The sequence below is a fragment of the Flavobacterium azizsancarii genome, from assembly GCF_027980145.1.
Lineage (GTDB): Bacteria > Bacteroidota > Bacteroidia > Flavobacteriales > Flavobacteriaceae > Flavobacterium > Flavobacterium azizsancarii.
Genome location: NZ_JAMZNK010000011.1, coordinates 1 through 57,671, shown reverse-complemented (window position 1 = coordinate 57,671; position 57,671 = coordinate 1). Strand labels below are relative to the sequence as shown.

Genomic DNA, 57,671 nt, shown 5'->3' with positions numbered 1-57,671 from the left:
TGAACACGGACTTGCAATCGAAAACAGATTACTGCTTCTTAGGCCTTTTATTTCAGAAAAAATTACTGATGTAAAACCCAAAATATTCCTAAAAGAATCCGAAATTAACGAAGCAAAACAACTTTTAAAGAGCCATAATATAGATGCTGAAAAGCCGCTGATTATGTTTGGAATTTTAGGAAGTGAAGTTTACAAAACCTATCCATTAGAAGGAATGGCAAAAATTATTGATTTTACAGTAACCAAAACTAACGCCACTATAATCTTTAATTATATTCCGAATCAAAAAGAACAAGCTCTGGAAGTATATAATTATTGTTCTGAAGAAACCAAAAAACATATTGTGTTTGATTTATATTGTACTGAGCTAAGGCCGTTTTTAGCTTTACTTTCGCAATGCGAAATGTTGATAGGCAACGAAGGCGGAGCTGTAAATATGGCAAAAGCACTTGATATTCCTACTTTCTCAATATTTACTCCTTCGGTTAGAAAGGAAACATGGCAATTATTTGAAAATGAAGCAAAAAACGCTTCTATTCACTTAAAAGATTTAAAACCTGAAATATATGAACAACATACCGAGCAATATATCAAAGAGCATACTTTTGACTTTTATGCTGAATATCCTTTGCCTCTGATGCTCGAAAAATTAGAAACTTATTTCAAGGAATATAAAAACTAAAGCGTTCAGATTATTGGTACTGAAAGACAAATAAAAAAAGGATAAAAAACATTTTCACTTATGTTTTTTATCCTTTTTTTATTATTATTTTTTCCAGAATTTAAGTTTCTTCTTCAAACGTCTCTTTCTATAAAATTGCTCCTGAAAATCAGCAGTAAATTTCCATAAAGTATCATATGTTTTTTGCTCAGATTCTCCGTATAATTTAGAATACTCATTGCTCATTATTGCAACCATTTCCTTTAAAGGAGTTAAACGACACAAATTTTTCATTCTCATTTCAAAAGTCATCGACTTATGAAATACCATTCGGTTTAAATCGACCAAAAAGAATTTATAATTTCCATCGGCTTTCTTTTTAATCAGTGTATTTCCCGGTGAATGATCGAGAAACTCAATTCCTTTTTCGTGAAGTTCAAAACTAAATCTTGTAAATTGTCTTAATATATTCTCGTGATCCGGATAGTCCGGAATTTCTACCAATTCTCTATACGTTAATTCAGTAACTAAATGTTCGCTTGCATAATAACTGTCTCGCAAACCTAACCAATTAAAATTTTCAAGATATGCTATTGGCTGTGGTGTACCTATGCCTTTCTCTAACAAAATTGTAGCATATTCGAAAGATCGTCTTGCTTTAGATTTTCTAAAATAGTTATAGGCAATCTTATTTACTAAGTTGGGAATTTTAAATGATTTAATATTAATTGTTTTTCCATCAAAATCAAATAACTTTATAATATTACGTTGTCCATCGCCAAAAATAGTACCTGAATCACTAAACGATTCAATAATATTCTGAATAGACGAACTGCTTTTGATAAAAATGGGATTTACTTTAAAATTCATTTACTTTTTTTTTATAAACGACAAAAATACGCATAGAATACAACACTTCAAATTAATATTATCAATTCATAAGAATTTAACTGTAATAACTACACTAATTTACCGGATTTGGGGTTTATTTATTTTAACAGATCAAAACATATAATTCAGCAAAAAAACGCCTGACTTTCAACAAAAAAGAAGCTTATTCTTTTGTATCGACTGCAACAAATTAATACGAAACATATATGTTTCGTATTAAGACTTTCAGAAAGCAAAAAGGTTTAATCTCAAATAAAATAAATTTAAAATAATCTTATTTGATCCATAATATCGTTTTAGAAAAAGGTCTATAACTACTTATCTCTTATTTCTTTAATAAAATAAAAATGGGATAATAAGGCTCATAATCTATCAAAAACCAATGTTTCTCCATCATTTAAAAATGCCAAGTACTTCTGAAAAACATATACCAGGCGCCATTAACGAATTGTCTAACAAAGTCAATCTATTACTAAAATCACTCATCTATATTAGATAATTCTTAACTTGTATATCAATGACGTCGGGACATATAAATCTATCATCGCTATCCGGATCTGCGTATAAGATAATGAAAGCAAATATAATTGCTATTTATTTACTAATTTCGCCACAACTTTATAATAAAATATCAAATGAATATTACCTTAATAAGCCTCGATAATTGGGGACTCAATACAAATATTGCTTCAACTCTCGAGAAACAAGGTCATACTGTAAAGCATATCGATTTTAATGTTTTTAAGTATAAATATCCATCTGTATTACATAAAGCTTATAATTTTATACTAAAGGCGTTCTTTAAAACGAACTTAAAACACTTGCATTATGGAAAAGAAATTATAAAGCAATTACAAGAAAACAAAGAAATCCAGGATGTTATCCTGACTATAAAAGGGGATTTTATTGATCCTGAAAGCATTGTTGAATTTAAGAAATATACTAAAAAATCTGTAGGCTTTTTTAATGATAATATTTATCGTTGTCATAAAATCAAAAGAGTCTTACATTGCTTTGATGAAGTTTATTCGTTCGAAAAAGACGATTGCGAAAACTTTAATCTAAAATTTGCCCCTAACTGGATTTACAATAAAAATCTGCCTTTAAACGAGAATAATACTTTTGAGTTTGATGTTTTCAATATTAGCTCTATTGATAAAAGGTTACCTATATTAGAACGAATAGCAGCGGAATTAAAATCTAAAGAAATAAATTTTAAATTTATTATTTATGATAAAAAACACAAGCCAACAGATTCTACTATTACGTATATCAACAAACATATGCCTTTGTCTGAAGTCAACGATTATATAAACCGTTCAAAAGTATTATTAGACATCAACAGAATTGGTCAGATTGGCTTAACATTCAGGGTTTTTGAAAGTTTGGGGTTAGAAAAAAAATTAATTACAACGAATTCTGATATAAAAACTTACGATTTTTACAATCCTAATAACATCCTTATAATAGACGAAAAAAATCCTGTTATACCGGTAGATTTTTTCGAAAATGAATATGAGAAGATCCCTGATCACATTTTTTATAAATACACTTTAGAAGGTTGGGTCGATAACATTATTCTCAAAAAATAAGATTCTAAAAATAACTTCCCGCAATTAAATCTGCTGAAAAGTATTTTGCCGAATCATCGAATCTATTTAAGATTTCATTAATAATTTGTTCACTACAAAAACATCACTTTTACAATCATATTGTTTCAATTATATGTATCATTCAGTATGTTTGCAAAAAATTTAAATACCACTAAACTATTTTAAAAACAATGGTAGCATGGTGCTATTCAATCACATAAAAAATGAATTTTACCATTTACGTCTTTCTGCTTCCTATATTAGTTGTGCTGATTATATCTGTTTTACTTGTAAACAGGCTTATAAAAACTGATTTAAGTGAAATTCGATATCCTGAAATTGACGGATTGAGAGGATATTTAGCCTTTTTCGTTTTCTTGCATCACAGTTACATATGGCAGGTATTTTTAAAAACTAAAAACTGGGAAGATCCTGCATCGAACTTATTTAATCAATTTGGAGAAACGACTGTTGTTTTCTTTTTTATAATTACTGCCTTTTTATTTACTACTAAATTATTCAATAATAAAACTGGGGTAATCGATTGGTCAGACTATCTTAAATCAAGGTTTTTCAGACTTTTTCCAATGTATTTTTTCTCGGTAATTATCATCTTTTTTTTAGTTGCCTATTTGACCCAGTTTACAATAAGGGTTCCGTTTATCGAAAACTTAAAAAGTACACTTTCGTGGTTGTTTTTTAACGTGAGCAAAAATTCAAACCTAAACGGATTAGAAGATACCTTTATACTGAATTCCGGAATAACCTGGACATTACCTTACGAATGGACGTTTTACTTTTTGTTACCGCTTATTGCTTTATGGTTTAAAATAAAAGTAAATCTAAAAGCTGTATTGGCTTTTACGGCTGCGGCCGCAGTAATCATGATCATTAACAAATCGTCTTTGAGACATTTCATGCCTTTTGTAGGCGGTATAATTGTTGCCATCTTACTCAATACTAAAAAGTTTGAAGGGATCTTAAAGCAGAAAAAATATACTCTTCTGGCTATACTTCTATTATCAATTTCAGTCTACTTTTTCAATGGTGGCAGAAAACCAATTCAGATTGTAATATCATCCGTTGTATTTTTGATTATTGCTTCAGGAAATAACTTCTTTGGTATTTTATCAAGTGCTTTTTCACGCAAATTCGGACAAATAACATACAGTTTGTATCTGTTGCACGGTATTTTATTATTCATAATATTCTATTTTATAATTGGTCTTGAAAGAGCAAAAACACTAACTAATACTGAGTTTTGGCTTGTTATTACAGCTTCTGTTTTTCCTCTGATACTGATTTGTCAGCTTACTTTTAAGTATATCGAATTACCCTTGATGTCGATATCTAAGAGAAATAAAACAAAAAAAACATAACAGCTGATTATTTGATCGTGCGGTACAAATAATTCATCTTCTTTTTATTTATACCTTTGCAGCTTAAGCAAGCGTACAAAACAAGTATATAATTATAGAATGAACGAAGAAATTTTAAAAGCATACGAAGTCATCAAAGAGGGCGGAATTATACTTTATCCTACTGATACCGTTTGGGGAATTGGTTGCGATGCTACAAATCCTGAAGCTGTTGCCAAGATCTACAAACTCAAGCAACGTGCAGAAACACAAAGCATGATTGTACTGATGAACGGCGAGAAAATGATGTATAACGTGTTTAAAAACATCCCTGAAGTAGCCTGGCAGATTTTAGATCTATCTGAAAAACCTACAACTTTGATTCTGGATGAACCAAGAAATGTTGCTCCAAATATTATTGCAGCAGACAATTCACTTGGAATTCGTTTAGTAAAAGAGCCTTTTTGCTTTAAATTATTAGAGAGAATGAAAAAACCTTTGGTTTCAACTTCGGCTAATATTTCGGGACAGCCTACTCCTATTGCTTTCAAGGATATTAGTCCTGAAATCATTAAAGGCGTTGATTATGTGGTTAATCTATATCATGATAAAGTTGCAGGAAAGCCTTCAACAATCATAAAATTAACAAAGGACGCACAGGTTAAGGTGATTAGAAAATAGTTTTTTTTTCAGGTTTCAAGTTTCTGGTTAAATAACCTGAAACTTGAAGCTTTGAACCTAGTTAAACGCTTTTCAGGCTTTCAATTAGCCAATCTATATCTTCTTTTGTATTATAATGACTGAACGAAATTCTCAGGTTTGGTAATTTTAAATCTGTTTCTGAAAGCATTTCTTTTAAAACATGCGAAGGCTTTATACTTCCGGACTGACACGCACTTCCTCTTGAAACAGCGATTCCTTTCATATCTAAACTAAACAAAAGCATCGAAGTTTTATCAGCAGAAAAAGGTAAAATAATATTGATAATATTATAAAAATCATCTCTTTTACCATTGATTCTAAATCCCGGGAAATGAATTTCAAGCTGATCAATAAGATACATTTTCAACTCTGTTATATATATTCTTTCATGATCTAAATTCTCATACGAAAGAGATAAAGCTTTTGCCATTCCTGCAATCTGATGCACTGCTTCAGTTCCTGCGCGAAGTCCTTTTTCCTGTTCTCCACCAAAAATTAAGGGTTGTAATCCAGAATTTTTTCTAATAAAAGCGAATCCAGCTCCTTTTGGCCCATGAAATTTATGTGCGCTCGCAATAATAAAATCGACCGGGGTTTTCTGCAAATCAATTTCAGTTTTACCCACAGACTGAACGGTATCTGAATGAAATAAAACACCATATTGCTTACAGATTACACCAACCCTGTTCAGGTCTAAAATGGCTCCTGTTTCGTTATTTACATGCATCAGACTCACAATTGTCTTTTTTTCCTGAGCCAGTAAATTAGACAAATGGGTTAAATCGATACTTCCGTCGGGATTTATATTTACGTAATCAACCTGAACATTATATTCAGATTCCAGAACCAAAACAGTATGCAAAACAGCATGATGCTCTACTTTAGTGGTAATGATACGTTCTATTTTAAGATCTTCAACTGCAGAACGAAGTATCCAGTTATCAGCCTCAGTTCCTCCTGAAGTAAAAATAATTTCTTGTGCAGAACAATTTAGATATTTGGCTATACTCTTTCTGGAAAGCTCCAAAATAGTCTTTCCGTTTCTTCCAAAACTATGTGTAGAAGAAGGATTACCAAAATCTTCTGTCATAACTTTTGTCATTTCCTGAATAACTTCAGGACGCATAGCAGTTGTAGAGGCGTTATCGAGGTATACTTTTTTCATTATTGCAAAGTTATGAAATATCAATTGTCTATTCTTAAATATCATTTGCCAAATTTTTCACTATTTTTGACGTCAAATAAAATTACGATGAAAAAATATGCATGCCTTCTAGTATTCGCACTCTTATTAAACGGTTGCGATGACGGTGATTTAACAGTTGACACTATTGATTTTGATGACCCTACTATTTCATCTCAAACCTGCAATACATTAACGAACAGCTTAGTATACAGGCTTAAGAGTCAGGAATCTTTATTGATACAGTTACCGGACAATATGATTATAAACGACGTAACATTACCTGGAGCTCCAGTAATCTATAATATTGACAACAATTTATACCGTGTCGTTTACAGAGCTTATAACGGTAAAGTTGAGACAGCCAACATTTGTGGTACAATACCACCAACATCACCAAGTGTAACGGAAGAATGGCAAGCCAAAGCAGGAAAAATTGTAATTAGTACGACACAAAACGAAGTAATAGATGATGCTACAGGAAGTAGTAAAATTACAGGTTACACCCATAATATTGTTTTTAACAATATCACTTTTGCTAAACCATCCGGAATAGACCAGGTGAATGACGTATTTGATTTTGGAAATTTCGTAACAACAGTTACTCCGGTAGTCGTAGATTTTAGTGCTCAAACCGCTCAATATTGTCCCGATCAAAAGAAAGTTTATATCGAAAACACGACATCTTCTCTTGTTCTGGAAAACTTAAGTGACAATATAATTGTGAATGTAGATACCCCAACAGGAGAACCAAGAGAAAGTGCAATCAACTTAAACTCTTTTAATAAATTATATTACAGAACCTATGCCGGGGTATTGCCTGTAGATGCAAGTACTTACTTTTGTAACAGCCAAACACCTGCATCACCTGCTGTATTAGACACATGGTTTGGTAAGGACGGACTTGCTGATGTAAGTGGTATAATACAGGTAACTACCACTCATTCTCTTAAGGTATATAAACATACAATAGTGCTTAAAAAAGCAACATTACAAAAAGGAAATACTACTTTTAAACTAGGAGATAATTTCGTTTTAGGTACCGTAACTATTATACTGCCTTAGTAAAAAATAAAGCTTTTTATATTAGAAAAACCTTTTTTTATTCTTACAAAAAAAAACGTCCATTTTCAAACTAATCTTATTACAGAATTAGAAAGAAAACGGACGTTTTTTTTATGCACTAAAACAAACAGATTTAACGCTAAAAAATAACTTACTTATTGTTTTGTCTAAAATAAACTTCGGTTGCACCTAAGCCATATTTCTGATAATTGGCATCCTGAAAATCAATTCCGTCGTAACGACCCAATAAAAAATCAAGCTCGGATTTTAGAATTCCTTCACCAACACCATGAATAAAAACAATCTTGGGAATGCGATTTCGAATCGCAAATTCAATATGTCTTTTTGCCGTTTCAGTCTGTAAAGTCAGGATATCATAATTCGACATTCCGCGTTTATTTGGAACCAATTTTTCGATATGCAAATCAAATTCCGGAGCCGAAATTTCACGCTTATCTTTCTTTTCCTTAACAAAACTCCTTGGTTTTGGCTCTGTTTTCTCTCTCGAAATTTCATCTAAATCAATTCTTCTAATAGAATTCATTAAATTACTGGTTTCCTGATTTTTAATTAACTCGTTGACAAAAAATGTCATCATGAATCCATCTTCAGTTTCGATCAAAACCTCATTGTTTTTCACCGAAACTACTGTTCCGTTTATTGCTTCGTCTAAGACTGAAACTTTATCTCCTTTAGTCAGCATCTTGTTCCTCTTTATCTTGATTTTTACTCGGTGTTTTTGCACTCAACTGCATCATTCCATACATGAAAACTGCAATCGCAATTACCATAATATAGATATTTTTTTCTGCTGATACCTGCTGATATAACGCAACCGAAATTGCAAGGATCATTATTAAAATTTTAAAAGCTTTCATATTTTCATGTATAAGAATTCAAAAGTAAGAAACTTTAAAATAGAAGTTCATCACTCCTAAAATCTTATCCTCTCTTTTTTTTTAAAATTGCACAAAATGACAATACCGAATTAATCACAAAAAACAACCTTCTTCGAATTTAAAAACACGACCCGAAATCGAACATTAGAAACCTACTACCAACCTGATTTATTCTTACTTTTTAAAACAGTCTTTCGGATCAAATTCCAGTATCAATTTCATCGTTTATATTTTCATTTTCATGACTCTGTTTTTTTTTCAAGCATCACGAAAACATCATAAATGTACTTTTCTTTTTTCACCTCTTAAACCTTCTTTTTTATATCGGAAGGAGTTTTTTACAACACTTCGAAATCTGATTTTTCTGAGTTGAAAACCTTCTGAAATTATTTTTTAATCTGGTTCAGAATATCATTCATCATCTCGATTTGTACTTTCTGAATTTCGATTAATTCTTGTTGCTGATGCATGATCAAGTGATCAATTTTATCGTGAATCATTCTGATCTCTAATTCAGATTTCAGGTTGATCATATAATCTTTCTTGGCACGATTTCTATCTTTTTCTTCCTGACGATTTTGACTCATCATAATTACCGGAGCTTGCAAAGCAGCAATACAGGATAAAATTAAATTAAGCAAAATAAACGGATACGGATCAAAACCTTTATTGACCAAAATGTAAACATTGGCACCAATCCAGACTACGATAAAAAGTAAAAAGGAAATAATGAAAGTCCAGCTTCCGCCAAAGTCAGCAACTTTATCGGCTATCTTTTGACCAAAGCTTCTTAGTTCCTGCTCATCTTCGACAATACTCACTATTGATTTATCCTCTTTCAGAGAATCGATAACACTTTTTTCAAGATCAGAAAGCGTTCCGATTTCGGTAGACAAATAATTCGAAATGTATTTTTGACGGTATAGATTTAGCTCTTTTACTGCAATACAATCATCCTCGCTAAAAGAAGGATGGTCTTTAACAATAAGTCCCAGAATTGGGTCATGAATAGATTTGCCCCAAATTTTCTCCTTTTCAGGAAAAGAAAGATTAGATATAGCACTCTTAAAGGTCGAATTGTTTTTCATTTTTTTTTATAAATTTTACGGGCTAATTTACGCATTTAACTTCTTTAGAATCATATAAAAAATGTTCCTTTATATTTCTTTTATTTATCACAAATACAATTCTCAAAACAAAATTTCTTTATATAATTCGTGCCTTTATTTACAAAAAACGCATTACTTTTAACGTTTTAAAAAATCCACTCAATTATTCAATTGTGACAAAAGACACTATCATACAGAATATAAAAGCTCTAAAAAGCCATTCTAATATAAATTACGGTATCAAAACCAAAACTGAAGATTTTACCGAAAAGCTTTTTTATACCCTTTTTGATTCGAATGCAGCATTGGCTCCAAGTATTGACGAGCTCGAAATACGATTTAAAGAAATTGCTGTACTGGCTTGCAAAAAACCTGAAAACTTATGCGAATCGATCTGGGACCGGTTTTTAGAAAAGCTACCGGGAGTTTTAGAAAAACTAAATCAGGATGCTGAATATATTTTAGAAAACGATCCGGCATCAAATAGTATCGATGAAGTTTATTTGGGCTATCCCGGCTTTTATGCGATTGCGATTTATCGCTTAAGTCATGAATTGTATCATCTGGACTTATTATTGTTTTCGAGATTAATGAGCGAATATGCGCACAGAATTACGGGAACGGATATCCATGCGGGTGCAAATATTGATTCTCCGTTTTTTATTGACCACGCCACCGGAATTGTTATTGGTGAAACGACTGTGATCAAAAAACACGTAAAAATATATCAGGGCGTTACTTTGGGCGCTTTGAGTGTAAGCAAGGAAATGAAAAATGCAAAAAGACATCCAACCGTCGAAGCGAATGTTTGCATTTATGCGAACGCTACTATTCTGGGAGGTGAAACTATTATTGGCAAAAATAGTATTGTGGGAGGAAATGCCTGGGTAACCAAATCGATTCCTGAAGATTCTATCGTAACCAACACTACTACAACTGAAGTTAAAATAAAAGAAAAAAAATGAACGCACAGAAATTGCTAAACCTAATTGGAAATACTCCTTTGATGGAAACTGTCAATTTGGTTAAGAATAAAAATGTAAAACTTTTACTGAAGCTGGAAGGAAATAATCCGGGTGGAAGCGTAAAAGACAGAGCGGCATATAACATGATCGCTGCTGCTCTTGAAAGAGGTGATATTAAAAAAGGCGATAAACTTATTGAAGCCACAAGTGGCAATACGGGAATTGCTCTTGCAATGATCGCACAATTGTTTCAAATTGAGATCGAATTGGTATTACCGGAAGATTCTACAAAAGAAAGAACTCAAACTATGCGAGCTTATGGCGCTACAGTGATTTTAACACCCGCTAGCGAAGGAATTATTGGTTCACGTGACTATGCCGACAAAAAGGTAGCAGAAGGCGGTTATATCATGCTAAATCAATTTGCAAATGATGATAACTGGAAAGCGCATTACAAAACCACCGGTCCTGAAATCTGGAACGATACTGACGGAACTGTAACTCACTTTGTTTCGGCTATGGGCACAACGGGAACTATCATTGGAACTTCGACTTATTTGAAAGAAAAAAATCCTGCAATTCAGATTATAGGTGCGCAACCAAGCGACGGTTCTCAGATTCCGGGAATCCGTAAATGGCCACAAGAATATTTACCTAAAATATTTGATGCTTCAAAAGTAGACACGGTTGTAGATATAAGCGAAGAGGAAGCGCGTGTTATGACAAAACGATTAGCTCTCGAAGAAGGTGTTTTTGCAGGAATGAGCAGCGGAGGTTCTGTTGCTGTTGCCTTAAAAATTGCAGAACAATTAGAATCCGGAGTTATCGTAGCAATTATTTGTGATCGTGGCGATCGTTATTTATCATCGGATTTATTTGATTAAAGAATAAAGACACTAAGGTTCTGAGTTACTAAGTTGCTAAGATTTGTTTAGAGAATATCTTAAAAAAACTTAGTAACTCAGAACCTTATCAACTTAGCACCTCAAAAAAATGAACTATAGAAAACTAGGAAAAACGAATTTTAATATCTCTGAAATCTCACTTGGAACCTGGCAAGTTGGAGGAAAATGGGGATCAGGATTTAATGATAAAACTGCAGATGAACTGATAAATACTGCAATTGACAACGGTGTGAATTTTATTGACACTGCCGATGTTTATGAAAACGGATTGAGCGAAACTGCTGTTGGACGTGTAGTGCGTTCAAGATCGGAACGTATTTATGTTGCTACAAAATGCGGCCGACATATAAATCCTCATGTGAGTGAAGGCTATCAGCCAAAAGTACTTCAGAAATTCGTTGAAGACAGTTTGAAAAGAATGGGATTAGAAACTATAGATTTAATTCAGCTGCACTGTCCTCCTACTGAAGTTTTTTACCGACCTGAAATTTTTGAACTTTTTGATCGATTAAAAGATCAGGGGAAAATCCTGAATCTGGGTGTTAGTGTCGAAAAAGTCGAAGAAGCGCTAAAAGCAATTGAATTTTCGAATGTAACTACGGTTCAGATTATTTTTAATCTGTTTCGCCAACGTCCTTCTGAATTATTTTTCTCTGAGGCCAGAAAGAAAGATATCGGGATTATTGCGAGAGTACCTTTAGCAAGCGGTCTTTTGACTGGTAAATTTGATGCAAAGACAACTTTTGACACACAAGATCACCGTAATTTTAATCGTAACGGAGATGCTTTTGATAAAGGCGAAACTTTTTCAGGCATCGATTACGAATTGGGATTAAAAGCGGTTGAAAAACTAAAGGCTTTATTTCCCGAAACAACTAACCTGGCGCCTATCGCACTACAATGGATTTTGAGTTTTAAAGATATCAGCTGCATCATTCCGGGGGCTTCAACAGCTAATCATGTTCTGTCTAACTTATCTGTTTATGACTTTCCTGAATTAACTCCTGAGAAAATTTCGGCAATGAATAAAATTTATGAAGAGTATATAAAACCTTCTGTACATCAGTTATGGTAACTTAAAAGGTACTAAGATTCTAAGGTGCTGAGGTTCTAAGTTTTTTTTGAATCTCAGCACTTTTTTTTATAACAAACTAAAAGATTTGAAATTTCTATTTCACAAGTCTTAAATTATAATTTACAATTCATCAAGCTTCAAACTCAATTCTAAATTCGGCACCTTTATTTCTACCTTCGCTGGTTGCATTAAGAGTTCCTTTATTTTTTTCGATGATTTTTTTACACAAATACAATCCAATTCCTGTCGAGGATTCATTTGCGGTTCCTAATCGGCTCATTTTTGTAAACTTCTTGAACAATTCATCAATCTGACTTTTATCAAAGCCAATTCCTGTATCAGTTACCGTTATGACAAATTTTGAATTATCATTATAAATTCTAACCTTAATTTCGCTATCAAAATAAGAGAATTTAATAGCATTACTTATTAAATTGACTATAACCTGAATCAACAAACCTTCATCAATTCTAAGTTTAGCTTCAGTAAGTCCTAAATCTAAACTCAATTTTATATTTTTATCTACCAAACGCTGTTCTACCTGTTCGTTAATAAAAGGTAAAATACCGGGAAATAAAATCGTTCTTAGTTCCAGATTTCCTTTTACAACACGATCCTGCTCTTGCAGTAATTTGATAAAATTTTCGATATATCGAAATTGCAAATTAGTCGATTCACGAATTAACTCTGCCAATTGGCGTATCGATTCAGAAGGATTTTCGGTTATAATTAAATTAGCCAAACCTTGCGGATTTCCTGCAAAATTTTTTAAATCGTGCGAAAGCATGTAAATCAAATCCTGCTTTTCGTTTATAAAACTTTCAGCTTCATAAATAGATTCCTGAATATTAGCCATTAACAAACCGGCTTCATCACTATATTCAGTTGGCAAAACAGATAATTTTCTATTATTTCTATAATCGTCTAATGCTTTCGATGCAATTGATATTGGCTTAATCAATTGATTGAGCACTATTAGCGTTAGTACGGTAGCCAGCAAAGTCATTATTAATGAGAAAACCAATATTGAAGTAGGCGAAACACTGTGATTGTAATAAAGCACAAAAAATAAAATTCCGATCAAAGGGATATGTATACCAACAAAGGCAACAAATAAAAACTTGAACGCATAACTTTTTTTCAAAAAGCCAATTTGTGAAAGATTATGATACAACTTCATAAAAAACAACAATAATCTAGGTTAAAAAAAGGAGGATTTGGGCAAATTGTTAAAAACAAAGTTAACTTTTAAAGTCAATTAAAATAATAAATTAAACAATTTGATAAAATATTTTGAAATTTAAATTTGAAAAAGTTTACAAACACTTATTTTTGCGCTATGGGAAGAAAAAATACAGACAAAGTTGTCTTTCATCAAATTCAAGTTCTTGATGCCGGGGCAAAAGGAGTATCAGTAGCAAAGGCTCCTGACGGAAAAGTAATCTTTATACCGAACGTGGTTCCGGGTGATGTAGTTGACGTACAAACTTTCAAAAAAAGGAAAGCCTACTATGAAGGTAAAGCCGTAAAATTTCATGAATTATCAGAGCATCGCATTGAACCTATTTGCGATCATTTTGGAGTTTGTGGTGGATGTAAATGGCAAAATATGAAATACAGCCAACAGCTGTATTACAAACAAAACGAGGTAAAAAATCATTTACAGCGTATAGGAAAAGTTGAACTTCCTGAATTCGAAACTATTTTGGGTTCAGAAAAACAGTTTTTCTACAGAAATAAAATGGAATTTTCGTTTTCTAACAGTCGTTGGTTAACTGAAAAAGAAATTGAAAGCACTGAAGATTTAGGAAACAGAAATGCGTTAGGTTTTCATATCCCTAAGATGTGGGACAAAATCCTTGACATTCAAAAATGTTACTTACAGGAAGATCCATCTAATGCAATCAGAAACGAAATCAGGGATTTTGCTAACGAACATAATTTAGCTTTTTTTAATCCAAGAGAACAATCTGGCTTATTAAGAACTTTTATGATTCGTACAGCTTCGACTGGCGAAATCATGGTTTTGATTCAGTTTTACGAAAATGACAAGAAAAATCGTGAGCTTCTTTTAGATCATCTTTACGAGAAGTTCCCTCAAATTACTTCACTACAATATGTCGTAAACTCAAAACAAAACGATACTATCTACGATCAAAATATTAAGCTGTACAAAGGCAGGGATTATATCCTTGAAGAAATGGAAGGTTTAAAATTTAGCATCAACGCTAAATCTTTTTACCAAACCAACTCTGACCAAGCTTACGAATTATACAAAATAACACGTGATTTTGCAGGACTTACCGGAGACGAAACTGTTTATGACTTATATACAGGAACTGGAACAATTGCACAGTTTGTTTCTAAAAAAGCAAAAAAAGTAATTGGTGTAGAAAGTGTACCTGAAGCTATTTTAGACGCTAAAGCAAATGCAGAACGCAATAATATAACGAATTGTGAGTTTTTTGTAGGTGATATGAAAGTCGTTTTTAACGAAAGCTTCATTGCAGAACACGGAAAACCGGATGTTATTATTACAGATCCTCCAAGAGATGGTATGCATGCGGCAGTTATCGATCAAATTCTAAAAATCGCACCTAAAAAAGTAGTTTATGTAAGTTGTAATTCAGCTACACAAGCACGTGATTTGGCTTTAATGGACGAAAAATATAAGGTAACACGTGTAAGACCTGTTGATATGTTTCCACAAACGCATCATGTCGAAAATGTTGTACTTTTAGAACTTCGCTAATAAAATTTAAATGAAAAAAATAATCTGTCTTTTCTTAGTCTTTACCTTTGGTTTATCCAGCTGTGAGAAAGATGATATTTGTGATGCAAATACGCCCACTACTCCCCGATTAGTGATTTCCTTTTATGAAGTCAAGACTCCTAGCTTAGCTAAAAATGTTACCAACTTAAAAGTAATTGGTAAAGATCAGTCTAATGGAATTATTTTCAACAAAAGTGGCGACTCCATCACAAAGTATCGAACCAGTGCTAATACTATTTCTATACCGTTAAAAACAAATGAAAATTCAGTTACCTATAGTTTTATTCTGGATTCAGGAAATCCTAATCCCGCTGCAATAAATACAGATGTAATAAAATTCAACTATACACGTGAAAACGTATATGTATCCAGAGCTTGTGGTTTTAAAACGATTTTTCAGTTAGACCCACTATCGCTTGCCGATCCAGTATCAAGCCCTTTCGAGCAAACGGATCCAAACAATGATGGACTCTGGATGCAAAGAGTTATCGTATTACAACCTAAAGTCGATTCTGAAAATGAAACACATATTAAAGTATTATTTTAGTTTTTGCTTATTGTTTTCAATGTTTTTGGCACAAGCCCAGGAAACATCGACTAAAACAATAACAAAAGGTACCACTCAGGAAAAACCTAAAACCGGAGCCGCAAAACCTGAAATCCAGGAAGTAAAAAAAGACAGCATCAAAACAGATCGCTATGGCCTTCGTGTAGGAGTTGATTTATACAAGTTAACCCGTGGTCTTTATGATAAAGATTATAAAGGAATTGAAGTTGTGGGTGATTTTCGTTTAACGAAAAAATACTATATCGCTGCCGAACTTGGTTTTGAAGACAAAACTACAGATGATACCAGATTAAATTCAACAGCTACAGGAACTTATATTAAAGGAGGTTTTGACTATAATTTATATGAAAACTGGATGGACATGGAAAACTTAATTACAATAGGTATGCGTGGTGGTTTTAGTACTTTTAGCCAACAGTTAAACAGCTACAAAATCTACAACGCAAATCCGTATTGGGGAGAACAACCCCCAATTGTTGATGGTCAAAAATATACTGGCCTTACAGCCGGATGGATCGAAGTTGCCATGGGACTAAAAGCAAAGGTTTTTAATAATGTATTTGTTGGGTTTGGCGTTCAGTTAAAAATGTTAGTAGCCAACTCAAAACCATCTGGTTTTGACAACCTATACATTCCGGGCTTTAACAGGACTTATGATGGTAATTTTGGAGTAGGATTCAATTATACCGTTTCCTATTTTATTCCGCTTTATAAGAAAAAAACAATTATCCCAGTATTGACCAATACCAAAGAAGCTCCTAAAAAATAGTCTCTTTTAAAAATAAAAAAAGCCATGAACTTATTAATTTAAATTCATGGCTTTTCTATTTACGTTCTAATCTTAAGAGAGCTGAAACTCAACAGCTGCATTTGAATGTATCAAAGCAGTATCAAAAATGGGTACCAAAAGATCTTCTGCTTGTATCACTAAAGGAATTTCGGTACACCCTAAAATAATTCCTTCCGCTCCTTCTTTTATTAATTGATTGGCAATTTCCAAATAACGTTTTTTAGTTGCTGCGGTTACAATTCCCCTTCCTAGTTCTTCAAAAATTGTAGTATGAAGAAAATCCCTATCGTCATCATTATTCGGAATCAAAACTTCTATTCCTTTATCGATAAGTTTATCTTTAAAAAAATCGAGTTCCATTGTAAACTTAGTCCCCAACAAACCAACCTTTTTCAATTCTTGTTTCTGAATTTCGATCGATGTTACTGTTGCAATATGAATAATAGGTAAATCTATTGCCGCTTCAAGTCTGTCAGCGATAAAATGCATCGTATTTGCACACAATACAATTGCTTCTGCCCCGCCCTGCTTTAAGAATTGACATCCTTTTAAAAGCATATTAAAAGTAGAATCCCAATCGTTGTTTTCGTTATTCCTTTTTATATCAGCATAATTAAAAGAGTAAATCAAACACTCCGAGAAGTTTAACCCTCTCAATTTATCATTTATACCCTGATTTATTAGTTTGTAGTAATCACCGGTAGAAACCCAACTAATCCCGCCTATAAGCCCAATTATCTTCATAAAACTGATCTATCCTATTTCTCTGATACCCTTCATGAAAATCCATTTCATAAAAAGCTTTTCGCCATCCTTAGTTTTTACTGCCTGAAATTTAGGCGAAATCAAAGTTGCTATAATAAAAGCAGTCATCGGAATCCAAAGTCCTGTTAATCCTGTATACATCGCTACTACATACCTTCCTGCAATAAATAAAATTGCGAAACACCCCAATTGGTATAAAAAAGCTCTTACTTGTAATTTTGTCATTTCTTTTTAAGTTGCTAAGGTCCTGAGGTACTAAGTTTCTAAGATTTTCTCTTTATAACTTAGTTTCTTTAACCTAAAATTATATTTTATTCTCAGCCAAACTTCTTATTAACTTAGAAACTTAGCATCTTAGAAGCTTTATTCAGAAACTTGAAATTTCGTTCTCTTACTTCCTTCGTACATTTCGTATTTTACCAAACGCGCTTCAAGGCTTGCGTTGAAAAGTTTGATTTTACGAGAAGGTTTTAAACCTACAAATTTCAATGCTTCAAGATTTGCTGTAATAAACCAGGCATTTGTTCCCGGATAGCTTTTCTTTAAAGTATCACCAATATTTTTGTAAAACTCTTCCATATGAATATCCAGACGCTCATCATAAGGCGGATTAAAAACCATATGCAATTTTCCTTCTACTGATTTTTCAGTATCAAAAAAGTTATTTTCTTCAATCGAAACGTAATCTTCAAGATTAGCATTCCTGATATTATCTTTGGCTTTGTTTACAGCACTTGGCGCTTTATCAAAACCTTTTATAGTATAATGAAACTCTTTTGTTTTCTTCATCAAACTGTTTATAATCTGTTCGAACAAATCATTATCCCAGTCTTTCCATTTTTCAAAAGCAAATTCTTTACGATTTATATTTGCCGGAATATTACAAGCAATCATCGCCGCTTCTGCAAGGAAAGTTCCTGAACCACACATTGGGTCCAAAAAGTGGCTTTGTCCTTCCCAGCCTGATAACAACAAAATTCCTGCTGCCAAAACTTCGTTGATAGGCGCAATATTCGTAGCCGTTCTGTATCCACGCTGGTGCAATGAATTTCCGGAAGTATCTAAAGCAACCGAAACCTGGTCTTTATCGATATGAACGTTGATTCGTAAATCAGGAAAAGCTTTATCAATACTTGGGCGCTGTCCCGTTCTTTCTCTAAACTGATCTACAATTGCATCTTTACATTTTTGAGAAACAAACTCAGAATGATTAAAATAAGTCGAATGCACCGTTGCATCAATCACAAAAGTCTGGTTTGCATTTAAAAGTTTTGACCAGTTTACACCAGAAATCCCTTTATATAATGCTTGTTCATTATTAGCCCTGAACGAGTAAATAGGTTTTAAAACCTTAAGCGCAGTACGCAACGATAAATTAGCTTTATACATAAAACCTTTATCACCTTTAAAGCTTACCATTCTCACCCCTTTTTCGACGTCCTGAGCACCAAGGTCTTTTAATTCTTTCTCTAATATTTCTTCAAAACCAAAAAAACATTTGGCAATCATTCTAAAATTTTCTTCCATCTTTATTTTTGTATTAAAAAAAACTCCGATCGCAGACACAAATCTGATTATTCAGGTATCGTCGCGAAATAGTTATTTTTCGGCAAAAATACACTAAATTTGCGGGACTTTGAATTAATTGAAATAGAATAAATGTCTGAAGCACCAAACTCATCAACACCAAATCAGGAGCGTAATACCGAAAATTGGTTTACATCATGGTTTGACACTCCTTATTACCACATACTTTATAAAGATAGAAATTACCGCGAGGCACAGATTTTTATGGATAACCTTACACATTATCTAAACTTGCCTGAAAAAGCAAAAGTGCTGGATTTAGCGTGCGGAAAAGGGCGCCATTCTATTTATTTGAATCAATTAGGCTTTAATGTTCTTGGTGCTGATTTGTCTGAAAACAGCATTGCCGAAGCCAGCAAAAACAGCAACGAAACCCTGCATTTTAAAGTGCACGATATGCGTGAACCTTTTGATGAAAAATTTGATGCCATTTTTAATTTGTTTACGAGCTTTGGTTATTTCGAAAACGATGATGACAATCTAACAACGCTAAAAGCCATTAAAGAAAGTTTATCTGAATATGGTTTTGCCGTAATCGATTTTATGAATGTGGCCAATGTAATTGAAACTTTAGTTCCGGAAGAAGTAAAAACCGTTGACGATATCGATTTTAAAATCAAAAGATATGTTCAGGACGGACATATTTTTAAGGAAATAGATTTTGAAGACCAAGGGCGTCAATATCATTTTACCGAAAAAGTAAAAGCTTTAACCCTAAAAGATTTTGAAGATTTAATGGAAGAAGCCGGAATTTTTCTATTGGATATTTTTGGAGATTATAAACTCAAAAAGTTTCATAAAACCGAAAGCGAACGATTAATCATGATTTTTAAGTAAAATTGGTGAATCGTTAATTGTTTAAACCGTTTAGTCGAATAAACAATTAACAGATTAAACAAATCAACGATTAAACAATAAAAAATGAATTATCTTTTACCCTTATTTTCTGTACTTTTAGGTTATATTCTGGCTTTGTTTTTAAAACCAAAAAATAAGACCAATCTAAAATTATTGCTTGCTTTTAGCGGTTCATTTTTATTGTCGTTAACCGTAATGCATTTGCTTCCGGAAGTTTACGAAACACACAATCATAATATTGGTATCTTTATTATGGTTGGAATTTTATTCCAGATCATCTTAGAGTTTTTCTCTAAAGGAGCTGAGCATGGTCACGTACACGGACATGCACAAATGAGTCAGATTCCGTGGTTGCTTTTTATAAGCTTGTGCATTCATGCTTTTTTAGAAGGTTTCCCCGTAAGTCATCATCACGATTTAGCACTTGGTATAGCAATTCACCATTTGCCAATTGCAGTGATTTTAACAACCTTTTTTATCAATGCAAATCTTGACAAGAAAGCCATTTTTGTTTTCATGCTTACTTTTGCACTTATGACGCCGCTTGGTACGGTTGCATCCGAATATTTGCCTTTTTTAAATGAATATTATACTGAAATCACTGCGATCGTAATTGGGATTTTATTTCATATTTCATCCACAATTATTTTCGAAAGCAGCGAAGGACATAAGTTCAATATTGCCAAAGTTTCTATGATTGTTCTGGGAATTTTACTGGCATTTATGTTATAATCCGGGCGTGACCAAATTCACAAAAGGCGTTATTTAACAAACCACTTACATGCACCTTTCGCAAATCCAGTCGGACTATCCTTTCCTCCGTGACGGATCTCCTATCCCAATGTCATTAAGTTAAGAGATTTTTGAATACGGATTAACTATTTCTTTATCAATACCTCTATCAGAATCCGCAATCTTGTCATCTCGACGAAGGAAAGATCACACAAGAAACTCGACAAAGATTGGCGAATATCTGAACGGAAATACTAGTGTGATCCCTCGTTCCTTGGGATGACAAGATTGCGTTTAAACTTTGCGAATAATGGATTAAAATCCATCCCTACAATATATTTTGTTCCTCCTGAACTCTTTCTAAAATTCCAGAGGCATGCTTTATTTGTAGCGCCGTCCCGAAGTTTCGGGATTGAGAGAAAAATTATGATCAAAAAAATTTAAATTAATGACATTGACCCCTATCCCTCACGCAAAAACTTTGCATAAAAAAACACCTAACAGGTTTTAAAAACTTGTTAGAATACACATACCTTTATTTATGTTTTAATTTAAATTTTCTAATTGACTAAAAAACATCATTCACCCGAAGATTCAGTAAAGCAATCGCCGTGTAAGAATTAAAAGAAAAAAGTTTTTTTAATCTTCGCTACTTTACGTTCTAAATTTCGGGATTGCAATAAAAAAGATTAATTTTGAGCCGGCTTAATTAACACGAAAAAATGGCATTTACCAAAACTACAGAACAATCTTCAAAATACGAACATTTAGAAATAATGTCTCTGCATGAATTGCTTACCAACATCAATCAGGAAGATAAAACCGTTCCTAATGCAGTTGAAAAAGCAATACCACAAATAGAGGCACTGGTTGCGCAAGTGGTCGCTAAACTAAAATTGGGCGGGAGATTGTTTTATATTGGAGCCGGAACATCCGGACGTTTAGGTGTTGTAGACGCCTCAGAATGTCCTCCCACTTTTGGCGTTCCTTTTGATTTAGTAAACGGAATTATTGCCGGTGGAGATTCTGCTATTCGTCGTGCCGTAGAAAATGCCGAAGACAATGCCACCCAAGCCTGGATCGATTTGCAAAACAATAATATAGGTGCGAATGATGTCGTGATTGGTATCGCTGCTTCCGGAACAACTCCTTATGTTATTGGCGGCTTAACAACCTGTAATCAAAATAATATTCTTACCGGCTGTATTACTAATAATGAGGGAAGCCCGCTAGCATTAACAGCTCAATTTCCTGTAGAAGTAGTTGTAGGACCTGAATTTATTACCGGAAGTTCCAGAATGAAAGCCGGAACAGCTCAAAAGCTAGTTCTGAATATGATTTCTACAGCTGCAATGATTCAGTTGGGAAAAGTAAAAGGCAACAAAATGGTCGATATGCAATTAAGTAATATTAAATTGGTAGATCGCGGCGTGAAAATGATTATGGGCGAAATTCCTGTTTCGTATGAAGAAGGTTCAGAATTATTAAAAAAATACGGCAGCGTACGAAATGCTGTTGATAATTATAAAAAGTAAAAGCTTTTGTGAATAAGCAATATCTTTTTACAACACAATATTCATTTCGATGCAAGGCGAAATTACACTCGCAAATCGACAAAGATTGAAGATATATATTGGGAGTTTCTTGTGTGATTTCGCCTTGCGTCGAAATGACAAGGTTGCGATAAACCTGAAACTAAAAGAAACCTGAAACCGGAAACTTTGCAAATCAAACAAGAAATTATGTCAACAAATAAAGAATTATTAGGAAAAGGAATTAAATATATGTCAGGTTCATTACCACTTTTATTTATTGGTCCTTCATTGATTTACAATGCTTTTATGAATCAGCATACCAATTGGCATTATTTAGTTTTAGGAATTGGAATTGTAGCTTGTCTGAGTGCAATGTTTTTAATTTTTTACGGATTGAAAATTATTATGAAAGGTTTGTTTAACGACTAAATTACACGCCCGGGTTTAGCATCATTACTAAAAAAATATCCAATATAATTAAAATATGGAAAGTCTAATTCACATTCAGAAAACCTTCGAGAAAGTCACTTATATTGATAAAAAAATAAACAATCGGGAGTTTGAAGATTGTGATTTTAAAAATTGTGATTTCTCGAACAGTAACTTTGCATACAATACCTTTTTAGACTGCGAATTCATTGATTGCAATTTGTCGATGACGAGTTTATCAGGTACAAGTTTAAAAAATGTAAGTTTCAAAAACTGCAAACTTCTTGGAATTGCTTTCAACGAATGTGACGATTTTTTATTTCAGGTTTATTTTGAGGAAAGCACTTTAGATTATGCCATTTTTTCAAATAAAAAAATGGCCAAAACCAAATTTATTAATTGCTCAGTTAGAGAAGTTACTTTTATAGGAACCAACTTAACGAGTTCGGTTTTTGATAATTGTAATCTCGAAGGTGCTATTTTTAACGATACCCAATTGGCTGCTGTTAATTTTAAGACGGCATACAATTATAAAATTGATCCGGAATTTAACCCAATGAAAAAAGCGCAATTTTCTAATGATGGAATTGTGGGTCTTTTAGATAAATACGATATTAAAATTGTCTAACATCTAATATTAATAATTTTAAAATAAAAGCCACAAATTTCACGAATTAGCACGAATTGTTTTTTTTTGCAGACTTATAAATTCGTGACTTGAGCGATAGCGAACAGGCGAAGCAAATTCGTGGCAACAAATAAAATAATTATGGAAGCAACAGAATCTTATTTAGAAAGTGTTAAAAAGCAATTTTTATATTACAAAACACTGGGCGAAAAAGCCATAGACCAATTAGAGCCTCAACAGCTTTTTGTTACTGTAAACGAAGACACTAATAGTATTGCAACTATAATTAAGCACATTTCGGGAAACATGCTTTCAAGATGGTCCGATTTCTTAACTTCTGATGGCGAAAAAGAATGGCGCAATCGAGACGCCGAATTTGATAATGATTTACAATCCAAAGAGGAAGTTTTAATCGTCTGGAACAAAGGATGGGATTGCTTTCTCAATACCTTAAACAGCTTAAAACCAGAACAACTTTCGGATATTATTTACATTCGTAATGAAGGTCACACTGTTATCGAAGCCATAAATCGTCAATTAGCACATTATCCATATCATGTGGGACAAATTATATTTTATGCGAAACAATTAAAAAATGCTTCCTGGAATAGTTTATCGATTCCCAGAAATAATTCCGGAAATTATAACGCCGAAAAGTTTGCCAAGGAAAAAGAAATCAAGAACTTTACCGATGATGAATTAGAAAGATTAAAATGATCTGTTTGTCAGGCTGAGCGGAGTCGAAGCCCTAATAAACCGAACAAATTCTTTCAACTTCATTTAGTGTGATGAAAACGATTGCCCTAGCCCTGATTGTAATGGAAATCCTTTTTGTTTTTTCTTTAAAAACAAAAAGATTGAAGTAAAAAGCAGGAATAGCTCCTTAAAAAACAAATTATTTAAAATGAAAAAAATAGTATTCTTACTTCCGTTACTTACCTTAGTATCTTGTTATGATGCAGAACATAATTGCAAAGATTTTAAAACCGGAAAATTCAAATTTGAGTTTGATGTAAACGGCGTAAAAAAAACGACAGTCTTTGAACGTAAAGATGGGATAGAAATCGAAACTTTTGAAGGTAAAACAGATACATCGACAGTACGTTGGGTAAGTGATTGTGAATATATCCTGCAAAAGAAACACCCAAAAAACATGGCAGAAGAAAAAGCTATCAATATGAAGATTTTAACAACTTCTAAAGATTCTTATACGTTTGAATTTGGAATGGTGGGTTCTGATCAGAAACAACGCGGAACAGTAGTAAAATTGGAATAATTAATCTAACTAAACAATTTTTAGTATGGAAGTATTTTTGAATCCCGATGCATCGATCGCTTTATTGACTCTGACTTTTCTTGAAATTGTTTTAGGAATTGATAATATTATTTTTATATCGATCGTAACTGGCAAATTGCCTGAAGAAGATCGTAAAAAAGCAACCCGAATCGGTTTGTTTCTGGCTATGTTTATGCGTATCGCCTTATTGATGGGTATTTCGTATCTGATTGCCATGAAAGCCACCATTTTCAGTATTCACTGGGGTTGGTTTGAAGGCGACTTTACTGGTCAGGCATTGATTTTATTTCTTGGAGGTTTATTTCTGATTTATAAAAGTACGAAGGAAATTAGCGAAAAAGTAGATCATAAGGGCGATGAGGAAAAGACGATTGGCAATGCTGCAAAAAAATCATTTTCGAATGTTATTGTCCAGATTTTACTAATCGATTTAATATTTTCTGTCGATTCGATTCTAACGGCAGTTGGTATGACAAACGGTGTTCACGGTGCCTTAACAATTATGATTACGGCTGTTATCATTTCAGTTTTGGTTATGATGTTATTTGCGGTTCCGGTGGGAAATTTTGTCAATAAAAACCCTTCAATTCAAATACTCGGACTTTCGTTTTTAATCCTGATTGGTTTTATGCTGATTACTGAAAGTATGCATTTATCGAATGCTGCACTTTTGGGAGAACATATTGGCGCAGTACCAAAAGGATATTTGTATTTTGCCATTACGTTTTCATTGGCTGTAGAGTTTATCAATATGCGGGTTCGAAAGAGACAATCTTAAATCATAATTTAAAAGTTCCTATTGGAACTTTTTTTATACCACCATTTCTCAGAAAACAAAAACTCATTTGTAACATCTTTTAAAAAATACAAAGAATAAACAAATCTTCGTGCGTTTGTGACTTTGTAGCAAGAACAAAAAAGTTTAAGCGTGTTTCTTTTACATTTCTATTTTAAGTATTACATTAGAACCTAAATCTTACGTATGAAAAATACTATTTCGCAAAGAGTTGCCGACTTTTTAAAGAACTTCCCTCCTTTTAGTTTTTTACATCAAAAGGATTTAGAAAAACTATCTGAACAAATTTCTATTGTTTATAAAGATAAAGATGCTGTAATCTTTGCAGAAAACGACAAAACTCACGACTCTTTTTATGTCGTTCATAAAGGTGCTGTTGCGCTTAAAAAAAGTCCAAAAAATACCGTTTTAGATATGTGCGACGAAGGTGATATTTTTGGATTGCGCCCGCTTTTGGCGCAGGAAAATTATATTATGGAGGCTGTTGCGTATGAAGAAACCATCCTATATGCCGTTCCTATTGCTGTTTTTAAACCTTATGCGCTTGAAAATAGAAATGTTGGAAATTTCCTGATCGAAAGTTATGCGTCTAACACCCGTAATCCTTACTCTGATATTCACAAAGACAAATTATATGGCGATGATCTACTGCATGAAAACCACCATTCTGAAAGAGATTCTTTTGACTTACAACCCATAAAATATTCCAAGAAAATTGTCACTTGCAGTCCGTCGACCACGGCTCGGGATATTGCAAAAATCATGACAAAGAATAAAGTTGGCGCCATATTAATTGTAGACGAAATGCTGCCTATAGGAATTATTACTGACAAAGATTTACGCAATAAAATTGTTACAGGCGATTATTCGATCCTCACAACTGCCGAAACCATAATGACGAAACCCGTTATTACGTATCCTAAAAAAATGACAGTTACTGAGGCTCAAATGGCGATGATGAAAAGTAACATCAGTTATTTATGCCTGACAAAAGACGGAACAACGAATACTAAAGCCGTTGGGATTTTATCCAAACATGATGTAATGGTGGCTTTAGGAAATAATCCTGCCGTTTTAATAAAAGCACTTAAAAGAACTAAAAAAGCCAAAGAGATTAAACCTATTCGAGCCAGAATCATGCAATTGCTTCAAGGGTATCTGGATCAAAATATACCAATGACTTTAATTTCTAAGATCATTACTGAGCTAAACGAAGCGTGCATCACCAGGGTTATCGAAATATCATTAGAAAAAATGAGCAGTCCGCCACCTGTAAAATTTGCATGGCTGGCGTTAGGAAGCCAGGGACGAAGTGAACAAATGCTTCATACGGATCAGGATAATGCCATTGTTTATGAAAATGTTTCGGATGTTTTTAAAGAGGAAACAAAAATATATTTCCTAAAATTTGCCACACTTGTCAACAAGGGACTTTTTGAAATTGGCTATGATTATTGCCCTGCCGAAATGATGGCCTCAAACCCAAAATGGTGCATGAGTCTGGATGAATGGAAAAATCAGGTACATCACTGGATCACAAATCCAGGAAAGAATGAGGTTTTACTATCTTTTATTTTCTTCGATTATAGCTTAACTTATGGTGATGCCGCGATTACAAATGAACTGTCTGATTTTATTTTTGAGAATGTAAAAGCAAATCCTATTTTTTATGTTCATTTAGTTAGCGGTGCTTTGCAAAGCCCTTCTCCAACAGGATTTTTCAGGCAATTTTTAGTAGAACAAGATGGGGCGAATAAAGATCATTTTGACATTAAAAGAAGGGCTTTAATGCCATTGACAGATGCGGCAAGGGTTTTGATATTATCACATTCTATAAAAGGTATCAGTAATACAGCTGAGCGATTCGAAAAACTTGCAGATCTAGAACCTAACAATAGAGAATTATATCTTTCCTGTTCGTACTCGTTTAAGGCTTTATTGAAATTCAGAACCAAACAAGGACTTCTACACAATGATTCAGGACAATTTATTGCATTGGAAACATTATCTAAAATGGAGAAGATAAAACTGAAACGCACTTTTAAAACCATCAAGGAACTTCAGGAATTAATTTCGGTACGTTTTAATGTTTCAAATCTGGTATAACTATGAGTTTATTTAATTTTTGGAAAAAAGAAGAAGATCTCTTTGATGAAAACATCACTATTGAAGAAACTCGTTTTGTCGTTCTGGACACAGAAACAACTGGTTTTGATTACGATAACGACCGTATATTGTGCATTGGAGCATTAGTTTTACAAAATGGGGTTATCTCTGTTCAGGATAGTTTTGAAGTTTATATACAACAAGATCATTACGACAAATCGACGGCTCAGATTCATGGTATTTTAAAGGCTTTCGTTGTTCAACGACCAAGTGAAAAAGAGGCTTTAGAACAATTTTTAGCTTTTCTGGGTGATTCGATTATTATTGCGCATCATACTGTTTTTGATGTTACAATGATCAATAAAGCGTTAGAACGAAATGGTGATCCTGAATTGACTAATAAACGATTAGATACTGCTATTTTATACAAAAAGACACTCATCCAATCGCATTTGTTCGAGCGAAAAGATCATTATACTCTTGACGATCTTGCCGATAAATTTGACATTTCTAAAAAGGACAGACATACTGCTTTGGGAGATGCTTATATTACCGCAATTGCCTTTTTGAAAATTATAAAAAAACTAAAAGAGAAGAAACACGTTAATTTGAATTCGCTGTTTAAGTAACAATCAGGTTTGCGTTAATCATTAAATAGGGCATTATTTTTAGAAAAACAATCATATAAAAAAACGCTAAGAGAATCTTAGCGTTTTTCATTTTTATATTAATCTAAGACCAAACCAATCTGGCCGTCGTCGTCTAATTCTGTTTCGACTGAATCATCATCTGATAATTCAGGTTTTTCAGGAACTTCTTCGACAGGTTCTTCATAAGGTAAAGGATCAAGTAAATTTACTTGTTTTATTTTATCCGCTGTCAACTGATTTCCTAATGCTTTAAAGCCTTTTACAGCAATAAAATCTTCAACATCTATATGTAAATCCTCTTTCTGAACTCCTTTTACTTTTGCGAAAATAAGTTGTGCCACCGGACGATAATCTGTTGATACAATCTCTAATTGCGAATTTGGATGTTCTGTAATAAAGCATTCTTCTTTATCAGTCTCTACGAGAAAACGTTTTAAATAGTAACGTTCTTTTTCTCCGTCAAAATAAATTGCCGAAACTGGTTTTTTAGGATTAAACTTCTCCAATACGATCATATCTTCCTCAAAATGAGTCGATAATTCCGGAATGATTACTTTTAATTTACCACTTTGATTGATGATTAAGATTTTATCACTTGGCTTAAATTCACCTAATAATTCACCTCTTGCATCAACATTTAAGCGTTTTACGGTATCATCAAACCAAACTTTTCTTGGTAATAAAGTCGAAATTCCTTTCTCTTTTAATTCAATTTTCTTGATTGGATATTTGGTTACCAAATTTCCTTTTGAAGCACGTCCTTTAATCGCTAATTTGGCAAAATCAATATCAAATTTCAATTTCTTGATCGTTCCCACCTGACGCAATAAGATCGTAATGACTTCTGCTTCCCCATTCGGGTTATGCGAAAAATAAACTACTTGTGAACCATTCGTTTCATTCGTCAAGTCATAAGGTTTATCACGTGTTACACCAGAAACATTAAAACGTTTGATATAGGATGGACCTGATTTTCCGTCACGATACATCATGTTGTAAATCGTACGTTTATCACTCTTATCAAAAATAGCGACATGAATAATATCTTTACCCACAAATGTTTTGGAATCTACCTTTGTTACCAGCATTTTTCCGTCACGTAAAAACACGATTACATCATCGATATCAGAACAATCTGTAAGATATTCATCTTTTTTAAGGCTGGTTCCTACGAATCCTTCTTCACGGTTTACGTATAATTTTGTGTTACGCAAAACTACTTTGGTAGCTTCGACATTATCAAATACACGAAGTTCCGTCTGGCGTTCGCGGCCTTTTCCGTATTTCTCTTTTAATTTCGTAAAATAAGCAATTGCGAAATCTGTCAAATTTGCTAAATGATGCTCTACTTCTTTCATCTCGTCTTCTAACTTAGAGATAAAATCATCTGCTTTATCAGAGTCAAAACGAGTAATACGAATCATTGGGATCTGAGTTAGTCTTTGCAAATCATCATCATTGATTTCTCTAACGAATGATTTTTTGAAAATCTCAAATCTGTCATACAAATACTTATACAGCGATTCTCTATCTGAATACAATTTGAAATCAATGTACATTTCTTCACGAATGAAGATTTTCTCTAAAGTAGAGAAATGCCATTTATTTTTTAATTCTTCTAATTGAATTTCTAGTTCCTGGCGAAGTAAATCTTCGGTTCTGTGAGTCGAAATTTTCAACATTTCAGAAACTCCAATAAACAACGGCTTATTATCTTCAATAACACAACCTAAAGGCGCTACAGAAGTTTCGCAGGCTGTAAAAGCAAACAAAGCATCAATAGTTTTGTCTGGAGAAACACCCGGAAAAAGATGAATTAAAATCTCAACATCTGCCGCTGTATTATCTTCAATTTTCTTGATTTTGATTTTACCTTTATCATTGGCTTTCAAAATACTGTCAATCAAAGTTGTGGTATTGGTCGAAAACGGAATTTGCGTAATTACCAACGTGTTCTTGTCTAATTGGGCAATTTTAGCACGCACACGCACACGTCCGCCACGAAGTCCATCATGATAATTCGACACATCAGCAATACCTTGTGTCATGAAATCAGGATATAATGTAAATGGTTTTCCTTTTAAAATCTTGATCGAAGCATCAATTAATTCATTGAAGTTGTGAGGCAGAACTTTAGTCGAAAGACCAACCGCAATTCCCTCTGCTCCTTGTGCCAAAAGTAACGGAAACTTTACCGGAAGATTGTTGGGTTCTGCACGACGACCATCATAAGAAACACCCCAATCGGTAATTTTTGGAGAATACAAAACCTCCAAAGCAAATTTAGACAAACGTGCCTCGATATAACGAGAAGCCGCAGCTCCATCGCCTGTTAAGATATTTCCCCAGTTTCCCTGGCAATCAATTAGTAAATCTTTTTGACCAATTTGTACCATCGCATCACCAATACTGGCATCTCCGTGTGGGTGATACTGCATGGTGTGACCAACAACATTGGCAACTTTATTATAACGACCGTCATCCAACTCCTTTAAAGAGTGCATAATACGACGCTGAACAGGTTTAAAACCATCTTCAATCGCCGGAACTGCACGTTCCAGAATTACGTATGAAGCATAATCCAGAAACCAGTCTTTGTACATTCCCGTTACTTTTGTAATAACGTCGTCTCCTTCTTCTTCCTGGTTTTCGTAAAAATGCTTTCCTTCAAAATTCTTAGCATCTACGTTTATAATTTCCTCAGAATCATCTCCATCCTGATTTTCATCAATCTGGTTCTCTTCAGAATTATTCTCGTCGTCGTTTGGAATTATGTTATCGTCTTCTTCGTCTTTCATTTATTTATATTCGAAATTATAAATTTGATATTATTTATTCTCCAAAAGTCGTTTTAAATCTGACTCACTTGGTAAAACGGTTTTATATTTACTGGCAAAATTATCTAGTGTGCTAACTTAAAAATTCATCGACACTTATAACGAAATTCAAATTATAAATTCAGCAACACTGTCGCAGAATTTTATATTTCAAAAACCCCAGTCATTGACTGAGGTTTTCATATTTTTATTTTCTTTCTAAACTTCAGCTTCAACAGCATCCAATTCCACCTTCAAATTCTTGATGATAAATTCTTGTCTGTCCGGAGTATTTTTCCCCATATAGAAAGATAACAATTGTTCAATCGAAGTATTTTTATCCATCATAATTGGATCAAGGCGAATGGTTTCTCCAATGAAGTTTTTGAACTCATCCGGCGAAATCTCTCCCAAACCCTTAAATCGGGTGATTTCCGGTTTTGGTTTTAGTTTTTCGATCGCATCTCTTCTCTCTTCTTCTGAATAACAATAGATGGTTTCCTTTTTATTTCGAACCCTGAAAAGTGGCGTTTGCAAAATATACAAATGTCCTTCTTTGATTAATTCAGGAAAAAACTGAAGAAAGAAAGTAATCAACAACAAACGAATGTGCATTCCATCGACATCGGCATCGGTTGCAATTACGATATTGTTGTAACGCAATTTTTCCAGTCCGTCTTCGATATCTAAAGCTGCTTGTAATAAGTTGAATTCTTCATTCTCATATACAATCTTCTTCGTCATTCCGTACGAGTTCAAAGGCTTACCACGTAAACTAAATACGGCTTGTGTATTTACGTCACGTGACTTTGTGATCGATCCGGAAGCCGAATCTCCCTCGGTAATAAAAAGCGTACTTTCTAAGTTTCTCGGGTTTTTTGTATCTGGAAGGTGCGCGCGGCAATCTCTTAATTTTTTATTATGAAGATTGGCTTTCTTAGCACGATCCGTTGCCAGCTTTCTAATTCCGGATAATTCTTTTCGCTCACGCTCTGCCTGTAAAATTTTACGCAATAAAGCATCTGCAGTTGGAGGATTTTTGTGTAAATAATTGTCTAATTTATTTTTAACAAAATCATTTACAAAAGTACGAACAGATACAGCAGGCGTTCCATCGTCAGAACCCATATCTGTAGAACCTAATTTGGTTTTGGTCTGAGACTCAAAAACCGGCTCCATAACTTTAATACTAATCGCACTCACAATCGATTTACGAACGTCAGAAGCTTCGAAGTTTTTATTGTAAAACTCACGAATGGTTTTTACAATTGCTTCTCTGTAAGCCGCTAAGTGCGTTCCTCCCTGAGTTGTATTCTGTCCGTTGACAAAAGAGTGATACTCTTCGCTGTATTGTGTTTTACTGTGCGTTAAAGCGATCTCGATATCATGATCTTTCAGGTGAATAATTGGATATTCAAGATCATCCGCACTAATTGTTTCTTCTAATAAATCTCTAAGACCATTTTCAGAAATGTATTTTTCTCCATTAAAAATAATCGTCAAACCATTGTTTAGGTAACAATAGTTTTTGACCATTTTAATGACATATTCCATACGGAATTTGTAATTTTTAAAGATCGATTCATCCGGCGTAAAGGTTACTTTTGTTCCTTTTCGCTTTGTCGTCTCGATTATATCTTCTTCTAAAACTAAATTTCCAGCAGAAAATTCAGCTCCTTTTTGTTTATCATCACGAACTGATTCTACACGAAAGTAATTCGAAAGTGCATTTACTGCTTTTGTTCCTACACCATTTAAACCTACTGATTTCTGGAAAGCTTTAGAATCATACTTTCCTCCTGTATTCATTTTCGAAACTACATCAACTACCTTTCCTAACGGAATTCCACGTCCGTAATCACGAACCGTAACCGTTTTATCCCTGATAGTCACCTCAATAGTCTTTCCTGACCCCATCACGAACTCATCGATACAGTTGTCTAAAACCTCTTTTAAAAGAATATAAATACCATCATCCGGTGAAGAACCATCTCCTAGTTTCCCGATATACATTCCGGGACGCATACGAATATGTTCTTTCCAATCGAGTGATCGAATGTTATCTTCGGTATATTGATTTTGCTCTAGCATAAAGTGAATTGGATTTTTGGCTAATGTACCATTTATAGTCAAAAAATGAAAGCGTATTTTTTTTTTGTTATGATTAATAACAGCTTTAAATCCTATTTAAATTGATTTTAAAATAATACAGGTGTCAAAAATAAAAAAAATCATGTTTTTAACCAAAAAATGCTATTTGATTCCCAGTACTTCTTTTGCTAAAGCAATCATTTCGGGCGTTCCCGTATTTTTATTTTTTTCATCAGAAAGCTTAACAACGCCTTGCCAATGTGTATTATCCAGTTTAACTTCGGTCAATTTTATAACCATATTCATAGGCGGCAAACCTACGTCATTACTAAAATTGGTTCCGATACCAAACGACATTTTAATTTTATTTTTACAAAAATCAGTGATACTTTTTACTTTATCATAATTCAGCGAATCCGAAAAAACAATCACTTTCGATCTTGGATCAATCCCCATTTTTGTATAATGCGAAAGTACCTTTTGCGCAAATTCGATGGGATCTCCACTATCATGACGGACTCCGTCAAAAAGTTTAGAATATTTTTTATCAAATTGTTCGAAAAAAATATCTGTTGTATAAGTATCCGTTAAAGCGATCCCGAGATCACCTCCGTAAACTTGTGTCCAATTTTCCAGGCTAATTAAATTGGCCATTTTAAAACCAAACTGAGCCGCATGAAACATAAACCATTCATGTGCATGCGTTCCTAAGGGTCTTTTATTATTGACCATTGCAAAATGCACATTACTTGTACCAATAAAACTTTCAGAACCAAAAGTCTGCAAAGTATCGTTGATCAAAACATGTACATCATAAGAATGGCGACGTCTTGTTCCAAATTCCAAAATTGAAACCCCTAATTTATTATAGTTATCAATTTTATCTTTTGTTAATTTTTTTATCGCATCATCATTCAGCCGAATTAAGTGATTCGCCTTATAAAAAAGTTCTGAGATTAAAGCCATCAAAGGAACTTCCCACAAAATAGTTCGATACCAAAATCCTTCGATTGTGACTTTTATTTCTGATCCTTCCTGAGTAATGTGGACTTCTGACGGATCATAATTATATCCTTGTAAAAAATCTAAATATGTAGGATCAAGATACGGACAAAAGTGGGCTAAATAATTTTTTTCGTCTTTAGTCAGACGCAAATCAGCCATGGCATCAACAGATCGTCGAAGTAAATCACCAAAACCGGGAGGAAAAATATGTTTGCCTCTATTGATAAAACCATAACGCACTTTTGCCTTTGGAAAAAGCTTAATTACAGCATGCTGCATTGTAAATTTATAGAAATCATTATCTAAAATAGATTTCAGGAAAGTAGTTTCCATAGCCTTGGTTGCATTTCAACAGTTTTATTGACTGCTATCATTAAATTCATCTCTTTATCGCTAAGATACGTCAATTCTATAAAAGAAGAAAAACGTTTAAACAAAGATGCAAAATATCTTTATTTCGGAATTATTTTAAATGAAACGATGCTAAATGTATCCAGATAAATAGTAATGTAATCGCTTATATTTTTGTCATAAGTAATATCAAATTCTATACCTCCGCGTTTCGCTTTAGAGTTTTGAATTTTTACTGGCTGATTTTTTTTATTTAAATAGAAGAGTAAATCTGATTTTGAAACGTTTTTAATTTCAAAAGTAATTTTATCTCCATATTTCGCTTCCACTATTCCGGAATCCGGTGCTTTAATTTTATAATCGCCTTCGATTGTTTTATTATAAATTAAAGGTCCATTAAGAAAATCTTCCTTACTTAATCTGTTTCCTAAATAAGAACCGGAATCCGGAAAATGTTTAGCAAAAAAATATTCAGGATCTGTATCAAAATAAATGGATGTGAAGTCATTGACCATTTTTCCTTTACTATTGTCATAATATCCCTGACCCCATGTAACATCAATCAGTCGCCATTTTTTATCAATTAAAACAATGTTCCAGGCATGATTTGAAGAAAGTTTTTTTCGGCCAATATCTGCTAATCTTATCTTTGAATCTCCTCTGATTATTTCTGATTTAAGCCCTACCAATCCGGACAAATGCTGATATAAAGCTGTAAAACCCTCACAAACTGCCTTTTGAGAACTAAAACTCTTTTCAATCAATTTATCATTGATTTGTTGAATTTTTCTTTGCTTTTCAGCTTCAGTAGAATAACTAAACCCTTGTGTTCGCGGTGGATTTAAATATACCGCATAATCATATTTTACATTAAAGGCAATCCAACTGTAAATAGCTCTTGCCTTGTCGTGTTCTGAAGTAAAATCTTTTTGAATTCTTTCTGCTAAATCCTCTGTAGAACTAAAATGTTTTGGGTATTTTAGTACTATCCTGTCTACATCACTATCTTTTTGTGAGTAAGATGAATTTATAAAAACAAAATTCAGGAGAAGGAATATAACAGTAATCTTTTTTATTATCATCGATTAAAAACCAGACTTTATTATGTCTTTTAATTCTATATCTAACTCGGCATTTGAAATTTTATTTTGTTCCAGATCAAAATTAGCATTAAATGCTGGTAATGAAAATGTAGCTTTTATTTGTGCGCCGTATCGTGGCAATGCATTATTAGCAATTTCTAACACAGAAGCTCCACCTCTTGTGCCTGGCGACGTTGCCAATAACAACATTGACTTTTGCTGAAAAACTTCTTTGGTGATTCTGGAACTCCAGTCAAAAATATTTTTGAAAGCAACGGAATAATTACCATTATTCTCCGCTAAGGAAACAACAAGAAGATCTGCTGTTCCAATTTTCGCCAAAAATGCTTTTGCCGTTTCGTGCTGACCAATTTCTTTTTCAACATCGACACTAAACAAAGGCATAGCAAAATCATTCAAATCCAAAACTTCAACATCAGCATTTTCAAATAAGCTTGCTGCGTAAGTCGCAAAATGTTTGTTGATTGAATGTTGACTGTTACTTCCTCCAAAGGCTATAATTTTCATAAAGATGCTTTTTTTAACGGTTCTTTTTCTGTTGGATCTTTTATTTCGTAAATCTCCTTTTGAATTTCAACAGAGTATTCATTAGGTTCGATTTTACCTCCGTATGACTTTGCATATACTTTGGTAAATTCTGCTCCAAAATACAGAATAATTGCCGAATAATAGACCCAAACCAAAATAATTATTACAGAACCTGCTGCGCCATAGACTGAAGCAACTGTAGAGCTTCCTAAATAAAAACCAATTGCAAATTTACCAATCATAAAAAGTATTGCTGTAACTCCGGAACCAATAAAAGCGTCTTTCCATCTAATTTTTCCATCAGGTAATGTCTTGAAAATAATTGCAAAAAGAAGCGTAATACTTGCAAGAACGATCACTATATTGACTATATAAAATAAATAGACGGTACTTTCCGGGAAATACATTTTTAAACGAGCACTCATTAAATCTAATGTGGTACTTATAAAAAGACTGACAAGCATTAAAAAACCAACTGAAGCGATCATTGAAAATGACATTAAGCGATTTTGAATGAATTTTTTAATTCCTTTATCAGGTTTTGCTCGTAAACCCCATATAAAGTTTATAGAACTTTGTATCTCGGCAAAAACTCCCGATGCTCCAATTAACAACATTGCAACTCCAAATATGGTGGCAAAAACATTATCTCCTGACAATTGCACATTTTTTATTGCTTCCTGAATCTGGATTGCAGCGCCATTACCAACCAAACCATTTATTTGCCCGTAAAGTTGTCCTGTTACAGCATCTTCACCAAAGAAAAATCCGCATACAGTGATGATGATAATCAACAAAGGCGGTAAGGCAAATATGGTATAATAGGATAATGCAGCACTCAATTTAATAGCATTGTCATCATTAAATTCTAAAAAGGTGTTCTTGAGCAGAAACCATGACTTGGAGAATAATTTTTTGATTTTCACGATATTTCTGGTTTTAGATGTTCTCTCAAATTTAAGAAAAATTTAAAAACTTTTAATTCTCGCTTTTTGAGGAAATTTTACATTTTTACCATATTGAATATGAATATTCCAAATTCTTAAAATGGAACGCGGATGACACGGATTTGCTAAAGCGAAAACGCAGATTTGTATGGTTTTTTTTTATGTCGCCTGTTTTTTGTTTCAAGTAGATTGAGCAGATTTTATTCACATTTTTTGTCAATTTCGACCGAACGAAGACCGCAGCGATAACGAAGATACGAAGTAATAACACTCAGAATAACACACTACCTGCTGATTGTTTTTTGCGCATAAAAAAACTGCTGAATCTCTCCAGCAGTTTAGCCTATTCTCTTTATTCTTTATTCTTTATTCTTTATTCTTTATTCTTTATTCTTTATTCTCCAGAAATCTATACGTTGAAACGAAAGTGCATTACATCACCGTCTTTTACGATATATTCTTTTCCTTCGACTTTGAATTTCCCTGCTTCTTTTGCTTTTGCTTCTGAACCGTATTGAACGTAATCTTCGTATGAGATAACTTCGGCACGAATGAATCCTTTTTCGAAATCAGTATGGATAACTCCGGCTGCTTGTGGCGCTGTTGAACCAATATTGATGGTCCAGGCACGAACTTCTTTTACACCTGCTGTAAAATAAGTTTGTTGTTTTAGTAATTTGTAAGCTGCACGAATTAAAACTGATGCTCCTGGCTCAGTCAATCCCATATCTTCAAGAAAAACCTGACGCTCTTCGTAGCTTTCTAACTCTGTAATATCAGCCTCTGCTCCTACTGAAAGTATAATAACTTCAGCACCTTCATCTTTTACTAATTCACGAATCTGATCTACGTATTTGTTTCCGTTTACAGCTGAACTTTCGTCAACATTACAAACATATAAAACCGGTTTTGAAGTAATTAACTGGAAAGCTTCCATTAAAATTTCTTCGTCATTATTTTGAGGAATAATTGTTCTCGCCGATTTTGCCTGTAATAATGCTTCTCTGATTCGGTTTAACAAAGCTTCTTCTGTCTGTGCTTCTTTATTTCCTGTTTTTGCAGCACGTTTTACTTTTTCTAAACGTTTGTCTATCGTTTCTAAGTCTTTTAACTGTAATTCGATATCAATTGTTTCTTTATCACGAATTGGATTTACATTTCCGTCAACGTGAACAATGTTATCGTTATCAAAACAACGTACAACGTGAATAATAGCATTACACTCTCTAATGTTTCCTAAAAATTGGTTTCCAAGACCTTCACCTTTACTTGCACCTTTTACCAAACCTGCGATATCAACAATATCAACTGTTGCCATTTGTACGCGCTCTGGTTTTACCAATTCTTCTAACTTATTGATTCTTGGATCCGGAACGTTTACAACACCAATATTAGGTTCGATTGTACAAAACGGAAAGTTGGCACTTTGCGCTTTTGCATTAGATAAACAATTAAATAATGTTGATTTTCCAACATTTGGTAATCCTACAATTCCTGCTTTCATTTGTTGTTTCTATTTATTTTTTATGTGATCCTGATCTCTCAGGCCTTATCATTAATAAATTTACCTTAATATAAAGGCAATTATTTTAATGATCTTTATTTGTGTCTTTGCTTTTTGCTTCTGCCAAAATGATATTTTTTGGCTTTAAAATTTTGCAAATATAAGATTTAATAGCTGGTAAGTGAAGTAAAAATGACGATTAATGTATTTTAAAACATCTTCTTTAAAATACATTCAAAATTTTATTAAAAAACAGCTCTTTTACTCAACATTATAAAACAAAAAATCCTTGGTTCAAACATTTAGAATTCTTTTCATTTTATACTCATTTCGAAAAGTTACATCTTAAAATCCAATGCACTTATAATGGCTTTTTCCTGATCTGTGGCTGTAAAACCGGAAATATCCCAATAGTTCGTCAGAATTTTATTCTGTTTATTAAAAAGTGTTTTTTCTTTAAAAACATCACTTTCACGATAAGTAAATTTTTGTTTATTAAAGTTGGTCGTTATAAAACTATTGCGAACCTGAATATTTTTGACCTTATCTTTTAAAATAATATTATAAGCAATTTCTTCATTTGAATTGAGTAAATAATAATTTTCACCATCTAATCTATAATCTACTTTTACAAATGATCTTGTAATATTTTTAGATCCAACAATGGGTTTCACTTCTATTTTATCAAAATTTTGTGGAGTCGTGCTAATTATAAATTCTATAATTACTTTTTTCTCCGGATCGTAGATAATTTCAAAATTCTCGAGTTCTTTTTTAGAAGAGTCCAAAGGAGTAATTTTCATTACATGATAATTCCTATTATTAGGATGCCCTTTTACTATGAAATCATATTCTTTCTTCTTTTTTGAATCTAAAACAGGATCAAAATATTTAAGGTTAGAATAATTTTCCATAATATTATTCAAATTATATCCTCTAAGATCAGTACTTATATCGGTTTCTAATAAACCGTACGACCTATTTTGTTCTACCAGTAATGTTGTTTTTATTTTTTTCTCGTTTCCCGAAAACTGAAAATTCACAAGACCGTCATTATAATAGGAGTATTTATTATCCAGCATAAAAAACTCTCTCACATACACCTTCAGACGATAAGGTGTTGAGAGTTTTTTGATCGAATTAGAAACAATTTTTTGTAGTGTTTTCTGCGGATTTTCTCTGGACACAACAATTTCATCCAATTTATTCTTATTCTTTAGATAAACCACAAAATCATTGTCTTTTAAAGTCCCCCAACGAATTGTCAGATTTTCATAGTCAATATCCGAAACCTGAATGTTCGACGCACCATTTAATACAAAACCAACCTTACCTTCTTCATTAGTTAACAAAACTTGCTTCGTTTTCATGATAAGTACTGTCGCATTTTCTATAGGCAATTGAGTTTCTATATCCTTAACAACAATAGAATATTCTGTGTTTTGTGCAAAAACACTAACGCTAAAAAACACAATAGACAAAAGTAGTAATCTCCTCATAGATAGTTGCTAATACAAAATTAACCACTATAAAACTACAAATAAAACATTAAAATCCTAGACAATACAAAAAAAAGTTAATTACAAAAAAATCCTGAGCGTTGACTCAGGATTTTTTACTTATCTAAATTTAAATAATATTTTATTCATCACCATGCAAAAACGCTTGTCTGTTCAACAAGGTTTCTTCATCTTCTACGTGATTATCATCAGGCACACAACAATCAACAGGACATACGGCAGCACATTGAGGTTCATCATGAAAACCCTTACATTCAGTACATTTTCCAGGAACAATATAATATACTTCATCAGAAATTGGCGTTTGTGCATCATCAGCATCAACCTCAGTTCCGTCAGGTAAAATTATTTTCCCAGAAAGTTTAGTTCCATCCTTATATCTCCAATCATCAGCGCCTTCATAAATTGCTGTATTTGGGCACTCTGGTTCACAAGCCCCACAGTTTATGCATTCGTCAGTTATAATTATTGCCATTTTTGTTCTTGGTTACGAGTTAAAAGCTATAGGTTATGCGTTAAAAATGTCAAACATTATAATCGGCTTTGCCTTATAACTTAATATAGCTTATTTTTGTGCAAAATTACAATCAAAACCTTTCATAAACAAATTACTTATGTTACAAAACGAAAAAAAACAATCTTTTATAGCACTAGGTCGATTTTTAAGTCAGTTTTCTGAACGAGAAAACACACGAAATGAATCGGTTTTAGGTAATGACTTGTTTTTTAATGATTTTATAAAACTGATAGCCCTTTCGCAATCACACAACGGATGGTATACACCTGAACAAGTGTACTTTGCAATACAATCATGGGCGAATGCTCTAACTCAAGAAAATATTGACAAATGGCTTTCTGAGTATTCATTTGACTTTTCTCATGAAGAAAAAAATCAAAAAAATGTAGCATTAATATTAGCCGGAAATATTCCGTTAGTTGGTTTTCATGACTTTTTATCAGTATTAATCACAGGAAATAAAGCATTAATAAAAACATCCTCAAACGATCAGCATTTATTACCATTTTTAGCCAAATATTTGATTTTCGCTGATGAAAGCTTAAAAAACAGGATTACTTTCGTAGATGGAAAACTGGAAAACTTTGATACCGTAATCGCCACCGGAAGCAACAATACTGCCCGATATTTTGAATATTACTTTAAAGATAAGCCTTCAATCATCCGAAAAAACAGAAATTCGGTAGCCGTTTTAAACGGAAAAGAAACGCACGAAGAATTAGAAGCTTTAGGCGAAGATATTTTCAGGTATTTTGGTTTAGGATGCCGTAACGTTTCGAAACTTTTTGTTCCGAAAGATTACTCATTTGTTGCTTTTTTTGAAGCTATTTTCAAATATCAGGATGTTATACATTATGAGAAGTACGCCAATAATTACGACTATAATAAAGCGGTTTTTTTAATGAGCAATTTCAAGTTGCTGGATAATGGCTTTTTGACTTTGAAAGAAGATTCAAGTTACGCCTCTCCTATTTCCAGCGTTTTTTATGAGTTTTACGAAAGCATCGAAGATTTACAGGCTCGCCTTGAAGCTGATGCTGAACAAATTCAGTGCATTGTTAGCAACGATTTGATCAAAAACAGCATACCGTTTGGTCAAACGCAAAATCCTCAATTGTGGGATTATGCAGATAACGTAGATACTATAACGTTTTTGTTAACAACAAAGTAAAAATATGTTTAATTATTTCGAATAATTTATCGCTTTTTAAGCTCCTATTGCCGAAATTTGCCTCTTTAAAATTTTCGACTTTTAACAACAACCATGAAAAAACACAACTACAGCGCAGGACCAAGTATCTTACCTCAAGAGGTTTTTGAAAAAGCATCAAAAGCTATATTAAATTTTAATGATTCAGGACTTTCTATTCTTGAAATTTCGCACCGAAGCAAAGATTTCGTTGCCGTTATGGATGAAGCTCGTTCCCTTGCGTTAGAATTACTAGGTCTTACAGGAAAAGGATATCAGGCACTATTTTTACAAGGTGGTGCAAGTACAGCATTCTTAATGGCTCCATATAATTTATTGAAAGAAGGCGGAAAAGCGGCTTATTTAGATTCAGGAACATGGGCAACTGCCGCAATAAAAGAAGCAAAATATTTTGGAGAAACTATTGTTGTAGCTTCTTCAAAAGAACAAAATTACAATCATATTCCAAAAGGATACGAAATACCTAGTGATGCTGATTATTTTCACTGTACAAGTAACAACACCATTTTTGGAACTCAAATGAAAGAATTCCCTGCAACTAACGTTCCTGTTGTTTGCGATATGAGTTCTGATATTTTTTCACGCAATTTAGATTTCTCTAAATTTGACCTAATCTACGCCGGAGCTCAAAAAAATATGGGTCCTGCAGGAACTACTTTGGTAGTTGTTAAAGAAGATATCTTGGAGAAAAGCGGAAGAACTATCCCTAGTATGTTAGATTATGCTAAACATATCAAAGCAGAAAGTATGTATAATACTCCTCCTGTTTTTGCTGTTTATGTTTCGTTATTGACTTTACAATGGATCAAAGAAAAAGGCGGAGTTGCTGCTGTTGAAAAATTAAACGACGCAAAAGCTGATTTAATTTATACTGAAATTGACAGAAACCCACTTTTCAAAGGTGCTGCAGCTGTTGAAGATCGTTCTAAAATGAATGTTACTTTCTTATTAAACAACGCGGATCATACTGCTGCGTTTGATGCTTTATGGAAAGAAGCAGGAATTTCAGGATTGCCAGGACACCGTTCTGTTGGTGGTTACAGAGCTTCTATTTACAATGCTATGCCTATCGAAAGTGTTCAGGTATTGGTTGATGTAATGAAAGCATTGGAAGGTAAAGTTTAGTTTTCAGTTTGCAGTCTCAGTTTTCAGTCTTACTATTACTGAAAACTGAGACTGCAAACTGGGTTTCTAGCCCCGATAGAAGTGGAAATCCTTTTATTTTTTTTCTTTAAAAAAATAAAAGATTGTAACGAATAGCGGGATTAGCTCCTAAATCAAAAAAGAAAAAATATAATATTATGTTTATCATCTAATCTATACGATTAAACGATAAAACAAATAAACACATAAACTAAAATGAAAGTATTAGCAAATGACGGAATTTCTAAAAGTGGAATTCTTGCCTTAGAAAAAGGTGGATTTGAAGTTATAACTACAAAAGTAGCTCAGGAACAAGTAGCTAATTTTGTAAACGAAAACAATGTAGACGTAGTTTTAGTGCGTAGCGCAACTAAAGTTCGTAAAGATATTATTGATGCTTGCCCGGGATTAAAAATTATTGGTCGTGGTGGTGTTGGTATGGATAATATTGATGTTGATTACGCAAAAAGCAAAGGAATTCACGTAATTAATACACCTGCTTCATCATCAGAATCTGTTGCTGAATTGGTATTTGGACACTTATTTTCTGGTGTTCGTTTCTTGCATGATTCTAACAGAAATATGCCTCTTGAAGGGGATTCAAACTTTGATGGTTTGAAAAAAGCTTATGCTAACGGAGTTGAATTAAGAGGTAAAACTCTTGGTATTGTTGGTATTGGCCGTATCGGACAAGCTACTGCAAAAATGGCTCTTGGTTTAGGTATGAAAGTAATTGCTGCAGATAGTTTTATTCCGTCTATAGACATTAAAGTGGAGTTTTTTGATGGTCAGTCAATCACTACAACAATCGTTTCTCAGTCATTAGAGTCTTTATTCAAAGAAGCTGATTTCATTACATTACACGTTCCTGCTCAGGATGGTTACATCGTTGGTGAAAAAGAATTTGCAATCATGAAAGACGGTGTTGGAATCGTAAACTGTGCTCGTGGTGGTGTTATTGATGAAGTAGCTTTAGTAAAAGCTTTAGATTCTGGAAAAGTTGCTTTTGCAGGATTGGATGTTTTTGAAAGCGAACCAAAACCGGAAATGGCAATTTTAATGCATACTAAAATCTCTTTGACTCCACATATTGGTGCTGCAACGGGAGAAGCACAAGATAGAATTGGTACTGAATTAGCATCACAAATTATTACTTTGTTGAGCTAATCAATTAAAAAAAGATTAAAATCAATTAAAGGGATTTGCTACTCAACCGTAGTAAATCCCTTTCTTTTTTTATATTTTTACACCATAATTAAGCTAGAATATGAAAACAGATAAAAAAAGTTCTGGTCGTAAGTGGATCATTATTTTTATACTATTTATTGCTGTAATTGCTCTATTCTGTACCTCTATATTTGGAAATATCTTTTCGCTTGTTATCGAAAAAGAATATTTTATCCCAAAGCAATCATCAATTTTTACTTTTAATGAAACTGTTCAAAATGAGGGTTCAAGTGATGTGTGGAGATACGGGGAAGATTTTACCAATTATTATTTCAACCTAAGTACGTTTACTAACGATGTTTTATTCTTTCCTAAAAAGAACATTAATAATTGCCTGGGATTTGATCCTGAAGATATAACTACGTGGTGTGGTGTAAAAGTACCAAACCCTGCACAGCTTTAATTCAAAACCATATAAATAAGGGATAAATATTTTTTAGAATTTATTGGGCTAATTAATTATAATTAAATCGGTTAGAAGAAATTTATTAACATTGTTTAATAAATTTCTTTCTTTTTTTGATTAAATTTGAGTTCTAATCTAAATTCTTTAAATTATGTTTGAACAATTAACACAATTAGTACAACAATACGGAGGCAACGCTGTAGTAAACAACGCTGCTGTCCCAAATGAGCATAATGAAGCTGTCATAACTGAAACCAGTACGTCAATATTTGCAGGATTGCAAAAGATTGCTTCAGAAGGCGGAGGCGAACAATTAGCCAGTTTATTTAGTGGAAAAACTCCTATCGACAGTTCTAATCCTGTTGTGCAACAAATAACACAACAATTGTCCGGAAATCTTGGTGAAAAATTTGGATTAAGCAGCGAGGCTTCAGCCGGTGTCGCTTCAGGGATGATTCCTCAAATTTTAAGTTCACTGGTAAATAAGACGAAGGATCCTAATGACAGCGGTTTTCAGCTTTCGGATATTATTAGTTCAATTACAGGAAATGGCGGACAAGCTTCCGGAATTATGGAAACTATTAATAAATACGGAATGCAATTTGGTTTAGATCAAAACAATGATGGAAAAGTCGATGTTGCCGATGTTCTGATAGTTACCAAAAGCAAAGGTGGAATTGCAGGATTTATTGGAAAAATATTTGGCAGCAAATAAATAACCAATAAACCACTAAGGTTCTGCATATTAAATGCAAAGACATAAAATATCCTAAGCTGTTTACTTTAGTGTAAATGGCTTTTTTTTAGTTAAAAACTAATAATGGCAAGATTTTAGTATTTCAATTTATAAATAAACTTAAATCTACAGCCAAGAATCACAATGCTGCTGTTAAGCAATAAAATAGCAAGCTGCCCTAGCTGTAAATTAAAGTTTGAAATTAAAAATTATGAAAAAAATACTTTCCTCATTAGTTCTTTTGCTTACAATAGTAGCATGTTCTACAACTTCTAAAAATACTGTTGCCGTAAATCCTTCAACTAAAACAAGTCTTGCAGTAAATGATACGGTACGAATTGCGAATGATTCTTTAGAATATGAAGTAATTATTATCGACAATGGTTTTAGTACCTGGTTAGCCTCTACAGCGCTTCCTCGAAATTACTATTCTTTATCTTACCTTGAAAACAAGAATTATCTATACGTTACAGAATGGAATAATCGCGTTTTACAACCACAAAGATATAGTCCTAATTTATACGAAATGACTATTGATTACAGACCAAATATTCATTACGGATATGAAGTAAATTATTTGATTTATAATTATATGATTTATTTTCAAAATACATACAAACAAAAGCTCGCGGGCCATGTTCCTATAAGATAATGTTCTTATATTTGTAATCATTGCATATAAAAATGAACAGATTAAAGAAACGTTGGGGAATTACCTCAAATCTACAAGCCATCATTATAATTGTTGTTTTTGCCATCACAGGATCGGCATCTGCATGGTTGTCTAGACCTTTTTGCGTTTTATTAGGCATCACCAAAGAAGATTTTGGTGGCTGGTTTACTTTAATCCGATTGTTGATTATTTTTCCTATATATCAGGTTTTACTGGTTGCCATAGGAACTATTTTTGGGCAATTTCGATTCTTTTGGAATTTCGAAAAAAAAATGCTCAAAAATATGGGACTAGGATTTTTATTCAAAGATAAAAATTAAGCGTCATTATTATTTCTTTGAAAATAATAAGTATAAATCCACGTAAGTGTAAAGGATGGAATTACATCTGTAAAAGGTAATATCTCTTCAACAAAGGTCAAAATACCCGCAACACGCCCTACTCGGCCTTTATACATTCTAGTCATTATAAAAGCGGCGACCGGCGCCCAGATAACGTCCGTAAATTCTCCAACTAACGGAATTGTAAAGGAAACCATTCCAATCGCATCCAAAAGCAAGCCTAAAAGCAGCTTTCTGGTTCTCTCGTCTTCGTTTATCATTTTTACTTCCTGCATGTTATTTCAAATTAGATATTATTCGAATTTATAAAGAATTAGTCAAATTAAAATTATGTCTAAGCATAATTTTATTTCTTAATTACCATATAATCATCCGGTTAAAACACTTTTCATTATTTCTTAGATCTCGATACTGCAAATAACACACCAAAGTTTCCATCTGTCTGAATCCAATTTTCAGACGGGACAAATGCACGTGATACAAATCCGTCCAGATACAAAGCATTTTTGCAGCTTAAGCTTTTAAAATAACTTGCGAAATCATAAAAATTAATTTCTTTTTTAGATAATATGAAGACTATTTTTCCATCAGGCAAAATCCCTACTCCATTTCGAATGTTCAAATTACTGGATCCCTTTTTTAATTCCGGATGAATTTGCCCGTCAATAATCAACATTGGACCTGATTGAGTCGCATATTCTATTTTTCCGTTATTTCGAAAATCCTGGGTCGTACATATTGCAGCCGTTTTTTCCGTCGTTAAATAAAATACACCATTGGGTTTTAAATAAAAATTCCCTGCCGCTTTTATGGTATCTAAAGGCGATAATATTTTTTGCTTTTCAATATAAAGTCCCTGAGGCGAATTGTCTTTTTTGTACATTCCGGCATTCATCGCAAAATCAAGAGTTTTATTATTACCCTCTAACCAAGCTTTTAAATTCTGAATACTTCCGAAATTTTGATCCTTATCATCCTTCCAGTATAATTTTAAATCTTGTTTCTTAAGATCGACTTTGTATAATAAAAATTGATCATCAGCATATATTTTTGCATTTACAAATATTCCTGCAAGCGCAATTATAAAGATTACCAGACCAATTTTTATTTTCATCTTTTTAAAATATTTATGATAAATGTAAAATAAATTTTCAATACTTATTTAAATAGCCATCTTCTTAAATTTCTGTTACAACACATTTTTATATCGGCAGAATCTTTGTTTCTTTGTAGAAACAGTTTCAAAAATGATACACGCAAAAAACATACATAAGTTCTACGATAAATTAGAGGTTTTAAAAGGAGTTGACTTGCACATCAAAAAAGGAGAAATTGTTTCGATTGTTGGTGCTTCAGGTGCCGGAAAAACTACGCTTTTGCAAATTCTGGGAACGCTGGACAAGCCTGAAATAAACACTGAATCATCTCTGACTATTAACGGTGAAAATGTATTGAAATTACAGGATGTTGAAACTGACAATACAAAACAAGAAAAAGCTTTTAAATGGATATCCTGGATTGGTGCTGTTTATACCATTGCTTTAGTAATTTTCGCATTCTTTTTCAAGCATATAATTCTTGATGATTTAGTAAGAAACATCACCGTTGGCATTTTAATTTTGCCTGTTTTGTTATTTGTAATTTATATGAACCGTTATTTTAAAAAGAAAAGCAAACAAGACAAAGTATTGTCGAGTTTTCGCAATTTAAATCTTGGTTTTATATTCCAGTTTCATCAATTATTACCTGAATTCACAGCTTTAGAAAATGTTTGTATTCCCGCATTTATGGCTAATAAACCAAAAGCCGAAACGGAAAAAGAAGCCAAACGAATCTTAGAATATCTTGGTCTATCTCACAGAATACATCATAAACCAAACGAGTTATCCGGAGGAGAACAACAAAGGGTTGCCGTTGCGAGGGCTTTAATCAATAAACCGGACGTTATTTTTGCCGATGAACCTTCAGGGAACTTAGACACGCTTTCGGCCGAAAATTTACATCAGTTATTCTTTCAGCTTCGCGACGAATTTGGGCAAACTTTTGTTATCGTAACACATAACGAAGAACTGGCAAATATGGCGGATCGAAAATTAGTAATGGTCGATGGTTTAATTAGTAATTAGAATAAGGAGCTATTTACTGCTGTATGCCAATATTATCTCTTCCTAACAAAGAAACCCGAATAAGTAAACACTAATTTCACGAATTGTCACAGATTGGTTTGTTTAATTAATTACACGAAATAAGTTAAGCACTAAAATTAGTGTCAATTTGCGAAATTAGTGTTCTTATTTTCATAACATTAATATGTTCACATCAGAACACCCGAATAACAAGAATTTTCATTTCAATCATGACCCAAAAAGAGCTTAAAGAATTCCTCGACGAAAAAGTCATTCAATATAATAATCAGGATTTTATTGACAGTGATCCTGTACAGATTCCGCATTTATTTTCTCAAAAAGAAGACATTGAAATTGCCGGTTTCCTGAGTGCTACAATTGCCTGGGGAAATCGCAAAATGATCATCAAAAATTCCCATCAAATGATGGAATTAATGGGCAATACACCTTATGATTTTGTGATGTCCCATTCTGAGGAAGACTTGTTGAGTTTAGAAAATTTCGTTCACAGAACCTTTAACGGAAAAGATTTTGGTGGCTTTATAAAAGGCCTACAACACATCTATCAAAACCATAATGGTTTAGAAGCTGTTTTTGCTAAACATCAGGAAAAGGACAGTTTGCAAAAAAGCATTCACGAGTTTAAAAAAATATTCTTCGAAATAGATCATTTGCCAAGAACTCAAAAACACATTTCAGATCCATTAAATAATTCGGCAGCAAAAAGAATCAACATGTATTTGCGCTGGATGGTGCGTCAGGACACAAAAGGAGTCGATTTAGGAATTTGGAAAACCATTTCGCCATCTGCATTATCTTGTCCGCTAGATGTACATTCCGGTAATGTTGCACGAAAACTTGGAATTCTTACCCGAAAACAAAATGACGGAAAAGCTTTGACAGAATTGGATCTTAAGCTTAGAAAAATGGATGCTCAAGATCCTGTAAAATACGATTTTGCCCTGTTTGGACTGGGAGTTTTTGAAGGGTTTTAAAGTTTTAAAAATAGCGTACATCAAAGCTGATCTCAACAAATATCATACTGGTTTCCATAAATGTCAGGTTGAGCGAAGTCGAAGCCAAAGTTGCAATTGGCATGCCCTTCGACTTCGCTCAGGGTGATACATCGCTATCAAAAACATAAAATCTAACAAAAAACCATGAATTTAACGTACATTTGCACAAAATTTAATGTAAATGAGCACTTTCGAAAAATTCAATCTTCCAAAATCAGTACAAAAAGCAATCGACGAATTAGGCTTTGTTACGCCTACACCTATTCAGGAAAAATCCTTTGCTGTGATTATGTCTGGCCGTGATATGATGGGAATTGCGCAAACCGGTACCGGTAAAACATTTGCTTACTTACTACCTCTTTTAAAATTATATAAATTTACACCAACCAATACGCCTAAAATCGTAATTCTGGTTCCAACCCGCGAATTAGTAGTTCAGGTTGTAGAAGAAGTCGAGAAATTAACCAAATACATGTCAGTTAGTACACTTGGTATCTTTGGTGGAGTAAATATCAATACACAAAAGAAAGCTGTTTACGAAGGTGTCGACATTCTTGTTGGAACGCCGGGTCGTACAATGGATTTAGCGCTTGATGCTGTTATTCGTTTTGATGAAACTCAAAAATTAGTAATCGATGAGTTTGACGAAATGCTGAATCTTGGTTTCCGTACACAATTGACAGCGCTTTTGGCGATGATGAAAACCAAACGTCAAAACATTCTTTTCTCTGCAACCATGACTGATGAAGTTGATGCTGTTTTGAATGACTTTTTTGATTTCCCTGAAGAAGTTACACTTGCCGCTTCCGGAACTCCGCTTGAAAACATTACTCAGGTTACATACAATGTTCCTAACTTTAATACAAAAGTAAACCTGTTGAAACATTTATTAGAAACAAACGAAAGCATGGAACGTGTTTTGGTTTTTGTGAATAATAAAAAGATTTCAGACATGCTTCATACCAGAATCGAAGAAGATTTTGAAGGTCAGTTTGGAGTAATTCACTCGAACAAATCTCAAAATTATCGTTTGAGTACCATGGCAGAATTCCAGGAAGGAAATCTTCGCGGATTGATCACCACTGATATTATGGCGAGAGGTTTGGATATTTCGAATATCTCTCACGTTATTAACTTTGAACTTCCTGAATTTCCTGAATTGTACATGCACAGAATTGGTCGTACAGGTCGTGCAGATGCAACAGGAACCGCGATTAGTTTTATCACGCCTCGTGAAGAAGAATTTAAAGTCGAAGTTGAAGTATTGATGAATCAAGAACTTGCAATTGCAGATTTTCCTGAAGAAGTTGAAATTTCATTAAAATTAATTGAGCCTGAAAAAGACAAACAGCCGATTAAGTTTTTAATGAAAAAACAAAAACTTTCCGGTGATGGTGCTTTTCATGAAAAAGATAAAAAGAATAAAAAAGTAAATCTTGGAGGACCTTCTAAAACCAAAAAGAAAACCCACGGATCTGTCAATCGAAATATGTTGAAAACGAGAGACAAGAAGAGAAAAGATAAGAATAAATAGATTTTTAAAGGTTCTAAGTAGCTAAGGCTTTCTTTTTAGACGATATAAAATAAAAAATCCTAAAGATTGATACAATCTTTAGGATTTTTTATTTTAACTCAAAACCTTAGCAACTTAGAGCCTTAGTACCTTTTAAGAAAACTATATCTTCGTAAAAACCAATCCAACCGGAGAACACAATTCAATCTTTTTTCCGGTATTGGTAAGCTTTCCTGTGGTTTTATCTCTTTTAAAAATAACGATATCATTTGTATATTGATGACCTACCAAAAGGTAATTTCCTGTTGGATCAATGGCAAAATCTCTTGGGCCTTTTCCTAAAGTACTTTCCTGCTCTACAAACTTAATGCTTCCGTCTTTCTGAATTTTATAAACTGAAATATTATTGGCATCCACACGATCTGTTACGTATAAAAATTTTCCGTCAGGCGAAATTTTAATCGCTGCTGCGCCAGTTCCTCCAGTAAATCCTTTTGGTAAAATACTCGTTTCGGCAAGAAGTTTTAAATTTCCTGATTTATCATAACTAAAAGTAGTAAGAGTCGCATCTAATTCCTGAACCATGTACACAAATTTCCCGTCTTTACTAAAGGTTAAATGCCTTGGGCCACTTCCTTTTTTTACATCTACAGTTCCTTTTAAAGTTAAAACTTCATGGCTCGCACCCGGATTGTATTTATAAATAAAAACTTTATCCTGCCCCAAATCATTCGATAAAACAAACTTTTTGTCCGGAGAAAAAACAACTTGATGCACATGTGCCTTTTCCTGACGCGCAGCATTTGGTCCTTTTCCTTCATGCTGAATCATTTGTTGACCTTCTGTGATGCTCCCGTCGGCATTTTTCTTAAAAACTGCAATACTTCCTCCGGAATAATTAGCAACAATCACGTTTTTATCATCGTTTATTAGATGACAAGGATCCGCTCCCAGAGAAGAGTGCGTATTTAATACCTTAAGTTTACCTGTTGGCGCGTCATATGCTAATGCCGTTACAGCACTTTGTGTTCCGTTTTCGTTTACCGCATAAACAAATTTATTATTTGTCGAAACGGATACATAACTAGGACTTACTACATTTTCGGTAGAATTCTTTAATTTAAAATTACCCGAAGCTGCATCAAATTCGTAAACGTAAATTCCTTTACTTTCGCAAGTATTGGTGTAAGTTCCCACCAATAAATTGAATTTATTCTGAGCTTGTGAAGCTGTAAAAGCTAAAGTCGAAAAAAGAACTATATATAATCTTTTCATAGTTTTCATTTGTTTTTTGAATAGGCTAAAATAATCAATAATACCTTTCGGAAAGTTATTTTTTGTTATAAAAGAAATTACATAAGTTACATTATTCAAACTCTGTTTTGCTATTTTTAAACCATACAAGTACGATAAGTTCATTTAACTTTTGCAAAATTCGAATCTAGCTTGTATCCGGTATATTACTTATATGGTTTAAATACTATTACCTATATGGTTTGACTAAAAATTTGTATTTTTGACCAGCAGCTACAAAACGTAGTGAAATAAATCTAAGCCAGAATGCATTTTAAACATCCCGAAATTCTATACTTTCTGTTTTTATTGATCGTTCCAATTTTGGTTCATTTATTTCAATTACGACGTTTTAAAATATCCTATTTTACCAATGTTCGCTTCTTAAAAGAACTTTCGATACAAACCCGAAAAAGTTCTAAAATCAAAAAGAGACTTTTATTAGCGACTCGTTTACTATTGCTGACTTGTATTATTTTTGCTTTCGCACAACCTTTTTTTGAAGCTAAGGATAGTAAAAATGCAACTAACGAAATGTATATTATTCTGGACAATTCGTTTAGTATGCAGGCTAAAGGTAAAAAAGGAGAATTACTAAAACGTGCTGTTCAGGAATTACTCGAAAATACTCCTGAAACAACTCAGTTTTCGTTATTAACCAACACTGAAAACTACTGGAATACGGATATAAAATCATCAAAAAGCGCTTTACAAAATCTAAAATACAGTGCCACTCCTTTTGAGCTTTCGTCAATAATGGCAAAAATCAAAGCGCATAAATCGGCTTATAAAAAAGATATTGTTATTATTACAGATGCTGTTGGTCTCGCAGAAAAAGATGTAAAAAACATTGATAGAGAAGAGAAACCGTATTTTATTATTCCGCAAGCCGAGCAAAAAAATAATGTCGCAATTGATAGTGTTTTTATCAATCAGACTTTGGAGAATTTCTATGAAATCAGCGTAAATCTATCCGCTTACGGAGAGGATTTAAAACCAGTATCGATGGCATTATACAATCAAAACAAATTGATTGCAAAAACCATTATCAAATTTGATGCAAAGAAAAAGAAAGTCAATTTTACGATTCCAAAAGAAGCCTTTCATGGTTATGTAACTATCGAAGACAATGGTTTGACGTATGACAACACACTTTATTTTAGCATTTCGAAAAACAAAAAAACGAATGTTATTAGTATTGGAGAACCGGAGAAAAGTAATTTCTTATCCCGAATCTATACTTCAGCTGAATTCAATTATAACAATTACTCTATTAGTACTTTAGATTATAATAGTTTAGAAAAACAAAACACTATTATCCTGAATGAATTAATTGAAATTCCTCAGGCTTTGCAAACCACCTTAAAAGCATTTGTTTCTAAAGGTGGAAATTTAGTCGTTATTCCTTCTGAAAAAAGTTCTGTTTCAAATCTGAATACTTTTCTGGGGAATTTTGGAAGAATTCAGTTTAAGGATCTTGAAAATAAAAATAAGTTAATTACCAAAATCAATTTTGATCATCCTTTGTTTTCAGGCGTTTTCGAGAATAAAATTACTAATTTTCAATATCCAAAAACAAACAGTTCATTTAATATTTCGAGTCCATATCCGGCAGTTTTATCGTATGAAGACCAAAGTGTTTTTGTAACAGCGATTCAGAATCCGGTTTCAGGAATTACTATTTTTTCAGCACCAATAAATACAACAAATTCGAACTTTCAGCAATCGCCTTTGATTGTTCCTTTGTTTTATAAAATGGGGCAAAACAATCAGAAAACCGGTGTTAATGCATTGACCATTGGAAATAATCAACCTTATTTTACAGATGTTTTATTGACAAAAGACGCCATTCTGGAAGTCAGAGGAACTGAAGATTCTTTTATTCCGATTCAGCAAATAATGAATAATAAAGTAAAATTAATCTTCAATGATTTCCCTGAAACAGCTGGGAATTATGGGGTTTTTGATAAAAAAGAATGGGTAGAAAACCTGAGCTTCAATTACAAACGAAGCGAAAGCGATTTAAGTCAGGTGAATACCAACGTGGTTTCTGATTTTAAAACTGCTGATACGATTTCGACCATTTTTAATACGCTACAAACTGAACGAACTGACAGCCAAATTTGGAAATGGTTTGTTATCTTTGCACTGTTATTTTTAGCATTAGAAATGGCAATTATCAAGTTTGTGAAATAAACTTAAAGTTTTCTTTTTTGAACCATTAAGAGATTAAGTTTATAAAGTTGAAATACGACATACACACAGATTGTCATTTCGACGAAGGAGAAATCACATGCGCTGAGAACGCACTGCATAGAATATTGGATGTGATTTCTGCTTCGTCGAAATGACAAATAGAACGCTATAAAATACTATTTGTATACAAAATAAATTTATCTACATATGAAAATAATCATCAGAAGCGCCAAAATTATAGATTCAAAAAGTCCGTTTCATAATCAGACGGTTGATCTTTTAATTGCAGATGGTTTAATAGAAAAAATAGGAACTTCGATTCTTGATATCCAGGACACAACCGAAGTAAAGTTGGAGAACTTACATCTGTCGCAAGGTTGGTTTGACAGCAGCGTTTCTTTTGGAGAACCAGGTTATGAAGACAGAGAAACTATCGCAAACGGATTGAATGTTGCTGCAAAAAGCGGCTTTACGGCAATTGCCCTGCAACCCAACTCCTTCCCTGTTATCGACAATCAGTCACAAGTAAATTTTGTAAAAAATAAAGCAAATGGTTTTGCCACGGAACTTTTCCCAATTGGTGCTTTAACCAAAGCAAGCGAAGGAAAAGATATGGCAGAATTGTTTGACATGAAAAAGTCCGGAGCTGTTGCTTTTGGAGATTACAATAAAAGTATCGACAATGCTAATCTTTTGAAAATAGCTTTGCAATATGTACAGGATTTTGACGGATTGGTAATTACATACACACAAGATGCTAATCTAAAAGGAAATGGTGTTGCGAATGAAGGAATCGTTTCGACCGGATTAGGCCTGAAAGGAATTCCGAATTTAGCAGAAGAATTACAAATCGCCAGAAACTTATTTCTATTAGAATATACCGGTGGAAAACTTCATATTCCGACAATTTCTACAGCTAAATCAGTTGAGTTAATTAGAGAAGCTAAAGCAAAAGGATTACAAGTAACTACGAGCGTTGCTGTGCATCACTTGGTTTTGACCGACGAAAAATTAGAAGGTTTTGATACGCGTTTTAAAGTTACGCCACCACTAAGAACGGAAACTGACAGACAAGCATTATTAAACGGAGTTACGGACGGAACTATTGATATTATTACATCAGACCATAACCCAATTGATATTGAATTCAAAAAAATGGAATTCGACACGGCTAAAAATGGAACTATTGGACTAGAAAGTGCTTTTGGAGCTTTACACACCGTCTTACCAATCGAAACTATAATTGAAAAATTAACCTCAGGAAAAGCTATTTTCGGAATTGAAAATAATTCGATTGCCGAAGGTTCTAAAGCTAACTTTACTTTCTTTAATCCTGAAGGAAAATCAACTTTTACGAAAGCAAATATTCTTTCGAAATCTAAAAATTCTGCTTTTTTAGGAACCGAAATAAAAGGTTCTGTGTACGGAATTTTAAATCAAAATCAACTTGTTATCACTAAATAATTACAATGAATAATTCAATCGAAGAAGGAAAATCAATCGCTATTACCAGTTATATTTTAATTATTGGTGTTTTGATCGCAATGTCTATGAACTCTGAAAATAAAAATAGTTTTGCCTCTTTTCATATTCGTCAGGCTTTAGGATTATCGCTTGCTTTTATCTCTTTTGGAGCGATTATCAGCAATTTCGACAGCTTTATGATTACTTTCCCTATGTGGATTTGTATTTCTATATTATGGACTTACGGTATTTTTAGTGCTATTCAGGGACAAATGAGACCAATACCGTTGGTTGGAAATTTATTTCAGAAATGGTTTAAATCTATCGGGTAGAAATTCTAAATTTTTAAAAATCCAAATTCCAAAAAGAAACCGTTACAATCCGCGTTTTTGCGTTAGTGAACCTGTTTTATCAGCGTGTAAATTTAGAACACAGATGACGCTGATTTGCAAACTAAAACGCAGATAAAAACAAATCTTATTATAACAATCTCAACAAGCTTTATCAAAATTTAAAACTTTGACAAAGCAGAAATTCAAAATAAACTTTGTCGAAGCTTAAGTGAAAACTGAGACTGCGACTGAAAACTAATATAAAATGAATCTATCTTTAGAATATAAAATACAAGAGCCAAAAGTAATCTTAGATAAAAATCCTGTTTTACTTTTGTTACACGGATACGGCAGCAACGAAGCCGATTTGTTTTCGTTTGCTACTGAACTTCCTGATAACTACTACATTATTTCTGCTCGTGCGCCTTATGATTTGCAATATGGTGCATATGCCTGGTACGCGATTAATTTTGATGCCGATCAGAATAAATTTTCGGATAACGAACAAGCAAAAACTTCCCGTGATGCAATTGCTGCTTTTGTTGATGAATTAGTTACCAATTACCCTATCGATGCTAACAATGTGACTTTGGTTGGCTTTAGTCAAGGTTCGATTTTGAGTTACGCTGTCGCACTTTCTTATCCTGAAAAAATTCAGAGAGTAGTGGCTATGAGCGGTTATTTTAATGAAGAAATCATTAAAGAAGGTTTTGAGAAAAATAACTTTAAAAACCTGAAAATATTTGCGTCACACGGAACTGTAGATCAAGTAATCCCGATTGATTGGGCAAGAAAAACTCCTGCTATTCTTGAAAAACTAAATATTCCCGTGACTTATAAGGAATATCCTGTTGGTCATGGTGTTGCTCCTCAAAATTTCTTTGATTTTAAAAATTGGCTGGCTGAGTAGTTTTAGTACTTACTCGCAGTATTGAGTCTCGTTCTCAGTTTTTAAGTCAATTAAATAATAATTTAATCTTCAATCAATTAAGCAAAATGAGCAACTATAAAATTCTGAACTCCAGGAATATATTTGTAATTACGCTCATTGTTATATCCCTAACTATTTTAACTGTTTGGCTTTTTGGACTTGGCGATCATAGCTCTTTTTTTGAAAATTCGCTATTATCAACAACAATTTTATCTACGGCATTCTTTTTATTTATATCTATTGGATTATTTAAGGGAATTAAAATAAAAGATAATCTTGGCCAAATAACAGATCGTTTTGATGCATCAAAAATTGAATTTATAAGAGAAGCCGTTGCAGATCGAAGTATTGACGATCTACCAGATGGGGGCGAAGGAATTTTCGGAATTATAATAAGCCTAATTTTATGGTTTATTATGGCTATTGTAATTAGCTATTTGTGCTGGGCTTTTGGTGCAATATTGTGGTTTTCTATCTTAACTTTTATCGCTATGCTCTATTGGATTTTCTTTAGGGCATTGAGACTGGTTTTTAAGAAATCAGGCAAGTGCAAAGGCAATTATTTAAATAGTACATTGTACGGATTCAGTTTTACAATCCTTTACAACTTTTGGATTTATGCCATCATTTTCATGACAATATATTTTTCCTAAATCGGATAGGAGCCTAGGGATTAATTCCCTAGGCGACCTTCCACACCACCCGGCATACGGATCCGTACCAAGGCGGTTCTTAATTTACGATACATTTTAAGATAGATACC

At 33.2% G+C, this 57,671-nt stretch carries 56 protein-coding genes and 2 pseudogenes (1 of these 58 running past the window's edge); 37 read left to right on the top strand and 21 right to left on the bottom strand.

All coding sequences use genetic code 11. The features are described from left to right. Positions 1-682, top strand: the 3' portion of a protein-coding gene (locus NJT12_RS09155; protein ID WP_271335588.1) for a glycosyltransferase family 9 protein. The gene continues 383 nt to the left of window position 1, outside the view; the window shows 682 of its 1,065 coding nt (coding positions 384-1,065); its start codon lies off the left edge, out of view; it ends in the stop codon at positions 680-682. 84 nt (positions 683-766) lie between these two features. Here NJT12_RS09155 and NJT12_RS09150 read toward each other — a convergent pair whose 3' ends face one another. Next, positions 767-1,531 carry a Kdo domain containing protein gene (locus NJT12_RS09150; RefSeq protein WP_271335587.1) on the bottom strand — a complete coding sequence of 255 codons (765 nt, stop codon included), beginning with the start codon at positions 1,529-1,531 and terminating at the stop codon, positions 767-769. A gap of 656 nt (positions 1,532-2,187) precedes the next feature. On the opposite strand from NJT12_RS09150, the gene NJT12_RS09145 reads away from it, so the two are divergent. The 3 genes from NJT12_RS09145 (at position 2,188) to NJT12_RS09135 (ending at position 5,183) form a co-directional block, all read left to right on the top strand. Continuing rightward, positions 2,188-3,144 (top strand): WaaS/CpsH family glycosyltransferase, encoded by a 957-nt coding sequence (locus NJT12_RS09145; RefSeq protein ID WP_271335586.1) that lies wholly within the window; start codon positions 2,188-2,190, stop codon positions 3,142-3,144. Between the two features lie 224 nt (positions 3,145-3,368). Beyond that, positions 3,369-4,523: an acyltransferase family protein gene (locus NJT12_RS09140; protein ID WP_271335585.1), complete on the top strand. Its 1,155-nt coding sequence runs from the start codon at positions 3,369-3,371 to the stop codon at positions 4,521-4,523. Between the two features lie 99 nt (positions 4,524-4,622). Beyond that, positions 4,623-5,183, top strand: a complete 561-nt coding sequence (locus NJT12_RS09135) for an L-threonylcarbamoyladenylate synthase (RefSeq protein WP_271335584.1) — start codon at positions 4,623-4,625, stop codon at positions 5,181-5,183. 61 nt (positions 5,184-5,244) lie between these two features. On the opposite strand, the gene NJT12_RS09130 is transcribed toward NJT12_RS09135, so the two are convergent. Then, positions 5,245-6,369 carry a cysteine desulfurase family protein gene (locus tag NJT12_RS09130; protein WP_271335583.1) on the bottom strand — a complete coding sequence of 375 codons (1,125 nt, stop codon included), beginning with the start codon at positions 6,367-6,369 and terminating at the stop codon, positions 5,245-5,247. 87 nt (positions 6,370-6,456) lie between these two features. Here NJT12_RS09130 and NJT12_RS09125 point away from each other — a divergent pair, with 87 nt between their 5' ends. Continuing rightward, positions 6,457-7,452, top strand: a complete 996-nt coding sequence (locus tag NJT12_RS09125) for a hypothetical protein (protein ID WP_271335582.1) — start codon at positions 6,457-6,459, stop codon at positions 7,450-7,452. Positions 7,453-7,603: 151 nt separating this feature from the next. Here NJT12_RS09125 and NJT12_RS09120 read toward each other — a convergent pair whose 3' ends face one another. The 3 genes from NJT12_RS09120 to NJT12_RS09110 form a co-directional block, all read right to left on the bottom strand. After that, complete coding sequence (locus NJT12_RS09120) at positions 7,604-8,155, bottom strand: Smr/MutS family protein (protein ID WP_271335581.1); 552 nt, start codon at positions 8,153-8,155, stop codon at positions 7,604-7,606. Next, positions 8,145-8,330, bottom strand: coding sequence for a hypothetical protein (locus NJT12_RS09115; RefSeq protein ID WP_271335580.1), 186 nt, complete (start codon positions 8,328-8,330; stop codon positions 8,145-8,147). Before NJT12_RS09115 ends, NJT12_RS09120 begins: the two co-directional genes overlap by 11 nt. Positions 8,331-8,737: 407 nt before the next feature. Continuing rightward, a complete protein-coding gene (locus tag NJT12_RS09110; protein ID WP_271335579.1) occupies positions 8,738-9,439 on the bottom strand; it encodes a DUF1003 domain-containing protein in 702 nt (233 codons plus the stop codon). Between the two features lie 194 nt (positions 9,440-9,633). On the opposite strand from NJT12_RS09110, the gene epsC reads away from it, so the two are divergent. The 3 genes from epsC (at position 9,634) to NJT12_RS09095 (ending at position 12,405) form a co-directional block, all read left to right on the top strand. Further along, positions 9,634-10,425 (top strand): serine O-acetyltransferase EpsC, encoded by a 792-nt coding sequence (epsC, locus tag NJT12_RS09105; protein ID WP_271335578.1) that lies wholly within the window; start codon positions 9,634-9,636, stop codon positions 10,423-10,425. Next, positions 10,422-11,309: a cysteine synthase CysM gene (gene cysM / locus NJT12_RS09100; protein ID WP_271335577.1), complete on the top strand. Its 888-nt coding sequence runs from the start codon at positions 10,422-10,424 to the stop codon at positions 11,307-11,309. Before epsC ends, cysM begins: the two co-directional genes overlap by 4 nt. A 109-nt stretch (positions 11,310-11,418) precedes the next feature. Beyond that, complete coding sequence (locus tag NJT12_RS09095) at positions 11,419-12,405, top strand: aldo/keto reductase (RefSeq protein ID WP_271335576.1); 987 nt, start codon at positions 11,419-11,421, stop codon at positions 12,403-12,405. 130 nt (positions 12,406-12,535) lie between these two features. On the opposite strand, the gene NJT12_RS09090 is transcribed toward NJT12_RS09095, so the two are convergent. Beyond that, positions 12,536-13,549, bottom strand: a complete 1,014-nt coding sequence (locus NJT12_RS09090) for a sensor histidine kinase (protein ID WP_271335575.1) — start codon at positions 13,547-13,549, stop codon at positions 12,536-12,538. A gap of 195 nt (positions 13,550-13,744) precedes the next feature. On the opposite strand from NJT12_RS09090, the gene rlmD reads away from it, so the two are divergent. Genes rlmD through NJT12_RS09075 form a run of 3 tightly spaced genes read left to right on the top strand, consistent with a single transcriptional unit; the run spans position 13,745 to position 16,515 of the window. Then, positions 13,745-15,157, top strand: a complete 1,413-nt coding sequence (gene rlmD / locus NJT12_RS09085; RefSeq protein WP_271335663.1) for a 23S rRNA (uracil(1939)-C(5))-methyltransferase RlmD — start codon at positions 13,745-13,747, stop codon at positions 15,155-15,157. Between the two features lie 10 nt (positions 15,158-15,167). Next, positions 15,168-15,725 (top strand): DUF6452 family protein, encoded by a 558-nt coding sequence (locus NJT12_RS09080; protein WP_271335574.1) that lies wholly within the window; start codon positions 15,168-15,170, stop codon positions 15,723-15,725. Next, positions 15,697-16,515 carry a DUF6048 family protein gene (locus NJT12_RS09075; protein ID WP_271335573.1) on the top strand — a complete coding sequence of 273 codons (819 nt, stop codon included), beginning with the start codon at positions 15,697-15,699 and terminating at the stop codon, positions 16,513-16,515. The genes NJT12_RS09080 and NJT12_RS09075 overlap by 29 nt, the downstream gene beginning before the upstream one ends. 72 nt (positions 16,516-16,587) lie before the next feature. Here NJT12_RS09075 and NJT12_RS09070 read toward each other — a convergent pair whose 3' ends face one another. The 3 genes from NJT12_RS09070 to NJT12_RS09060 form a co-directional block, all read right to left on the bottom strand. Next, on the bottom strand, positions 16,588-17,280 hold the full coding sequence (locus NJT12_RS09070) for an aspartate/glutamate racemase family protein (protein ID WP_271335572.1): 693 nt from the start codon (positions 17,278-17,280) through the stop codon (positions 16,588-16,590). A 9-nt stretch (positions 17,281-17,289) separates the two neighbouring features. Next, positions 17,290-17,526 carry a hypothetical protein gene (locus tag NJT12_RS09065; RefSeq protein ID WP_271335571.1) on the bottom strand — a complete coding sequence of 79 codons (237 nt, stop codon included), beginning with the start codon at positions 17,524-17,526 and terminating at the stop codon, positions 17,290-17,292. A 138-nt stretch (positions 17,527-17,664) separates the two neighbouring features. Next, entirely contained in the window at positions 17,665-18,828 is a 1,164-nt protein-coding gene (locus NJT12_RS09060) for a THUMP domain-containing class I SAM-dependent RNA methyltransferase (RefSeq protein ID WP_271335570.1), read from the bottom strand. Between the two features lie 132 nt (positions 18,829-18,960). Between NJT12_RS09060 and NJT12_RS09055 the strand changes: the two genes are divergently transcribed. From NJT12_RS09055 to NJT12_RS09010, 10 genes are all read left to right on the top strand, one after another. Further along, the gene (locus NJT12_RS09055; protein WP_271335569.1) at positions 18,961-19,725 is read left to right on the top strand and encodes a class I SAM-dependent methyltransferase; all 765 of its coding nucleotides are present in this window, start codon (positions 18,961-18,963) and stop codon (positions 19,723-19,725) included. 84 nt (positions 19,726-19,809) lie between these two features. Beyond that, a complete protein-coding gene (locus NJT12_RS09050) occupies positions 19,810-20,478 on the top strand; it encodes a ZIP family metal transporter (protein ID WP_271335568.1) in 669 nt (222 codons plus the stop codon). A 722-nt stretch (positions 20,479-21,200) separates the two neighbouring features. After that, positions 21,201-22,013: an N-acetylmuramic acid 6-phosphate etherase gene (murQ, locus tag NJT12_RS09045; protein ID WP_271335567.1), complete on the top strand. Its 813-nt coding sequence runs from the start codon at positions 21,201-21,203 to the stop codon at positions 22,011-22,013. A 207-nt stretch (positions 22,014-22,220) separates the two neighbouring features. Next, entirely contained in the window at positions 22,221-22,442 is a 222-nt protein-coding gene (locus NJT12_RS09040) for a DUF6095 family protein (protein ID WP_271335566.1), read from the top strand. Positions 22,443-22,497: 55 nt separating this feature from the next. Continuing rightward, the gene (locus NJT12_RS09035; protein ID WP_271335565.1) at positions 22,498-23,070 is read left to right on the top strand and encodes a pentapeptide repeat-containing protein; all 573 of its coding nucleotides are present in this window, start codon (positions 22,498-22,500) and stop codon (positions 23,068-23,070) included. A gap of 141 nt (positions 23,071-23,211) precedes the next feature. Beyond that, entirely contained in the window at positions 23,212-23,787 is a 576-nt protein-coding gene (locus tag NJT12_RS09030) for a DUF1572 family protein (RefSeq protein ID WP_271335564.1), read from the top strand. A 187-nt stretch (positions 23,788-23,974) separates the two neighbouring features. Next, positions 23,975-24,346 carry a DNA topoisomerase IV gene (locus NJT12_RS09025; RefSeq protein WP_271335563.1) on the top strand — a complete coding sequence of 124 codons (372 nt, stop codon included), beginning with the start codon at positions 23,975-23,977 and terminating at the stop codon, positions 24,344-24,346. Positions 24,347-24,371: 25 nt separating this feature from the next. Continuing rightward, positions 24,372-25,145, top strand: coding sequence for a TerC family protein (locus NJT12_RS09020; protein WP_271335562.1), 774 nt, complete (start codon positions 24,372-24,374; stop codon positions 25,143-25,145). Positions 25,146-25,349: 204 nt separating this feature from the next. Further along, positions 25,350-27,269 (top strand): DUF294 nucleotidyltransferase-like domain-containing protein, encoded by a 1,920-nt coding sequence (locus NJT12_RS09015; RefSeq protein WP_271335561.1) that lies wholly within the window; start codon positions 25,350-25,352, stop codon positions 27,267-27,269. 2 nt (positions 27,270-27,271) lie between these two features. Further along, on the top strand, positions 27,272-27,898 hold the full coding sequence (locus NJT12_RS09010) for a 3'-5' exonuclease (protein WP_271335560.1): 627 nt from the start codon (positions 27,272-27,274) through the stop codon (positions 27,896-27,898). A gap of 98 nt (positions 27,899-27,996) precedes the next feature. Here NJT12_RS09010 and NJT12_RS09005 read toward each other — a convergent pair whose 3' ends face one another. From NJT12_RS09005 to NJT12_RS08965, 9 genes are all read right to left on the bottom strand, one after another. Continuing rightward, complete coding sequence (locus tag NJT12_RS09005; protein ID WP_271335559.1) at positions 27,997-30,717, bottom strand: DNA gyrase/topoisomerase IV subunit A; 2,721 nt, start codon at positions 30,715-30,717, stop codon at positions 27,997-27,999. A gap of 237 nt (positions 30,718-30,954) precedes the next feature. Then, on the bottom strand, positions 30,955-32,826 hold the full coding sequence (locus NJT12_RS09000; protein ID WP_271335558.1) for a DNA topoisomerase IV subunit B: 1,872 nt from the start codon (positions 32,824-32,826) through the stop codon (positions 30,955-30,957). A 162-nt stretch (positions 32,827-32,988) separates the two neighbouring features. Beyond that, entirely contained in the window at positions 32,989-34,164 is a 1,176-nt protein-coding gene (pncB, locus tag NJT12_RS08995) for a nicotinate phosphoribosyltransferase (RefSeq protein ID WP_271335557.1), read from the bottom strand. 119 nt (positions 34,165-34,283) lie between these two features. After that, positions 34,284-35,264, bottom strand: coding sequence for a transglutaminase domain-containing protein (locus NJT12_RS08990; protein WP_271335556.1), 981 nt, complete (start codon positions 35,262-35,264; stop codon positions 34,284-34,286). Positions 35,265-35,267: 3 nt separating this feature from the next. Further along, on the bottom strand, positions 35,268-35,792 hold the full coding sequence (locus tag NJT12_RS08985; RefSeq protein WP_271335555.1) for an NADPH-dependent FMN reductase: 525 nt from the start codon (positions 35,790-35,792) through the stop codon (positions 35,268-35,270). Continuing rightward, positions 35,789-36,733, bottom strand: a complete 945-nt coding sequence (locus NJT12_RS08980) for a YihY/virulence factor BrkB family protein (RefSeq protein WP_414655390.1) — start codon at positions 36,731-36,733, stop codon at positions 35,789-35,791. Before NJT12_RS08980 ends, NJT12_RS08985 begins: the two co-directional genes overlap by 4 nt. A gap of 436 nt (positions 36,734-37,169) precedes the next feature. Continuing rightward, positions 37,170-38,264 carry a redox-regulated ATPase YchF gene (gene ychF, locus NJT12_RS08975; protein ID WP_271335553.1) on the bottom strand — a complete coding sequence of 365 codons (1,095 nt, stop codon included), beginning with the start codon at positions 38,262-38,264 and terminating at the stop codon, positions 37,170-37,172. Positions 38,265-38,602: 338 nt separating this feature from the next. Continuing rightward, on the bottom strand, positions 38,603-39,763 hold the full coding sequence (locus tag NJT12_RS08970; RefSeq protein ID WP_271335552.1) for a hypothetical protein: 1,161 nt from the start codon (positions 39,761-39,763) through the stop codon (positions 38,603-38,605). 142 nt (positions 39,764-39,905) lie between these two features. Further along, the gene (locus NJT12_RS08965; protein ID WP_271335551.1) at positions 39,906-40,259 is read right to left on the bottom strand and encodes a 4Fe-4S dicluster domain-containing protein; all 354 of its coding nucleotides are present in this window, start codon (positions 40,257-40,259) and stop codon (positions 39,906-39,908) included. Positions 40,260-40,398: 139 nt separating this feature from the next. On the opposite strand from NJT12_RS08965, the gene NJT12_RS08960 reads away from it, so the two are divergent. From NJT12_RS08960 to NJT12_RS08930, 7 genes are all read left to right on the top strand, one after another. After that, on the top strand, positions 40,399-41,472 hold the full coding sequence (locus tag NJT12_RS08960) for an acyl-CoA reductase (RefSeq protein WP_271335550.1): 1,074 nt from the start codon (positions 40,399-40,401) through the stop codon (positions 41,470-41,472). Between the two features lie 93 nt (positions 41,473-41,565). Beyond that, a complete protein-coding gene (gene serC, locus NJT12_RS08955; protein ID WP_271335549.1) occupies positions 41,566-42,636 on the top strand; it encodes a 3-phosphoserine/phosphohydroxythreonine transaminase in 1,071 nt (356 codons plus the stop codon). A gap of 234 nt (positions 42,637-42,870) precedes the next feature. Beyond that, a complete protein-coding gene (locus NJT12_RS08950) occupies positions 42,871-43,821 on the top strand; it encodes a D-2-hydroxyacid dehydrogenase (protein ID WP_271335548.1) in 951 nt (316 codons plus the stop codon). A gap of 100 nt (positions 43,822-43,921) precedes the next feature. Next, complete coding sequence (locus NJT12_RS08945; RefSeq protein WP_271335547.1) at positions 43,922-44,284, top strand: hypothetical protein; 363 nt, start codon at positions 43,922-43,924, stop codon at positions 44,282-44,284. Between the two features lie 154 nt (positions 44,285-44,438). Continuing rightward, positions 44,439-45,002 (top strand): hypothetical protein, encoded by a 564-nt coding sequence (locus NJT12_RS08940; RefSeq protein WP_271335546.1) that lies wholly within the window; start codon positions 44,439-44,441, stop codon positions 45,000-45,002. Between the two features lie 232 nt (positions 45,003-45,234). After that, positions 45,235-45,675, top strand: a complete 441-nt coding sequence (locus tag NJT12_RS08935; protein ID WP_271335545.1) for a DUF6146 family protein — start codon at positions 45,235-45,237, stop codon at positions 45,673-45,675. 32 nt (positions 45,676-45,707) lie between these two features. Then, positions 45,708-46,016, top strand: a complete 309-nt coding sequence (locus NJT12_RS08930; protein WP_271335544.1) for a DUF6787 family protein — start codon at positions 45,708-45,710, stop codon at positions 46,014-46,016. Here the strand turns inward: NJT12_RS08930 and NJT12_RS08925 are convergent. Next, on the bottom strand, positions 46,013-46,312 hold the full coding sequence (locus NJT12_RS08925) for a hypothetical protein (protein WP_271335543.1): 300 nt from the start codon (positions 46,310-46,312) through the stop codon (positions 46,013-46,015). The two genes, NJT12_RS08930 and NJT12_RS08925, sit on opposite strands and share 4 nt — an antisense overlap. A gap of 116 nt (positions 46,313-46,428) precedes the next feature. Then, positions 46,429-47,151: a phosphodiester glycosidase family protein gene (locus NJT12_RS08920; RefSeq protein WP_271335542.1), complete on the bottom strand. Its 723-nt coding sequence runs from the start codon at positions 47,149-47,151 to the stop codon at positions 46,429-46,431. 133 nt (positions 47,152-47,284) lie between these two features. On the opposite strand from NJT12_RS08920, the pseudogene NJT12_RS08915 reads away from it, so the two are divergent. The 4 genes and pseudogenes from NJT12_RS08915 to NJT12_RS08900 all read left to right on the top strand — a co-directional run. Next, positions 47,285-47,497 (top strand): annotated as a pseudogene (locus tag NJT12_RS08915) (ATP-binding cassette domain-containing protein); the annotation flags it as partial. Between the two features lie 216 nt (positions 47,498-47,713). Beyond that, positions 47,714-48,163, top strand: a pseudogene (locus NJT12_RS08910) (ABC transporter ATP-binding protein); the annotation flags it as partial. 230 nt (positions 48,164-48,393) lie between these two features. Continuing rightward, on the top strand, positions 48,394-49,158 hold the full coding sequence (locus NJT12_RS08905; RefSeq protein ID WP_271335541.1) for a TIGR02757 family protein: 765 nt from the start codon (positions 48,394-48,396) through the stop codon (positions 49,156-49,158). A 202-nt stretch (positions 49,159-49,360) separates the two neighbouring features. Further along, positions 49,361-50,713 (top strand): DEAD/DEAH box helicase, encoded by a 1,353-nt coding sequence (locus tag NJT12_RS08900; RefSeq protein WP_271335540.1) that lies wholly within the window; start codon positions 49,361-49,363, stop codon positions 50,711-50,713. A 141-nt stretch (positions 50,714-50,854) separates the two neighbouring features. Here the strand turns inward: NJT12_RS08900 and NJT12_RS08895 are convergent, their stop codons facing one another. Continuing rightward, the gene (locus tag NJT12_RS08895) at positions 50,855-51,967 is read right to left on the bottom strand and encodes a lactonase family protein (protein ID WP_271335539.1); all 1,113 of its coding nucleotides are present in this window, start codon (positions 51,965-51,967) and stop codon (positions 50,855-50,857) included. Positions 51,968-52,252: 285 nt separating this feature from the next. Here NJT12_RS08895 and NJT12_RS08890 point away from each other — a divergent pair, with 285 nt between their 5' ends. From NJT12_RS08890 to NJT12_RS08870, 5 genes are all read left to right on the top strand, one after another. After that, positions 52,253-54,181 carry a vWA domain-containing protein gene (locus tag NJT12_RS08890; RefSeq protein WP_271335538.1) on the top strand — a complete coding sequence of 643 codons (1,929 nt, stop codon included), beginning with the start codon at positions 52,253-52,255 and terminating at the stop codon, positions 54,179-54,181. Between the two features lie 207 nt (positions 54,182-54,388). Continuing rightward, entirely contained in the window at positions 54,389-55,645 is a 1,257-nt protein-coding gene (locus tag NJT12_RS08885) for a dihydroorotase (RefSeq protein ID WP_271335537.1), read from the top strand. Positions 55,646-55,650: 5 nt separating this feature from the next. Then, positions 55,651-55,977: a membrane protein gene (locus tag NJT12_RS08880; protein WP_042564123.1), complete on the top strand. Its 327-nt coding sequence runs from the start codon at positions 55,651-55,653 to the stop codon at positions 55,975-55,977. 265 nt (positions 55,978-56,242) lie between these two features. Next, positions 56,243-56,887 carry an alpha/beta hydrolase gene (locus tag NJT12_RS08875; protein WP_271335536.1) on the top strand — a complete coding sequence of 215 codons (645 nt, stop codon included), beginning with the start codon at positions 56,243-56,245 and terminating at the stop codon, positions 56,885-56,887. Between the two features lie 86 nt (positions 56,888-56,973). Further along, the gene (locus tag NJT12_RS08870; protein WP_271335535.1) at positions 56,974-57,561 is read left to right on the top strand and encodes a hypothetical protein; all 588 of its coding nucleotides are present in this window, start codon (positions 56,974-56,976) and stop codon (positions 57,559-57,561) included. Positions 57,562-57,671 lie beyond the last annotated feature (110 nt).

Bases quoted from the DNA above. Each gene is read 5' to 3' on its own strand.
- NJT12_RS09150 (WP_271335587.1), bottom strand. From the start codon at position 1,531: ATGAATTTTAAAGTAAATCCCATTTTTATCAAAAGCAGTTCGTCTATT.
- NJT12_RS09145 (WP_271335586.1), top strand. From the start codon at position 2,188: ATGAATATTACCTTAATAAGCCTCGATAATTGGGGACTCAATACAAAT.
- NJT12_RS09140 (WP_271335585.1), top strand. From the start codon at position 3,369: ATGAATTTTACCATTTACGTCTTTCTGCTTCCTATATTAGTTGTGCTG.
- NJT12_RS09135 (WP_271335584.1), top strand. From the start codon at position 4,623: ATGAACGAAGAAATTTTAAAAGCATACGAAGTCATCAAAGAGGGCGGA.
- NJT12_RS09130 (WP_271335583.1), bottom strand. From the start codon at position 6,369: ATGAAAAAAGTATACCTCGATAACGCCTCTACAACTGCTATGCGTCCT.
- NJT12_RS09125 (WP_271335582.1), top strand. From the start codon at position 6,457: ATGAAAAAATATGCATGCCTTCTAGTATTCGCACTCTTATTAAACGGT.
- NJT12_RS09120 (WP_271335581.1), bottom strand. From the start codon at position 8,155: ATGCTGACTAAAGGAGATAAAGTTTCAGTCTTAGACGAAGCAATAAAC.
- NJT12_RS09115 (WP_271335580.1), bottom strand. From the start codon at position 8,330: ATGAAAGCTTTTAAAATTTTAATAATGATCCTTGCAATTTCGGTTGCG.
- NJT12_RS09110 (WP_271335579.1), bottom strand. From the start codon at position 9,439: ATGAAAAACAATTCGACCTTTAAGAGTGCTATATCTAATCTTTCTTTT.
- cysM (WP_271335577.1), top strand. From the start codon at position 10,422: ATGAACGCACAGAAATTGCTAAACCTAATTGGAAATACTCCTTTGATG.
- NJT12_RS09095 (WP_271335576.1), top strand. From the start codon at position 11,419: ATGAACTATAGAAAACTAGGAAAAACGAATTTTAATATCTCTGAAATC.
- rlmD (WP_271335663.1), top strand. From the start codon at position 13,745: ATGGGAAGAAAAAATACAGACAAAGTTGTCTTTCATCAAATTCAAGTT.
- NJT12_RS09080 (WP_271335574.1), top strand. From the start codon at position 15,168: ATGAAAAAAATAATCTGTCTTTTCTTAGTCTTTACCTTTGGTTTATCC.
- NJT12_RS09075 (WP_271335573.1), top strand. From the start codon at position 15,697: ATGAAACACATATTAAAGTATTATTTTAGTTTTTGCTTATTGTTTTCA.
- NJT12_RS09070 (WP_271335572.1), bottom strand. From the start codon at position 17,280: ATGAAGATAATTGGGCTTATAGGCGGGATTAGTTGGGTTTCTACCGGT.
- NJT12_RS09065 (WP_271335571.1), bottom strand. From the start codon at position 17,526: ATGACAAAATTACAAGTAAGAGCTTTTTTATACCAATTGGGGTGTTTC.
- NJT12_RS09060 (WP_271335570.1), bottom strand. From the start codon at position 18,828: ATGGAAGAAAATTTTAGAATGATTGCCAAATGTTTTTTTGGTTTTGAA.
- NJT12_RS09055 (WP_271335569.1), top strand. From the start codon at position 18,961: ATGTCTGAAGCACCAAACTCATCAACACCAAATCAGGAGCGTAATACC.
- NJT12_RS09050 (WP_271335568.1), top strand. From the start codon at position 19,810: ATGAATTATCTTTTACCCTTATTTTCTGTACTTTTAGGTTATATTCTG.
- murQ (WP_271335567.1), top strand. From the start codon at position 21,201: ATGGCATTTACCAAAACTACAGAACAATCTTCAAAATACGAACATTTA.
- NJT12_RS09040 (WP_271335566.1), top strand. From the start codon at position 22,221: ATGTCAACAAATAAAGAATTATTAGGAAAAGGAATTAAATATATGTCA.
- NJT12_RS09035 (WP_271335565.1), top strand. From the start codon at position 22,498: ATGGAAAGTCTAATTCACATTCAGAAAACCTTCGAGAAAGTCACTTAT.
- NJT12_RS09030 (WP_271335564.1), top strand. From the start codon at position 23,212: ATGGAAGCAACAGAATCTTATTTAGAAAGTGTTAAAAAGCAATTTTTA.
- NJT12_RS09025 (WP_271335563.1), top strand. From the start codon at position 23,975: ATGAAAAAAATAGTATTCTTACTTCCGTTACTTACCTTAGTATCTTGT.
- NJT12_RS09020 (WP_271335562.1), top strand. From the start codon at position 24,372: ATGGAAGTATTTTTGAATCCCGATGCATCGATCGCTTTATTGACTCTG.
- NJT12_RS09015 (WP_271335561.1), top strand. From the start codon at position 25,350: ATGAAAAATACTATTTCGCAAAGAGTTGCCGACTTTTTAAAGAACTTC.
- NJT12_RS09010 (WP_271335560.1), top strand. From the start codon at position 27,272: ATGAGTTTATTTAATTTTTGGAAAAAAGAAGAAGATCTCTTTGATGAA.
- NJT12_RS09005 (WP_271335559.1), bottom strand. From the start codon at position 30,717: ATGAAAGACGAAGAAGACGATAACATAATTCCAAACGACGACGAGAAT.
- NJT12_RS09000 (WP_271335558.1), bottom strand. From the start codon at position 32,826: ATGCTAGAGCAAAATCAATATACCGAAGATAACATTCGATCACTCGAT.
- pncB (WP_271335557.1), bottom strand. From the start codon at position 34,164: ATGGAAACTACTTTCCTGAAATCTATTTTAGATAATGATTTCTATAAA.
- NJT12_RS08990 (WP_271335556.1), bottom strand. From the start codon at position 35,264: ATGATAATAAAAAAGATTACTGTTATATTCCTTCTCCTGAATTTTGTT.
- NJT12_RS08985 (WP_271335555.1), bottom strand. From the start codon at position 35,792: ATGAAAATTATAGCCTTTGGAGGAAGTAACAGTCAACATTCAATCAAC.
- ychF (WP_271335553.1), bottom strand. From the start codon at position 38,264: ATGAAAGCAGGAATTGTAGGATTACCAAATGTTGGAAAATCAACATTA.
- NJT12_RS08970 (WP_271335552.1), bottom strand. From the start codon at position 39,763: ATGAGGAGATTACTACTTTTGTCTATTGTGTTTTTTAGCGTTAGTGTT.
- NJT12_RS08965 (WP_271335551.1), bottom strand. From the start codon at position 40,259: ATGGCAATAATTATAACTGACGAATGCATAAACTGTGGGGCTTGTGAA.
- NJT12_RS08960 (WP_271335550.1), top strand. From the start codon at position 40,399: ATGTTACAAAACGAAAAAAAACAATCTTTTATAGCACTAGGTCGATTT.
- serC (WP_271335549.1), top strand. From the start codon at position 41,566: ATGAAAAAACACAACTACAGCGCAGGACCAAGTATCTTACCTCAAGAG.
- NJT12_RS08950 (WP_271335548.1), top strand. From the start codon at position 42,871: ATGAAAGTATTAGCAAATGACGGAATTTCTAAAAGTGGAATTCTTGCC.
- NJT12_RS08945 (WP_271335547.1), top strand. From the start codon at position 43,922: ATGAAAACAGATAAAAAAAGTTCTGGTCGTAAGTGGATCATTATTTTT.
- NJT12_RS08940 (WP_271335546.1), top strand. From the start codon at position 44,439: ATGTTTGAACAATTAACACAATTAGTACAACAATACGGAGGCAACGCT.
- NJT12_RS08935 (WP_271335545.1), top strand. From the start codon at position 45,235: ATGAAAAAAATACTTTCCTCATTAGTTCTTTTGCTTACAATAGTAGCA.
- NJT12_RS08930 (WP_271335544.1), top strand. From the start codon at position 45,708: ATGAACAGATTAAAGAAACGTTGGGGAATTACCTCAAATCTACAAGCC.
- NJT12_RS08925 (WP_271335543.1), bottom strand. From the start codon at position 46,312: ATGCAGGAAGTAAAAATGATAAACGAAGACGAGAGAACCAGAAAGCTG.
- NJT12_RS08920 (WP_271335542.1), bottom strand. From the start codon at position 47,151: ATGAAAATAAAAATTGGTCTGGTAATCTTTATAATTGCGCTTGCAGGA.
- NJT12_RS08905 (WP_271335541.1), top strand. From the start codon at position 48,394: ATGACCCAAAAAGAGCTTAAAGAATTCCTCGACGAAAAAGTCATTCAA.
- NJT12_RS08900 (WP_271335540.1), top strand. From the start codon at position 49,361: ATGAGCACTTTCGAAAAATTCAATCTTCCAAAATCAGTACAAAAAGCA.
- NJT12_RS08895 (WP_271335539.1), bottom strand. From the start codon at position 51,967: ATGAAAAGATTATATATAGTTCTTTTTTCGACTTTAGCTTTTACAGCT.
- NJT12_RS08890 (WP_271335538.1), top strand. From the start codon at position 52,253: ATGCATTTTAAACATCCCGAAATTCTATACTTTCTGTTTTTATTGATC.
- NJT12_RS08885 (WP_271335537.1), top strand. From the start codon at position 54,389: ATGAAAATAATCATCAGAAGCGCCAAAATTATAGATTCAAAAAGTCCG.
- NJT12_RS08880 (WP_042564123.1), top strand. From the start codon at position 55,651: ATGAATAATTCAATCGAAGAAGGAAAATCAATCGCTATTACCAGTTAT.
- NJT12_RS08875 (WP_271335536.1), top strand. From the start codon at position 56,243: ATGAATCTATCTTTAGAATATAAAATACAAGAGCCAAAAGTAATCTTA.
- NJT12_RS08870 (WP_271335535.1), top strand. From the start codon at position 56,974: ATGAGCAACTATAAAATTCTGAACTCCAGGAATATATTTGTAATTACG.